The organism is Apibacter adventoris (assembly GCF_002964965.1).
In the GTDB taxonomy this organism is placed as follows: domain Bacteria; phylum Bacteroidota; class Bacteroidia; order Flavobacteriales; family Weeksellaceae; genus Apibacter; species Apibacter adventoris.
Window position 1 is genome coordinate 57,672 of the sequence record NZ_PSZN01000004.1, and the last position, 57,671, is coordinate 115,342.

51 protein-coding genes, 4 tRNA genes and 1 riboswitch (1 of these 56 only partly in view) are annotated in these 57,671 nt (G+C 29.9%); of the genes, 36 read left to right on the forward strand and 19 right to left on the reverse strand.

Going from position 1 to position 57,671, the window contains the following annotated elements; translation table 11 throughout:
* Positions 1–342 precede the first annotated feature (342 nt).
* Positions 343–801: an NAD(P)H-binding protein gene (locus tag C4S76_RS02745; RefSeq protein ID WP_105192439.1), complete on the forward strand. Its 459-nt coding sequence runs from the start codon at positions 343–345 to the stop codon at positions 799–801.
* A 189-nt stretch (positions 802–990) separates the two neighbouring features.
* Here the strand turns inward: C4S76_RS02745 and C4S76_RS02750 are convergent, their stop codons facing one another.
* Positions 991–1,770 (reverse strand): tetratricopeptide repeat protein, encoded by a 780-nt coding sequence (locus tag C4S76_RS02750; protein ID WP_105192441.1) that lies wholly within the window; start codon positions 1,768–1,770, stop codon positions 991–993.
* Between the two features lie 478 nt (positions 1,771–2,248).
* Here C4S76_RS02750 and topA point away from each other — a divergent pair, with 478 nt between their 5' ends.
* From topA to C4S76_RS02795, 9 genes are all read left to right on the forward strand, one after another.
* Positions 2,249–4,576, forward strand: a complete 2,328-nt coding sequence (topA, locus tag C4S76_RS02755) for a type I DNA topoisomerase (RefSeq protein ID WP_105192443.1) — start codon at positions 2,249–2,251, stop codon at positions 4,574–4,576.
* Entirely contained in the window at positions 4,576–5,694 is a 1,119-nt protein-coding gene (locus C4S76_RS02760; protein ID WP_146105668.1) for an arginase family protein, read from the forward strand. The genes topA and C4S76_RS02760 overlap by 1 nt, the downstream gene beginning before the upstream one ends.
* A gap of 105 nt (positions 5,695–5,799) precedes the next feature.
* A complete protein-coding gene (gene porK / locus C4S76_RS02765; RefSeq protein WP_105192618.1) occupies positions 5,800–7,230 on the forward strand; it encodes a T9SS ring complex lipoprotein PorK/GldK in 1,431 nt (476 codons plus the stop codon).
* Positions 7,231–7,276: 46 nt separating this feature from the next.
* Positions 7,277–7,960 (forward strand): type IX secretion system motor protein PorL/GldL, encoded by a 684-nt coding sequence (porL, locus tag C4S76_RS02770; RefSeq protein WP_105192446.1) that lies wholly within the window; start codon positions 7,277–7,279, stop codon positions 7,958–7,960.
* Positions 7,961–7,990: 30 nt separating this feature from the next.
* Entirely contained in the window at positions 7,991–9,514 is a 1,524-nt protein-coding gene (gene porM / locus C4S76_RS02775; protein ID WP_105192447.1) for a type IX secretion system motor protein PorM/GldM, read from the forward strand.
* 21 nt (positions 9,515–9,535) lie between these two features.
* The gene (porN, locus tag C4S76_RS02780; protein ID WP_105192448.1) at positions 9,536–10,471 is read left to right on the forward strand and encodes a type IX secretion system ring subunit PorN/GldN; all 936 of its coding nucleotides are present in this window, start codon (positions 9,536–9,538) and stop codon (positions 10,469–10,471) included.
* Positions 10,472–10,582: 111 nt separating this feature from the next.
* Positions 10,583–11,623 carry an NAD(P)/FAD-dependent oxidoreductase gene (locus C4S76_RS02785; RefSeq protein ID WP_105192449.1) on the forward strand — a complete coding sequence of 347 codons (1,041 nt, stop codon included), beginning with the start codon at positions 10,583–10,585 and terminating at the stop codon, positions 11,621–11,623.
* Positions 11,624–11,625: 2 nt separating this feature from the next.
* Positions 11,626–12,270, forward strand: a complete 645-nt coding sequence (locus C4S76_RS02790; protein WP_105192620.1) for a rhomboid family intramembrane serine protease — start codon at positions 11,626–11,628, stop codon at positions 12,268–12,270.
* A 4-nt stretch (positions 12,271–12,274) separates the two neighbouring features.
* Complete coding sequence (locus C4S76_RS02795; protein WP_105192450.1) at positions 12,275–13,216, forward strand: transglutaminase-like domain-containing protein; 942 nt, start codon at positions 12,275–12,277, stop codon at positions 13,214–13,216.
* A gap of 1 nt (position 13,217) precedes the next feature.
* On the opposite strand, the gene C4S76_RS02800 is transcribed toward C4S76_RS02795, so the two are convergent.
* From C4S76_RS02800 to C4S76_RS02815, 4 genes are all read right to left on the reverse strand, one after another.
* Complete coding sequence (locus tag C4S76_RS02800) at positions 13,218–14,489, reverse strand: DUF2851 family protein (RefSeq protein WP_105192451.1); 1,272 nt, start codon at positions 14,487–14,489, stop codon at positions 13,218–13,220.
* Positions 14,490–14,584: 95 nt separating this feature from the next.
* Positions 14,585–15,871, reverse strand: a complete 1,287-nt coding sequence (locus C4S76_RS02805) for a citrate synthase (protein ID WP_105192452.1) — start codon at positions 15,869–15,871, stop codon at positions 14,585–14,587.
* Between the two features lie 350 nt (positions 15,872–16,221).
* Positions 16,222–17,514 (reverse strand): phosphopyruvate hydratase, encoded by a 1,293-nt coding sequence (eno, locus tag C4S76_RS02810; protein ID WP_105192453.1) that lies wholly within the window; start codon positions 17,512–17,514, stop codon positions 16,222–16,224.
* A gap of 115 nt (positions 17,515–17,629) precedes the next feature.
* Positions 17,630–18,685 carry a lactonase family protein gene (locus C4S76_RS02815; protein WP_105192455.1) on the reverse strand — a complete coding sequence of 352 codons (1,056 nt, stop codon included), beginning with the start codon at positions 18,683–18,685 and terminating at the stop codon, positions 17,630–17,632.
* A gap of 169 nt (positions 18,686–18,854) precedes the next feature.
* Between C4S76_RS02815 and C4S76_RS02820 the strand changes: the two genes are divergently transcribed.
* From C4S76_RS02820 to C4S76_RS02830, 3 genes are read left to right on the forward strand one after another with little or no spacing between them, the layout of a single operon-like run.
* Positions 18,855–19,643, forward strand: a complete 789-nt coding sequence (locus C4S76_RS02820; RefSeq protein ID WP_105192457.1) for a glucose 1-dehydrogenase — start codon at positions 18,855–18,857, stop codon at positions 19,641–19,643.
* 25 nt (positions 19,644–19,668) lie between these two features.
* Positions 19,669–20,448 (forward strand): SDR family NAD(P)-dependent oxidoreductase, encoded by a 780-nt coding sequence (locus C4S76_RS02825; RefSeq protein ID WP_105192622.1) that lies wholly within the window; start codon positions 19,669–19,671, stop codon positions 20,446–20,448.
* Between the two features lie 25 nt (positions 20,449–20,473).
* On the forward strand, positions 20,474–21,358 hold the full coding sequence (locus tag C4S76_RS02830; RefSeq protein ID WP_105192459.1) for a GRP family sugar transporter: 885 nt from the start codon (positions 20,474–20,476) through the stop codon (positions 21,356–21,358).
* Between the two features lie 181 nt (positions 21,359–21,539).
* Here the strand turns inward: C4S76_RS02830 and pncB are convergent, their stop codons facing one another.
* Entirely contained in the window at positions 21,540–22,706 is a 1,167-nt protein-coding gene (gene pncB / locus C4S76_RS02835; protein WP_394335583.1) for a nicotinate phosphoribosyltransferase, read from the reverse strand.
* 288 nt (positions 22,707–22,994) lie between these two features.
* Between pncB and pncA the strand changes: the two genes are divergently transcribed.
* A complete protein-coding gene (pncA, locus tag C4S76_RS02840) occupies positions 22,995–23,591 on the forward strand; it encodes a bifunctional nicotinamidase/pyrazinamidase (protein ID WP_105192463.1) in 597 nt (198 codons plus the stop codon).
* A gap of 262 nt (positions 23,592–23,853) precedes the next feature.
* Here the strand turns inward: pncA and C4S76_RS02845 are convergent, their stop codons facing one another.
* Genes C4S76_RS02845 through C4S76_RS02860 form a run of 4 tightly spaced genes read right to left on the reverse strand, consistent with a single transcriptional unit; the run spans position 23,854 to position 27,518 of the window.
* Positions 23,854–24,882 carry a glycosyltransferase family 2 protein gene (locus tag C4S76_RS02845; RefSeq protein ID WP_105192464.1) on the reverse strand — a complete coding sequence of 343 codons (1,029 nt, stop codon included), beginning with the start codon at positions 24,880–24,882 and terminating at the stop codon, positions 23,854–23,856.
* Between the two features lie 4 nt (positions 24,883–24,886).
* Entirely contained in the window at positions 24,887–25,780 is an 894-nt protein-coding gene (locus C4S76_RS02850; protein WP_105192466.1) for a glycosyltransferase family 2 protein, read from the reverse strand.
* 3 nt (positions 25,781–25,783) lie between these two features.
* Positions 25,784–26,428, reverse strand: a complete 645-nt coding sequence (locus C4S76_RS02855) for a NeuD/PglB/VioB family sugar acetyltransferase (protein WP_105192468.1) — start codon at positions 26,426–26,428, stop codon at positions 25,784–25,786.
* Entirely contained in the window at positions 26,409–27,518 is a 1,110-nt protein-coding gene (locus tag C4S76_RS02860) for a DegT/DnrJ/EryC1/StrS family aminotransferase (RefSeq protein WP_105192470.1), read from the reverse strand. The genes C4S76_RS02855 and C4S76_RS02860 overlap by 20 nt, the downstream gene beginning before the upstream one ends.
* A gap of 144 nt (positions 27,519–27,662) precedes the next feature.
* Between C4S76_RS02860 and C4S76_RS02865 the strand changes: the two genes are divergently transcribed.
* From C4S76_RS02865 to C4S76_RS02875, 3 genes are all read left to right on the forward strand, one after another.
* The gene (locus C4S76_RS02865; protein ID WP_105192472.1) at positions 27,663–27,992 is read left to right on the forward strand and encodes a PadR family transcriptional regulator; all 330 of its coding nucleotides are present in this window, start codon (positions 27,663–27,665) and stop codon (positions 27,990–27,992) included.
* Positions 27,993–28,000: 8 nt separating this feature from the next.
* The gene (locus C4S76_RS02870) at positions 28,001–29,629 is read left to right on the forward strand and encodes a PspC domain-containing protein (protein WP_105192474.1); all 1,629 of its coding nucleotides are present in this window, start codon (positions 28,001–28,003) and stop codon (positions 29,627–29,629) included.
* Between the two features lie 186 nt (positions 29,630–29,815).
* On the forward strand, positions 29,816–30,376 hold the full coding sequence (locus C4S76_RS02875; RefSeq protein ID WP_105192476.1) for a 1-acyl-sn-glycerol-3-phosphate acyltransferase: 561 nt from the start codon (positions 29,816–29,818) through the stop codon (positions 30,374–30,376).
* A gap of 53 nt (positions 30,377–30,429) precedes the next feature.
* On the opposite strand, the gene C4S76_RS02880 is transcribed toward C4S76_RS02875, so the two are convergent.
* On the reverse strand, positions 30,430–31,014 hold the full coding sequence (locus tag C4S76_RS02880) for an outer membrane beta-barrel protein (protein WP_181044040.1): 585 nt from the start codon (positions 31,012–31,014) through the stop codon (positions 30,430–30,432).
* A gap of 188 nt (positions 31,015–31,202) precedes the next feature.
* Positions 31,203–31,898: a hypothetical protein gene (locus C4S76_RS02885; RefSeq protein WP_105192480.1), complete on the reverse strand. Its 696-nt coding sequence runs from the start codon at positions 31,896–31,898 to the stop codon at positions 31,203–31,205.
* A gap of 73 nt (positions 31,899–31,971) precedes the next feature.
* On the opposite strand from C4S76_RS02885, the gene C4S76_RS02890 reads away from it, so the two are divergent.
* On the forward strand, positions 31,972–32,361 hold the full coding sequence (locus tag C4S76_RS02890; protein ID WP_105192482.1) for an RNA-binding S4 domain-containing protein: 390 nt from the start codon (positions 31,972–31,974) through the stop codon (positions 32,359–32,361).
* 8 nt (positions 32,362–32,369) lie between these two features.
* Here the strand turns inward: C4S76_RS02890 and C4S76_RS02895 are convergent, their stop codons facing one another.
* Positions 32,370–32,885, reverse strand: coding sequence for a shikimate kinase (locus tag C4S76_RS02895; RefSeq protein ID WP_105192484.1), 516 nt, complete (start codon positions 32,883–32,885; stop codon positions 32,370–32,372).
* Positions 32,886–33,005: 120 nt separating this feature from the next.
* On the opposite strand from C4S76_RS02895, the gene C4S76_RS02900 reads away from it, so the two are divergent.
* From C4S76_RS02900 to C4S76_RS02935, 8 genes are all read left to right on the forward strand, one after another.
* A tRNA-Lys gene (locus C4S76_RS02900) sits at positions 33,006–33,078 on the forward strand.
* 44 nt (positions 33,079–33,122) lie between these two features.
* Positions 33,123–33,195 (forward strand) — tRNA-Lys (locus C4S76_RS02905).
* A 44-nt stretch (positions 33,196–33,239) separates the two neighbouring features.
* A tRNA-Lys gene (locus tag C4S76_RS02910) sits at positions 33,240–33,312 on the forward strand.
* A gap of 236 nt (positions 33,313–33,548) precedes the next feature.
* Complete coding sequence (locus C4S76_RS12175) at positions 33,549–33,674, forward strand: hypothetical protein (RefSeq protein ID WP_394335584.1); 126 nt, start codon at positions 33,549–33,551, stop codon at positions 33,672–33,674.
* 241 nt (positions 33,675–33,915) lie between these two features.
* The gene (locus tag C4S76_RS02920; protein ID WP_105192624.1) at positions 33,916–36,687 is read left to right on the forward strand and encodes a type I restriction endonuclease subunit R; all 2,772 of its coding nucleotides are present in this window, start codon (positions 33,916–33,918) and stop codon (positions 36,685–36,687) included.
* 1 nt (position 36,688) lies between these two features.
* Entirely contained in the window at positions 36,689–38,530 is a 1,842-nt protein-coding gene (locus C4S76_RS02925) for a restriction endonuclease subunit S (protein WP_105192486.1), read from the forward strand.
* A gap of 11 nt (positions 38,531–38,541) precedes the next feature.
* Positions 38,542–40,143, forward strand: coding sequence for a hypothetical protein (locus C4S76_RS02930; RefSeq protein WP_105192488.1), 1,602 nt, complete (start codon positions 38,542–38,544; stop codon positions 40,141–40,143).
* A 9-nt stretch (positions 40,144–40,152) separates the two neighbouring features.
* Complete coding sequence (locus C4S76_RS02935; protein ID WP_105192490.1) at positions 40,153–41,637, forward strand: class I SAM-dependent DNA methyltransferase; 1,485 nt, start codon at positions 40,153–40,155, stop codon at positions 41,635–41,637.
* 532 nt (positions 41,638–42,169) lie between these two features.
* Here C4S76_RS02935 and C4S76_RS02940 read toward each other — a convergent pair.
* Entirely contained in the window at positions 42,170–43,204 is a 1,035-nt protein-coding gene (locus C4S76_RS02940) for a zinc-dependent alcohol dehydrogenase family protein (protein ID WP_105192492.1), read from the reverse strand.
* 126 nt (positions 43,205–43,330) lie between these two features.
* Here C4S76_RS02940 and C4S76_RS02945 point away from each other — a divergent pair, with 126 nt between their 5' ends.
* From C4S76_RS02945 to C4S76_RS02955, 3 genes are all read left to right on the forward strand, one after another.
* Positions 43,331–43,678 carry a winged helix-turn-helix transcriptional regulator gene (locus tag C4S76_RS02945; RefSeq protein ID WP_105192494.1) on the forward strand — a complete coding sequence of 116 codons (348 nt, stop codon included), beginning with the start codon at positions 43,331–43,333 and terminating at the stop codon, positions 43,676–43,678.
* Positions 43,679–43,961: 283 nt separating this feature from the next.
* Positions 43,962–44,045, forward strand: a tRNA-Leu gene (locus C4S76_RS02950).
* Between the two features lie 317 nt (positions 44,046–44,362).
* Positions 44,363–44,707: a hypothetical protein gene (locus tag C4S76_RS02955; protein WP_105192495.1), complete on the forward strand. Its 345-nt coding sequence runs from the start codon at positions 44,363–44,365 to the stop codon at positions 44,705–44,707.
* Positions 44,708–44,757: 50 nt separating this feature from the next.
* Here C4S76_RS02955 and C4S76_RS02960 read toward each other — a convergent pair whose 3' ends face one another.
* From C4S76_RS02960 to C4S76_RS02975, 4 genes are all read right to left on the reverse strand, one after another.
* On the reverse strand, positions 44,758–45,444 hold the full coding sequence (locus C4S76_RS02960) for an OmpA family protein (RefSeq protein ID WP_105192497.1): 687 nt from the start codon (positions 45,442–45,444) through the stop codon (positions 44,758–44,760).
* A gap of 9 nt (positions 45,445–45,453) precedes the next feature.
* Positions 45,454–45,918, reverse strand: a complete 465-nt coding sequence (locus C4S76_RS02965) for a lipocalin family protein (RefSeq protein WP_105192499.1) — start codon at positions 45,916–45,918, stop codon at positions 45,454–45,456.
* 27 nt (positions 45,919–45,945) lie between these two features.
* The gene (locus C4S76_RS02970; RefSeq protein WP_146105669.1) at positions 45,946–46,419 is read right to left on the reverse strand and encodes a DUF6702 family protein; all 474 of its coding nucleotides are present in this window, start codon (positions 46,417–46,419) and stop codon (positions 45,946–45,948) included.
* A gap of 66 nt (positions 46,420–46,485) precedes the next feature.
* Positions 46,486–47,196, reverse strand: coding sequence for an LOG family protein (locus C4S76_RS02975; protein WP_105192503.1), 711 nt, complete (start codon positions 47,194–47,196; stop codon positions 46,486–46,488).
* 175 nt (positions 47,197–47,371) lie between these two features.
* Here C4S76_RS02975 and pdxS point away from each other — a divergent pair, with 175 nt between their 5' ends.
* The 3 genes from pdxS (at position 47,372) to C4S76_RS02990 (ending at position 49,923) form a co-directional block, all read left to right on the forward strand.
* Positions 47,372–48,247 (forward strand): pyridoxal 5'-phosphate synthase lyase subunit PdxS, encoded by an 876-nt coding sequence (gene pdxS, locus C4S76_RS02980; protein WP_105192505.1) that lies wholly within the window; start codon positions 47,372–47,374, stop codon positions 48,245–48,247.
* 73 nt (positions 48,248–48,320) lie between these two features.
* Positions 48,321–48,890, forward strand: a complete 570-nt coding sequence (gene pdxT / locus C4S76_RS02985; protein ID WP_105192507.1) for a pyridoxal 5'-phosphate synthase glutaminase subunit PdxT — start codon at positions 48,321–48,323, stop codon at positions 48,888–48,890.
* 10 nt (positions 48,891–48,900) lie between these two features.
* Positions 48,901–49,923: an XAC2610-related protein gene (locus tag C4S76_RS02990; RefSeq protein ID WP_105192509.1), complete on the forward strand. Its 1,023-nt coding sequence runs from the start codon at positions 48,901–48,903 to the stop codon at positions 49,921–49,923.
* An 82-nt stretch (positions 49,924–50,005) separates the two neighbouring features.
* Here the strand turns inward: C4S76_RS02990 and C4S76_RS02995 are convergent, their stop codons facing one another.
* Positions 50,006–50,437, reverse strand: coding sequence for an energy transducer TonB (locus C4S76_RS02995; RefSeq protein ID WP_105192510.1), 432 nt, complete (start codon positions 50,435–50,437; stop codon positions 50,006–50,008).
* A gap of 143 nt (positions 50,438–50,580) precedes the next feature.
* Between C4S76_RS02995 and purB the strand changes: the two genes are divergently transcribed.
* The 4 genes from purB to purF all read left to right on the forward strand — a co-directional run.
* Positions 50,581–52,008 carry an adenylosuccinate lyase gene (gene purB, locus C4S76_RS03000; RefSeq protein ID WP_105192512.1) on the forward strand — a complete coding sequence of 476 codons (1,428 nt, stop codon included), beginning with the start codon at positions 50,581–50,583 and terminating at the stop codon, positions 52,006–52,008.
* A gap of 265 nt (positions 52,009–52,273) precedes the next feature.
* Positions 52,274–52,371, forward strand: a riboswitch (purine riboswitch).
* Positions 52,372–52,422: 51 nt separating this feature from the next.
* The gene (locus C4S76_RS03005) at positions 52,423–56,103 is read left to right on the forward strand and encodes a phosphoribosylformylglycinamidine synthase (RefSeq protein WP_105192514.1); all 3,681 of its coding nucleotides are present in this window, start codon (positions 52,423–52,425) and stop codon (positions 56,101–56,103) included.
* Positions 56,104–56,166: 63 nt separating this feature from the next.
* A complete protein-coding gene (gene purC / locus C4S76_RS03010; RefSeq protein WP_105192516.1) occupies positions 56,167–56,883 on the forward strand; it encodes a phosphoribosylaminoimidazolesuccinocarboxamide synthase in 717 nt (238 codons plus the stop codon).
* A gap of 22 nt (positions 56,884–56,905) precedes the next feature.
* On the forward strand, positions 56,906–57,671 hold the 5' portion of the coding sequence (gene purF, locus C4S76_RS03015) for an amidophosphoribosyltransferase (protein ID WP_105192518.1). 686 nt of this gene lie beyond the right edge of the window; the window shows 766 of its 1,452 coding nt (coding positions 1–766); it begins with the start codon at positions 56,906–56,908; its stop codon lies beyond the right edge, outside the window.

The following is a 57,671-nucleotide window of genomic DNA, read 5'->3' on the forward strand; positions in this document are numbered from 1 at the left end:
TAGTTCTCTTTTGTAGTATACAAAAAAAATAAATGACTTATAAACAGTCATTTATCAAGGGGAGATTAAAGTAAGTCGGCTACGGATAAATAAATTAAATATTTATCAGTGGATATAGCAAACATCATGAAGATGTAAAATTTAGAAAAAGAAATAGATATTACATCCACGTCTAAAAATTTAAATAGTATCATGTCAGAATAAATTTTTATTGATGCAATAAAAAAATATAAACAAAAATTTCATATCCTAATAATTTTTCGTAATTTTCATAAAGATCAAAGAATATTTACAATTTTAAAACACACATTGTTCACCTCATAAGTAATAAATAAAATATGAATGAAAACAGCAGTAGTTTTAGGTGCTTCAGGATTAGTTGGAAGTAAATTAGTAGATGTTCTTTTAAAAAGTAAAGAATATTCTAAAGTTATAATTTTTGTAAGAAAAAAGATAGAATTAAGTAACAGTAAACTAATACAATACAGCATTGATTTTAATAGCATAGATCTTTATACTGAGTATATAAAAGGAGATGATTTTTTTTGTTGCATAGGAACTACAATAAAAAAAGCCAAAACCAGAGAAAATTTCATGAAAATTGATTACAATTACCCTGTAAAATTTGCAGAAATAGCAAAAGAGAATGGAATGAAGAACTTTTTGCTAATAACTTCAATAAAAGCAAATCCCAAATCAAGCAATTATTATCTTAAAACTAAAGGAATTTTAGAAAAAAGAATACAAGAAATGAAATTTTCAGGAACATTTATTTTTCGCCCCTCCATTTTTATTAGGTAAAAGAAAAGAAATAAGAATTGGAGAAAAAGTAGGGGGGATTATACTGTCATTTTTTTCTATATTTTTATTAGGAAGATTAAAAAAATACAAACCTATACAAGCGGCACAAGTGGCTTATGCTATGTATAAAACAGTCCAAGAAAATCTTTTAAATGTGCATATATATGAATCCGATCAAATACAGAAAATTTAATTAATGTAATCCAATACATATAAAGGGATTTTATCACTCAATCCCTTATTCATCATCATATTAACATATATATGATAATTGTAAGTAGCATTTTTCAGGGCTTTCTTTTTTCTATATACATCTCCCAAATTCAAGTAAGCAACCATTCGGTCAGGAAATTGACGTATAACATTCTTTAGTAACTCTTCAGCAGGATTAAGAATGTTCATTTGTTCTAAATAGTAACCACAGTCATTGGCGTATTGCACATTTTTTAGCGTTATTGTAGAATAATCAATATCTGATACTCTATTATAACTATATTGATAAGAGATCAAAAATATTTCACGTTCTGTTAGAATTTTTTCTAAATATTTTTCCTGATTTTTTTCCTTGATATTTTTTAGCTGCTCAAGTAATTTTTTAAAATTTCCCGGTTCAAAGCCAATAGAAATGCTTTCTGCTTTTTGATTAAATAGGGCTAAAGAATTTTCAGCATAAAAATCTTTAATTGAAATTATAGGATTTAATATTTTATAATAAGAATTTGAAACAGTGCCGGCATCATTTCCTCCTAATGAAATAGTAGAAGTTAAAAACCAGTTTTGTTTCTTTTTGTTAAAAATAAAATGAAACTCTTTAAATTGAGGAGCAATGCTTGGCCCCCAAAGAATATCGATGACAAGAGTATCTCTGTGTAGATAAAAATCCTGGATACCAGCATTATTACAGCTAAGGCAGAAAAAAGCATTTAAATTAGCAAACTTTAGATCGTAAGTATTGTTTTTTCTTTTCATAAAAAGCTAAACCTTTACTAATATAATCTTGAGAAGAATATTTATATAAAGAAAATAAAGCGTCAAAAGTAAGGGTATTAGCTTTTTCATAGGATAGGGAAAAACCATCTATTCCATTTTCTTCAAGAGTCGTAGTTTTTATTTTTTTAATTCGGATATTATCAGTGTTTATTTTGTTTGAAATAAGTTCATAAGATAAATTATCAGGGAGTTCTGTTTAGTATATGCTCTTCTTTTGTCCCCACAGAGAGCAGTATAAAAAGAATAAAAATATTATTTTTTCATAATACAAATAAAGAATTTCATTTCAAAAATAAAAAATAAAATCATATGAAGAAGAAAAGAGACAATGGACTAAATTACATTTTAATGAATATTAATAAATTATAAAGAATATAATTTTTTAGCCTAAAAATAAAAAAACAAACTAAAACTAAAAATTAATAAAAAATTTCTAATTTCGCAAAAAATTTTACACATGAATTTGGTAATTGTGGAATCGCCAGCAAAGGCAAAAACCATAAAAAAATTTCTAGGAAAGGACTTTGAAGTAGAATCAAGTTATGGACATATAACTGATTTAGCTAAAAAAGATATGGGGATTGATATGAAAAAATTAGAGCCCATTTACCAAGTTTCTTCCGATAAAAAAGAAGTAGTTAAAAAATTAAAATCATTAGCTAAAAAAGCAGAAGTTGTTTGGTTGGCTTCCGATGAAGATCGGGAAGGAGAGGCCATAGCTTGGCATTTATATAATGAATTGAAATTAAAACCTGAAAATACGAAAAGAATAGTATTTCATGAAATTACTAAAAATGCAATTCAAAAAGCAATACAGAATCCAAGGGATATTGATATTAATTTAGTTAACGCGCAACAGGCACGTAGAGTTTTAGACAGATTAGTAGGATTTGAAATGTCTCCTATTCTTTGGTCAAAAGTAAAAGCTGGTTTATCTGCAGGAAGAGTACAATCAGTAGCAGTGCGTTTAATTTGTGAAAGAGAAACTGAAATACAAAATTTCGTATCTGTTCCCAGCTACAAAATAGAAGCAAATTTTTTTAATAATACACAAAATTTACTAAAAAGTAAACTTAATACAGATTTTAGTGAATATTCTCAGGCATTAAATTTTATAAAAAAAGCTCAATCAAAAGAATTTGTTGTTTCAAATATAGAAACTAAACCTGGAAAAAGAACCCCTTCAGCACCATTTACAACTTCTACCTTACAACAAGAAGCTTCCAAATTAGGATTTTCAGTTAGTAGAACAATGATGCTTGCTCAACAGTTATATGAATCAGGACATATAACTTATATGAGAACAGACAGTGTAAATTTATCTGAGGAAGCTATTAATTTGGCTAAAAATGTAATTAAAGAACAATTTGGAGAAAAATATTTACAATCCAGACAATTTACAACAAAAAGTAAGTCAGCCCAAGAAGCTCACGAAGCTATACGACCTACAAATTTGGCTATTCAAACAGCAGGGACAGATGAAGCACAAAAAAAATTATATCATTTAATATGGCGTAGGACATTAGCCTCTCAAATGTCAGATGCCCAATTGGAAAGAACAATAATTGAAATAACTAATCCGGACTTTCAGGAAAAATTTATTGCAAAAGGAGAGGTAATTGTTTTTGATGGATTTTTAAAACTATATCATATACAATCAGAAGATGAATTTAGTAATGATGAAGAAAAGGAAGAAGGGCTTTTACCTAAAGTAGAAAAAGGAGAAGTATTGAATCTAAAAGAAATAGTAGGAACAGAAAAATTCAGTAGACCTCCTGCCAGGTATAATGAAGCATCTCTGGTAAAAAAACTCGAAGAATTAGGGATAGGAAGACCCTCTACTTATGCACCTACAATTTCTACCATTCAAAAAAGACAATATGTAGAAATTAGAGATCTGGAACCTAAAAAACGAGAAATACAAAAAATTGTTTTAAAAAACAAAATAATAAAAGAAAGTAAAGAGAAAGAAAATTATGCAGGAGATCGAAGAAAATTATTTCCTACAGATATAGGATTAGTAGTAAATGAATTTCTAATAGGAAATTTCCCCAATATATTAGATTATAATTTTACTGCAAAAGTAGAAGAAGACTTTGATAACATTGCAGAAGGAGAAGAAAATTGGAAAGAAATGCTCACAGATTTTTATAAAGATTTTCATCCACATGTAGAAGATGTAAAAAAAACTGCAGAGCGAGCTACAGGAGAAAAACTATTAGGACAGGATCCTGAAAGTGGAAAAAATGTATATGCTAGGATAGGTCGTTTTGGTCCTATGGTCCAAATAGGAGATACAGATAGTGAAGAAAAACCTAGATTTGCTGGTTTAATGCCTGGACAACAAATTAATACCATAACCCTGAAAGAAGCCCTTAAATTATTTGAATTGCCAAGGTATTTAGGAGAGTATGAAGGAAAAAAAGTGGAGGTAAATGTAGGAAGATTTGGTCCTTATGTAAAGCACGATAATAAATTTGTATCATTAAAGCCTAAAGAAGGAGATGAAATATCCACAATAACCTTAGAAAGAGCAATAGAATTAATAGAAACTAAAAGAAGTGCTGACAAAAATAAATTTATAAAATCTTTTGATCAAGAAGACCCTGTAATCGAGATACTTATGGGTAGATGGGGACCTTACATTAAAAAAGGAAAAGAAAATTACAGAATATCAAAAGAGATAGATGCTGAAAAATTGACATTAGAAGAGGTTAAAAAAATAATATCGGAAAAAGCAACAAAGCCCAAAAGTAAAACTAAGGCAAAGTCTAAAAAAAATTAGTGAAAACCTTACAAGAATATTTGCATCCTGTCGATGAATCGATGATTCATTTACATCCCAATTCCATAGGGAATAAGGTAAAACTTTATTGGAAGAATAAGTTAAAAGAAAATAGTATCGCTATAATCGGTTGTCCGGATTTAAGAGGATCTTTATGCAGTAAAGAATATTCGAACATTAGACTCATAAGAAAAGAATTATATGAATTAATTTGGAATGATTGGGATATAGATTTATATGATTTAGGAGATATTGCTCCTGGAAAAGATTGGGAAGACACTAATTTTGCATTACAACGTGTAATTGAAGTTCTTTTAAAAATGAAAGTTTTTCCTATAGTTTTAGGAGGAAGTATAAGCTTAAACTTATCCATATATAAAGCACTTTCAAAATTAGATAAACCCTTAAACTATACAGCAATAGACTCAAAAATAGAAATAAATAACTCTATAGAAGTAAATACAGATAAAAATTATTTATACCAAATGATGTTGCAAGAGCCAAGTTTACTTTTTAATTTTGCAAACATAGGGTATCAGAGTTATTTTGTTTCAAAACCTACATTAAAAATACTTAATAGTATTGATTTTGAAGGATATAGATTAGGAGATATTTCAGAGAATATAAAAAATTCTGAACCAGTATTTAGGAGTTCTGATTTTATTGCAATTAATTTAGATTCAATAGAATCAATTGATGGGAGCCTTTCTTCTGGAAGTACCCCCAATGGTTTTACAAATAGAGAAATATGTACTTTAACAAAATATGTTGGATTATCTAAACAAATAAAAATTCTAGGAATATTTAATTTTTTAGGATATTCACACAATAAAATGAATGAAAAGTTAGTTTCTCAAATGTTATGGTACTTTATAGAAGGAAAGAACCAACAACAATATTATGAAAATGAAGAATACATAAAATATATTGTATTACATGAAGATAAAGAACTAATTTTTTTGAAAGATAAATATGTTGATAAATGGTGGTTAGCAGTAAATTTCGAATATGAAAAAAAGTCAACATTCTTAGTTCCTTGTTCAGAAAAAGATTATAAAGAAGCATTAAAAGGGAATATTCCCGAAAGATATTGGAAAACGTTTAAACGATTTTTATAAAATTAAAAACTTAATAAATATTAATTTCGTTTATAACAAACAAAAATTTTTAAATGAACTAAAAAAATATTAGTTTTACATTTTTTAAGAAACATAATGTTTATAATGAGAAAAGTTATATTACTCTTATTTGCGGTAACCGCAATTACATCTTGTAAATCTTCTAAATCTAAAAAAGGAAAGGCAGGTAAGCCAGGTATACAAGGGGAGATTGTAGTGACACAAAAAGGGCAAGAATGGTCTTCTAAAAGACCTTATGGCATGGTTCCAATCCCTGGAGGAGCATTTGTTTTAGGACAATCAGACATGGATTTTACAGGAACCGATACAAAATCACCATTAACTACTGTGACTGTTTCTGCATTTTATATGGATGATACAGAAGTAACAAATGCAGAATATAGAGTATTTGTGAATTATGTTAGAGACTCTATTGTAAGGTCCACACTAGCGGAAAAAGCTGGAGGTGAAGGTGGAGGAGGAAATGGAGATGATGGAATAGAAAGATACGCTTATCTAAATAAAAAATCTGAAGAAGAACAATCAGCATATCAACAATATTTAGAAGAACATGGTGGAAGAGATGGATATGACGAAACTAAAAAATTGGACTGGTCTGTTCCAATTGAATGGTCTACTAGGAATTATCCTGATGTAGCATATGCAGAAGCAATGGAATCTCTTTATTATCCTCCTGAGGAGCGTTTCAATAACGAAAGAGTATTTGATAGTAGAAAATTAATATATAGATTTACTTGGATAGATCAGTTAGAAGCAGTCAAAAATAAAGGAAGAGGGAAAAATTTTATGAAGACAGAATCTATAGCAATTTATCCAGATACTACAGTTTGGTTGAGAGATTTTAATTATTCTTTCAATGAACCTCTTTTTGAACAATATTTTTGGCATAAAGCATATTCCAAATACCCTGTTGTAGGAGTAACTTGGGATCAGGCAAGAGCATTTTGTGCATACAGTACAAAAGCAAAAAACGATTACAATCAAAGTTTAAAAAAGAGAAAAGAAAGAATATTTCCATATAGATTACCTTCAGAAGTTGAATGGGAATATGCTGCAAGAGGTGGTTTAGAAAATGCTCCTTATCCTTGGGGAGGTCCTTACTTAATTGATGATAGAGGTTGTTATCTAGCTAATTTTAAACCTAAAAGAGGAGATTATATGGAAAGTGAAAAAGGCTTTTTATATACTGCTCCGGTGAAGTCATTTCATAAAAACGGATTTGGTTTATATGATATGGCTGGGAACGTTTCGGAGTGGACGATATCTGCGTACAACAATAGTTCGTACATAATTTCTTCTACTTTAAATCCTTATCTTGGTAATAGAATTGAAGATCCGAGAAAAGTTATAAAAGGAGGGTCTTGGAAAGATATAGGGTACATGTTAATGCTTAGCGAAAGAGACTGGGAACATAAAGATTCCGCAAGAAGTTATATAGGATTTAGAAGAGTACAGACAACACCGGAAGGAGCTAAAGTAAAATATCCTTCAATACAAAAACATCAAATAAGATAAAAATTAAATTAACAAAAAATTATAAAATAAGAAAAATTAAATTATTATGGCAGCAAAATCAAGTTCAAAAGATAAAGTATTAAATATGGTTTATTCTCTAGGTGCCGCAGTAGTTATCTTAGGGGCTCTTTTTAAAGTAAATCACTTATCTTTAGGACCAATCTCAGGTAGTTTTGTACTAGGAATTGGATTAATAGTAGAAGCTTTTATATTTGTAGTTTTTGCTTTTGATACACCAAAAGGAGAGTATGAGTGGGAAAAAGCATACCCTGAACTTTTAGACGGTAAACCAATTGAAAGAAAAGTCAAAGTACCTGAAGAAGAAAAACTTATTAAAGAAGCAGAAGTATCTTTATCGACAAAATTAGATCAAATGTTATCGCAAGCTAAATTAGATGCTAATTTATTTGACAGGTTAAGAGGAGGTATAGAAAATTTTGGTGCAGCTGTTAGCGAAATTAACAAAACAGTAGAAGCCAATTCAGCTACACAAAAATATGGAGACCAGTTAACTAAAGCTGCAACTCATATGGAATCTTTAAATGCTTTATATCAACTACAATTAGAAGAAGGTAAAAAATATACAGAAATCAATCAAAAATTTGTTGAAGATTTAGCCAAAGCAGGAGAAAATTCTGCTCAATTTCAAAAACAATTAGAAGAATTAACATCAAACCTAAACAACTTAAACAAAGTATATGGGGGTATGTTAAATGCCATGAAAGCTTAATAATTTTTTAAATTAAATTAAATAAGTAATATGGCAGCAGCAGGCACACCACGTCAAAAAATGATAAACCTAATGTATTTAGTGTTTATTGCAATGATGGCTATGAATGTTGATAGAGAAGTTTTAAGATCCTTTGAAGGGGTTAATGAATCTCTTGAACTTTCCACATCATTAACCAATTTAAATAATTCAACATTTTACGAACAAATAGAAAAAAAGAAAGAGGATGGTGATGAAGGATATGTGGGGATTTCAGAAAAAGCTAATTCATTAAGGAAACAAGCAGATGAAGCTATTAAAGAAATAGAATCTGTTAAAACAGCCCTAAAAACAGCTTCAGGTTATACAGGTTCGGAAAATGGACAAGAGACCAATTATAATTCTTTACAAAATACAGACGTTGTAAATAAAGTTTTCTTTGTTAGCGATAATGTACCTACTAAATCCGTTAAAAGTATGGTAGATAAAGTTCAGACTTTTGTAAAATTTATGCAAGAAGGCATGGATAAAAAGTCTCAAGACAGAATAAAACAATTATTTAATTTTTCTAATAAAAAAGGTAAATCATGGTTGGTTAATCAGTTTTATGAACAACCAATGATTGCAGCTTTAACCAATTTGTCAAGGTTAGAAGCTAATATTCGTACGGAAGAAGGAAATAGAGTAAGAGATTTATTAGCAAATAAGCTTCAGGACGAAATAGAATTAAAAGCTTTTGTACCTATTGTATCTTCTCCTAAATATGTAAAAACCGGAGAAAGATTTGATGTAGTTGTTGGTTTTGGAGCTTATGATAATACATTAAAAGGTTCTATTAATTTAAATGGAAGAAGTATACCATTATCTGGAGGTAAGGCTGTAATAGGTATGACAGCAACCGGTTCTGGAGTACAAAAACTTTCAGGTTCTATTTCTTATGAAACTCCAAATGGAGTTAAAACAGAGTCATTTAATGAAACCTATGAAGTAGTTTATGAAACTACAAAAGAAATGCCTACAGGAGCAAGTGTTGTTGCAGATAAGATGAATGTAGTTTATAGAGGTGTAGATAACCCGATGAGTGGCTCTGTTACAGGTGTAGATGCATCAACTATAAATATGAGTACGTCTAATGGAAGCCTTTCTAGATCTGGAGGTGGATGGATTTACCGAGCAGGAGGAGGTGCAACTACCACTTTTACAATTTCAGGAAGAACTTCTTCAGGAAAATCTGTTAGTAAAACAGTAACGTTCAGAATTAAAAATGTACCAAAAGCACAGGGAGAAATTAGAGGTAGAAATGTTTTAGCAATGCCGGCATCTTCTTTACCAAATCAGACAGTAGGTGCTTCAATTCCAGACTTTGAATTCCCTGTTTCATTTAACGTTACTGGATTTAAAGTAAAAGTTACAGGATTACCAACATCTGTAGTTTCAGGTAACTCATTAAGAGCTGCTTCAGGTGTTTTATCAAGAGCTAAGTCAGGAGATCAGGTGTTAATATTTGACATCTCTGCTACAGCTACAGGAGTAGCTCAGCAGAATATCTCTCCAATTTTAATTAATGTACAATAACATTGAAATTTTAATTTTACTATGAAATATCTAGTATTTTGTTTAACAATATTGATTAACACAGGAGTATATTCTCAAAATATTTTGAATGCGAAATCTCCTGAAGAACTAAGAAAAATGAGGGCAGAAAAGTATGATATTGTTAATAAAACAGATACTATATCCACCCAACAAACTGTTCTTCCATATGGATATATAGAAGATAAAGATATTCTTTGGTCTAAAGTTGTATGGGAGATTATAGATTTAAATGAAAAATTAAATCAACCGTATTATTATTCCTATAATGATGTTTCTGCAAATTATGTATCTCTTTATGATGCTTTATTTGAAGGAATGATGTCAGGAAAAATTAAAGAAGTTTATGATGATGATAATTTCACAGCAAGAGTAGATTCTGCCAATATAAAAAATAAAATTCAGGCAGTTAGAGAATCGGATTGGTTGCAGGAAAAAAGAGCCTCAGGAGAAACTATAACTAAACAAGATATTTTAGAAGGTACCGATCATTTTAAAACAGATACTAAAAAAGTTAAGTTAATTAAGATTAAAGGTATGTGGTATATCGATAAAAGGTTGGGACAAATGAAATATCGTTTATTAGGAATTGCTCCTATGGGGCCAGATCCTCAAACAATGGGTTTAACAGATGCAACATTGCTGGGTTATGAAGGGGGAGATGAAATGATTGATTTATTTTGGATCTATTATCCGGATGCAAGAGATGTTTTAACTAGTTACACGATATTTAATTCAAAAAATGGTTCTTCTTCAATAACTTATGATGATGTATTAAATGCTAGAAGATTTAGTTCTATCATATATAAGTATCAATCTGAGTATGGTGATGGGGAAATTGCAAATTATATTCCCAAAGATTCTAAAGCTCAGCTGGAAGAAAGTAATCGTATAAAAAATGAAATTCTACAAAAAGAAAATAATATGTGGAATTATTAAAAAAAACTTTATTTTTATAAAAAGTCCTAAATTATTATGATTTAGGACTTTTTTTTATCTTTGCTATAATATGTAATTAAATTATCAAATTTAATCCTTAAATATAAATTTATGTTAGATTATCTTATTATAGGTCAAGGATTAGCAGGTACATGTTTGTCTCATAAACTAATTAAAGAGAATAAAACCTTTAAAGTTGTTGATATAGTATCTAATTCAGCTTCATTTGTTTCTTCCGGTATGTATAATCCTGTTGTTTTAAAGAGATTTACACCTGTATGGAATGCCCAGAAGGAAATTACAAAACTAATAGATGAATTTACTCAATTGGAAAAATTATTACAAGTAAAGTTAGTTTATCAGTCTAATTTATATAGAATTTTTTCAAATGAAGATGAAGTAAAAACATGGATAAAAAAGTCTCAACGAAATGAAAATTTAATTCCTTTCTTAGATTCTAATGTATATGAAAATATAAATCCCTTTATAAAAGCTAATTTTGGATATGGTAAGGTTAAACATTGTGGTAAAATATTTGTAAGAGAATTATTAAGAGAATTTAGGAAATATTTAATTTCAAAAAATCAGTTAATAGATGATATTTTTGATTTTAATTCACTAGTAATTAAATCTAATTATATTGAATATAAAGGGCTTAAAGCAGGTAAACTAGTTTTTTGTGATGGATATGCACTTAAAGAAAATCCTTTTTTTAAACATCTGCCTATGGAAGGGTTAAAAGGAGAAACTATGGTTATACATGCTAATGGCTTAGGCTTAAAAGACATAGTTAAGTCTAAAGTTTTTATTATGCCTATGGAAAAAGATTATTACTATGTGGGAGCAACCTACTATTACAGAGAAGTAAATGATGAAATATCAGAAGAAGGAAAAATAGAATTAATAGAAAATTTAAACAAATTTTTACAAATAGATTATAAAATTATAAAACAATTTGCAGGAATAAGACCTACAGTAATAGATAGAAGACCTTTATTAGGATGTCATCCTGAAAAATCTAATGTCTATATTTTTAATGGCTTAGGAAGTCGAGGGGTTATGTTAGCTCCTACAATGGCAGAGGAAATATATGATTTTATGGAGTATTCTATAAAATTACAAAATGAAGTAGATATAAGAAGATTTGAATGAATATGAATATTATTACAATAATTATAATCGCTGTTACAGTTATTTTTAGTTTTAAAGGATTTAACGATCCTATATTTTTTGACAGATATAAGTTTAATGTTGGAGCTATTATAAAAAGTAGGCAGTGGGATAGAATGATTACTTCTGCATTTTTACATGGTGATGTAATGCACCTAATCTTTAACATGTTTACTTTCTATTTTTTCTCAAATTTAATTATACAAAATTGTGGAATTATATTTTTTTTGATCTTATATGTTGGCTCTATATTAACAGGTAATTTATTATCATTAGATAGGCATAAAAAAGAAAATTACTATAGTGCTATAGGAGCTTCCGGAGGAGTTTCCGGTATTTTATTTGCGTCTATAGCATTTTCACCAACCATAGAAATATTGATTTTTCCCATTCCTGTACCAATTCCAGGGTGGATATTTGGAATTATATATTTAGCTTATTCAGTTTATGGAATGAGGGCTCAGTTAGGTAATATTGGTCATGAAGCTCATTTAGGGGGAGCTGTTTTTGGTATAATTGTAGCTGTTTTATTTTCAATTTTATTTTCTATTCCTATACATATTAATTATTTATTAATTATGCTTATTCCGTTAGCTTTTTTAGCATATTTAGTTTATAAAGAAAAATAGAATTATGGAATCTAATGTGCATAGTCGATCAACTAATAAAAGAGAACAAAATAGTTTTCGTAACAGTTGGAAACTTATAGAAAATATTATTTTATATGCTGCAATAATTGCTATTTCTTTACCTATTTTTATAATCGTTCACAGGAATTTACCCAATTTTGACTGGATATATAATTTAGATAGAATTCTATTGTATATTTTAATTCTTATAATTCTTTTTATTATAGTTAAATTTTTAAGAAAATTATTTGTCATAATATGTTTAGGATTATTAGTTTTCCTAATTATAGAGTCTTATAGAGAGGGATATGGTTTTTCTGAATTAGCAGAAGATTATAATGCGATGATCCTTTCAATGGATGAAAGTAATAAACCCCAAAAAGTATTATTGGATAAAATATCTTTTTATTCTTCAGATGCTAAAATATTAAAGTCCATTGACTATACGAATATAATGGTCAGAAATTATGCTTTAAATGCGACTAATAAATATTTTAAAAAATCTCAGGAAGAAGTCAGGTATAGAACAATAATACAAAGTTTTGCAATTTTTAAAGAAATAAATGAAAATTGGAATTATGTCCATGATCCGATTGGACATGAATATTATGCAAAGGCAAGTGAATCTATTCTAACCCAATCTGGAGATTGTGATGACTACTCTATTTTAATGGGAGCATGTATTAAAATTATAGGAGGAACTCCACGTTTAATTTATACAACAGGACACATATATCCTGAAATATATATTGGAGATGAAAGTGATTTAGAAACCATAAACTATTTAATTAAAGGTAAACTTTTTCCTAATGAAAGTAAAGGAAAAAGATTGTTCTATCATACAGATTTGGATGGTAAAATTTGGTTAAATTTAGATTATATGGCAAAATATCCTGGTGGACCTTTTTACAAAAAAGAAGTTTTAGGTATAATTGATATAAAATAAATTATTTTAGGATCTGATGTCCTATTAAACAGGTTAAACACTGTTTATTACTACATTTATTTTTATACAAGTCTAAAAATGCTTGACTATCTAAAGCAGAAATTATAGGAAATCCCAGTTTTTTAAATTTATTGATTACAGAATTATTTTCTGCAGGTATTTTATTTGTTATATCTATAATTTCTTCTATCATAGATTTACCAATACTTAATGAATAAGTAAATTTTATAGGGATAAAAGAATTCAAAACAATTAATTCCTTTTGAGATTTCGATAGTTTTTTTATTACATTTAACTTTGACTCTTTTCCAAATACATAATGATTATTCCAATATTCAGATGCATATACTTTATCAAGTAAATTAAAATATTGATCAATGCTCTTACTTTCTACCACATGAGAAAATAGATTAGGGTATAAAGATAATAGATGAGCAAATTGAGAAAGGCGAATGGTAGGAAAATTAGAAGGTCTTAATCTAAAATATTTTAATTCTATATTTTGTTTAGTTAGTAAAAATTTTGATTTAAGATAGTTAAATTCTTCTTTTAGTAAAAGAGAATAAGAATCGTCTTTATGTTTAAAAGAATTATTAGTTAAGCCATAAAATAAAGCTTCTAATAAAATAGGCTTATAAGATAATTTTTGTATAATTTTATAATCAATTGAAAGAAATAATTGTTCAAATGCTTCGGCATTAATTTTTAATCCAAAAGAATAAGCCAAAGTAGTAGCTAAAACAGCTTCCCAATTATTATTTAGTAAATGACATAATTGTTTTATCTTTTCTAATTTTTCTTGTAATTTATTGATATATAAATGTTCAGAAATTGAAAAATTAGGAGTTAGAAGATATTTATCTATTAATTTTTCGCAAGGAATAAAATAAAATGGGTCAAAAAATAAAAAACTATGGTTTTTAATTAGCTGATCCGGAATATAAGACTGCAACTCAAGAGTTGGAATATTATTTTTAATTAAAGAGGGAATTTCTTTATCATGTATATAAACAACATGTAAAATAATATTTTTATAAGAATCATTATTTTCATGATTATGTTTTAACCAATCGGAAGATTTTGTGTGAATTTCAATGTTACCATTCCATTCAATTCCATCTATTAATATTTTAGACATCGTAAAATCCGGACCAGAATTTTTATTGAGTATTCCAGATTTAATAATTTCTATTTTTTGCCCGGAAGAAGCATGTAAATTAAATAAATTAAACTTCTTATACAGCCAAATATAATGTAAAAAATTCTCAGTCATTTTTATTAATTTATTAAAAAACAAAAAGCTTTAACTAATTAAAGTTATAGCTTTTTTTTTTAATAATATTATTTTAATTAAAAATAAGAGTTTATTTATTTTCTTTCACTAATAGATATGTAATCTCTTTTATGATTACCCACATATATTTGTCTGGGTCTATTTATAGGTTCTCCGTTAAGTCTCATTTCTTTCCATTGAGAAATCCAGCCAGGTAATCGTCCTAAAGCAAACATTACAGTAAACATTTCCGTAGGAATTCCAAGGGCACGATATATAATTCCGGAGTAAAAATCTACATTTGGATATAATTTTTTTTCAACAAAATAGGGGTCATTTAGTGCTACATTCTCAAGTTTTTTAGCAATTTCTAAAGTTTCATCATGAATACCCAATTTTTCAAAAACATTGTCGGCAACTTTTTTAATTACTTTTGCTCGAGGATCAAAATTCCTATAAATTCTATGTCCAAAGCCCATAAGTCTGAAACTATCATCTTTAGATTTAGCTTTATCTACCCATTTTTGAAGATCCCCACCATCATCTTTAATCATCTCAAGCATTTCAATCACAGCTTGATTAGCTCCACCATGTAATGGACCCCATAAAGCAGAAACACCGGCAGAAATTGAAGCAAATAAGCCTGTATGTGCAGATCCTACCATCCTAACAGTGGAAGCAGAACAATTTTGTTCATGGTCTGCATGTAAAATTAATAATTTATTAATCGCATCTACTATCACTTCATCAGTTTCAAATTTATCAGTAGGAATTTTAAACATCATTTGATAAAAATTATGAGGATAATCTAAACTATTGTCAGAATAGTTTAGGGGTAAACCTAATTTCAGTCTATAAGTCCAAGCACAAAGAACCGGAAATTTACCAAGTAATAGAGTAGATGCATTATAAAGATCAATTTCAGACTTAACATTTACAGCATGAGGATTAAAAGCTGTTAATGCACTTGTTAGTGTTGATAAAACCCCCATGGGGTGTGCTGATCGTGGAAATCCTTTAAGAATGTATTTCATTTCTTCACTAACCAGACTATTTTTTTTTATATCATTTTCAAATTTATTTAATTGCTCTTCCGTTGGTAACTCACTTTTTAACAGTAAATACATTACTTCAGTAAAAGTAGATTTTTCAGCAATTTGTTCAATGGGGTAACCTCTATAATATAATTGTCCCAAATTCCCATCCAGATAAGTAATTTTACTTTTAGTAGCCCCAGTATTTTTTAATCCGATATCTAAAGTAATTAACCCTGTTTCCTGTCTTAATTTTGATATATCTATTCCCTTATCGCCAATTGTGCTTTCAATTACAGGATATTCATATTCTTTACCCTCATATATTAGTTTTACTGTGTCTGACATACGTTATTTTTATTTTTGTGAAATATAGGAATTATAAATTATTAATAAAAAAAATAGTAAAAAAAATAATCTATTAAAATATGTCGTATAAATTATTGATATAACATAAGTTATATATTTATATTGTTGTTGAAAAAATAAAACTAAGGAATAAATAGAAATTTAACTTATTATTTTTTGTATATAAAATGTAAAATTATTCCTATTGTATATTGAAAAAACAAACTTTTTAGTGTGATTTTTATCATGTTGAATGGAGAGGAATATAAACATTAAGTGTTTAAAATACTCCTATAAAAAAAGAGAGAGTTAAAATACTCTCTCTTTTTTTATTTAAAGAAATTTTATTCTTATCTCTTAACTTTAAAAGCTTTAAATTGAGGATAAACAGCAATGTCTCCTAAACTTTCTTCAATTCTTAATAATTGATTGTATTTAGCCATACGATCTGATCTGGAAGCAGAACCTGTTTTGATTTGTCCACAATTTAATGCTACAGCTAAATCAGCAATAGTATTATCTTCAGTTTCTCCTGAACGGTGAGACATAATTGCTGTATAGCCCGCATTTTGAGCCATTTGTACAGCATCAATGGTTTCAGTTAAAGTTCCGATTTGATTTACTTTAATTAAAATAGAATTTCCAACTCCTTGGCTAATTCCATCTTCTAATCTTTTTACATTAGTTACAAATAAATCATCTCCTACTAATTGTACTCTATCTCCGATTTTATCGGTTAAATGTTTCCAACCTTTCCAGTCATTTTCATCCATTCCGTCTTCAATAGAAATGATAGGATATTTATCTGTAAGTTCTTTTAAATAATCAGCTTGTTCTTCACTAGTTCTGATTTTTCCTTTATCACCTTCAAAAATAGTATAGTTGTATTTACCATCTTTATAAAATTCAGAAGAGGCACAATCTAAAGCTAACATTACATCTTTTCCTGGAGTGTATCCAGCTTTTTTAATAGCATCTAAAACGGTATCCAAAGCATCTTCAATCCCTTTAAAATTAGGAGCGAAACCACCTTCATCACCTACAGCAGTACTTAAACCTCTGTCATGAAGCACTTTTTTTAGAGAATGAAAAATTTCAGTTCCCATTCGGATAGCTGTAGAATAACTGTCAGCCACAACTGGCATAATCATAAATTCCTGAAATGCAATGGGAGCATCTGAGTGAGCTCCGGCATTAATGATATTCATCATTGGTACAGGAAGTACTTTACCATTTACTCCTCCTACATATCTGTAAAGAGGTATACCTAGTTCTTTGGCAGCTGCTTGTGCTACTGCTAAAGAAACTCCCAAGATAGCATTAGCACCTAGTTTTCCTTTATTAGGTGTACCATCTAATTCGATCATAGCTTTATCAATTGCTGCTTGTTCAAAAACATCAACTCCCACTAGTTCAGGAGCTATAATATCGTTTACATTTTTAACAGCTTTAAGTACTCCTTTTCCTAAATATTCTTTACCGCCGTCTCTTAGTTCCACAGCTTCATATTCACCTGTAGATGCTCCTGAAGGTACAGCTGCTCTTCCCAATGTTCCATACTCAGTGATTACATCAACTTCTACAGTTGGGTTACCTCTGGAATCCAAAATTTGTCTTGCATGAATTTGTGCTATTAGACTCATAATTATATAATATTTTGTTTGTTAAAAAATCTATGCAAAATTACTCATTTATTAGTAGACAACATGTATTATTGTCTAATTTTTTAACAAATTTTACCTAATATTAATCATAATTTCATCCTGGGTAAATAAATTTTAGACATACGGGCATATCCAATAAAATATTTTGATGTGTATCTTTCAATAAACCTGTTTCCTGATTAATATGAAAAATTTGTATGGTATCACTGTCTAGATTAGCAACAAGTAAAAATTTTCCATTAGGAGAAATAATGAAATTTCGAGGGTGTATATTAGTTCTTTCGTAATCAATTCGTGTTAATTTACCATCCGATTCATTGATTTTAAAAATTGAAATACCATCTTTCTTTAAACGGTTGGAAGCATAAAGAAATTTACCATTAGGATGGATATGAATATCTGCACTTCCTTCTGCTTTATATCTATCAGACACAGTGGTTTGTATTTCTTCCAAATTGCCATTTTCATATTTAAAAACAATTATTGTTCCGGCTAATTCATTTATAAGATATGCAAATTTTTTATTAGGGTTAAATACCAGATGACGAGGTCCTGAACCTGGAGAAATTTCAAAATATGAAGGCTTACCGAAGGATAGGAAATTATTTTCATCATTGTAATTTACATTAAATTTATAAATACGATCACTTCCTAAATCTGTAGCATATAAATATTTATAATCTGGTGAGAAAACCACACAATGTAAGTGAGATTGATTTTGTCTTGTATCATGTAAACTACTACCAGAAAAAACTACCTGTTGTAAAATAGGGAGTAAGCTTCCGTCATTATTAGTTTTAAATACAGAAATACTGCCGCCTATATAATTTGCCGTAATTATATACCGATCATTTTTTCCAATATTTATGTAGCAGGGAGCAGCACCAAAGACCAGTTGTGAATTTTGTAAAGTAATTTTTCCATTTTTCTTATTAAAAGAAAATGCATTTACTGTAGAATTTGTATTATCCTCATTTTCACTTACAGAATAAATATGATCTCCATGATGATTGACTACTAAGTAAGAAGGATTATTTACTTTTACATTAGTTATAAATGAAGTATTGCCAGTTTCAGAATCAAATTTGTATACGTAAATACCATCGCTATCTCCTTGTGTATAAGTACCTACAATTAAAAATATTTCCATAAAATTGAGATTAAATATTAATTGATTAATAATATTAAAATAACTAAAATAATTTGTAATTATATAATAATATAGTGTAAAAATATGAATTTTTTTATTTTATAAAAAAAATATTATAATTTTTTATATCTTTGACGTATTAATATTGTGAAAATAAATAAGAAGGCATATGTATAAGGATTTAAAAGGAAAAGTTGTGGTTATAACAGGAGCTTCAACAGGTTTAGGGAAATCAATGGCTGAAAGATTTGGTCAAGAAAAAAGTAAAATAATTGTTAATTATTTATCAGATAAGAAAGATGCAGAAAATGTTGTGAAAGGAATAGAAAAATTAGGAGGTAAAGCGATTGCCGTACAAGGAGATGTAGGAAAAGAAAAAGATATAAAAAAACTATGTAAAGCAGCGATTGACAATTTCGGAGATTTGGATATATGGATTAATAATGCAGGACATCAAAAAAAAATACCGACACATGAAATGACCTTAGAAGAATGGAATTCTGTTATAAATACGAATTTAACTGGAGTTTTTTTAGGAGCAAGAGAGGCCATAAGATATTTCTTAAAAAAAAATAAAAAAGGAATTATTATAAATATGTCTAGTGTTCATGAAAAAATACCTAAGCCTCATTTCTCACACTATTCTGCTAGTAAAGGAGGTGTAAAGATGCTCACAGAAACATTAGCTTTAGAATATGCACAAAAAGGAATAAGGGTAAATTCTATTGCACCAGGTGCTATTTATACTCCAATTAATGCAGATTTTAAAGATCCCGATATAGTAGCGGAGGTTGAAGAAACTATTCCTTTAGGTTATGTAGGAAATCCAAAAGATATATCAAACATAGCCGTTTGGTTGTGTTCAGAACAAGCTGAATATATAACGGGGACATCCATATTTGCAGACGGAGGAATGACACTTTATTCGTCTTTTGAAATTAAAGATGAAATATTATAAAAATGTAAATAATAAAAAAAATAATATGGGAATATTAAGTAATAAAACCGCTTTAATAACCGGTTCCAGTTCAGGGATAGGTAAATCAATTGCTACTAAATTTGCGCAAGAAGGTGCTAATGTTGTTATAACCTATCATTCAGGAAAAGAAAGAGCAAAAAAAATAGAAGAAGAATTATCTAGTTTGAAAATTAAGGTTAAAGCTTATCAAGTAGATGTGTCTGATTTAGTAGGAATACAAAAATTGTTTCATTTAGTTGAAAAAGATTTTGGAGATATTGATATATTGGTAAACAATGCAGGAATTAATGGGCAGAATATTACTATAGAAGACATGAGTTTAGATACTTGGGATAAAACTATAAAAACAGATTTATATGGACCTTTTTATTGTATTAAAGAATTCTTGAATCTTAAAAAGAAAAATAATTCTTATAAAGGATCTCGTATTATTAATGTAACTTCTATTCATGAATATATATGTAAACCGGGAAATGCAGATTATAATTCAGCAAAAGCAGGGATGAGAAATTTAGCACGTACCTTAGCTATTGAATTAGCGCCTAAAGAATTGACAGTTAATAATATTGCTCCGGGGATGATTCTTACTCCTATGAATAAAAAAGTTATGGATGAGGCAGAAGATTTAAAGAAAAAAGAAAATATTATCCCAATGAAAAGAGCTGGAAGTCCGGAAGAAGTTGCTAATGTTGCTTTATTTTTAGCCTCTCAAGCAAGCTCTTATGTAACAGGTTCTACATATACTGTAGATGGGGCTTTATCAATATTAGGCCAAGATGCTTAAATTATTTTGTAAGTAATATAGGAGAATGAATTCTATAGACTTTTTGATAGCCTGTATTCCTATACTAACATGGGGGTTGGTTCCGGTTATTTCCACAATAATAGGAGGTAAAGCCGTAGAACAATCTATGGGTATTTCTTTGGGTAGCTTAGTATTTGCTTTAATTGTATTTGCTATAAAAAAACCAGAAATTAATTTTCATATTATTTGGATAGGTTTGGCTTCTGGTTTATTCTGGGCTATAGGTTCAGTTGGACAATATAAAGGATTAAAATATTTAGGAGTTTCTAAATCTATGCCCATTTCGAATGGAACGCAAATTATAGGTACCTCTATATTGGGAATTTTTTTAGGAGATTGGACTACAAAGACTTCAAAAATTTTTGGTTTTACCGCATTAGTATTAATTATTTTGGGAATATTTTTCACTTCCTATAAAGAGATTGAAGAAGGCATAGAAAAGGAGAAATTACAATGGGGTAAAGGAATTTCTTTTAATTTGCTTTCTTCATTAGGATTTACTTTTTATGTGGGTATTTTAAAATATTTTAATATTGATGGTTGGTCAAGTCTTATACCACAATCTATCGGCCAAATATTGGGAGTTATTTTTATTTCATTTTGTATTTTTAAACATAATCCGTTTAATCTTACTGTAGTAAAAAACAGTATAGTAGGAGTTGTATGGGCAATAGGAAATTTAGCTATATTAATTTCTCAAATAAAATTAGGATTATCTGTTGCATACCCTGTAGGGCAAGCTTGTATAATAGTGTCCATTATAGCCGGTGTATATATTAATAAAGAAAAGAAAACTAAAAAAGAATGGATATCGGCTATCATAGGCATGTTGATAATAGCTTTAGGATTATTCTTTATTTATTTATCTGGAGTTTACGATAAAATGTAAATAAATATATTTATCTTAATATGCATAAATTAAATTGTATAATATATTTTTAAGTTTAAGATTTAAAAATAAACTATTATAAAAAAATATATAAAAAAGCTTTTAGTTTAAACTAAAAGCTTTTTTATATATTTTTTTCTTATGATGAAAATAATGATTCCTTTTAATAGAAATTAGTAAATTATTCTAAACCTAAAGTTAACTTACAAATGTAAATTTCTTTTTCATTACCGGTATTTTTTCCCATAACATCAGATAATTTTACCGCATTTAAATATTCATCTTTAGGTTTTTCTTTAACATGAGTTAATTTTATAACCATATTTAAAGGTTTAGCACCCACATCATTAGATAAATAAGTTCCTATACCGTAAGTGTCATGTATTCTACCATTTACATATTCTTTAATTTTGCGGACTTCTTCTAAATTTAAGGAATCACTAAATACAATGGTTTTAGAAGTAGGATCTATACGGTTTTCTTTATAAAACTGAATTGTTTTGTCAATAAATTCAATATTGCTTCCACTATCACAACGTACACCATCAAATAGTTTCGCAAGTTTTAAATTAAATGATTTAAAAAAGGAATCTGTTGTATACGTATCAGTCAATGTAATACCTAAACTTCCTTGAAAAACTTCTACCCAAGCTTCTAATGATTTTATATTTGCTGCGCGATAACCAAAAAAGGCTCCATGATACATAAACCATTCATGAGGCATAGTGCCAATAGGGGTAGTGTTATGTTTCATGGCTAAATATACATTACTTGTTCCTTTGAAATGCTTTCCTGAATTTTCTTTAAGAGTTTTTACAACAGTATCCTGAACATCAAAAGAAAATCGTCTTCGTGTACCAAATTCAGAATAATCCGCTTTTATATCTTTAAAGCCTATAGCTTTTTCTTTGGCTTTAGATTCGACATCTTTAGGAACAATACCCTTCATTTTAAAATATATTTCAGATATTAAAGCCATAAGTGGTACTTCCCAAAGAACTGTTCTATACCAAAACCCTTCTACATAGAGATTTAGATCTCCACCATTTTGAGATATATGAACTTCGTCAGGATTATACCTGTATCCTTCTAGGAAATCTATAAAGTAAGGATCTAAATAATAACATTTTTTTATAATGAAATTTTTTTCCTCTTTAGTAAGTTTCAATTGAGGCATTTTTTGAATTTCTTCTTTCAGTTTTTCGGCAAAACCTTCAGGAAAATTCCCAATGTCTCTATTAATAAAATCATATCTAACATATGCCCTTGGATATAGTTTCTGTATAGCATGCATTACAGAAAATTTATAAAGGTCGTTATCGGTAAAATACTTTATAATCATATGAATTTTATGCTTAATATTGATATTAATTTATCTGAATTTAATATAGTCAAAAAATGAAAAAAAATATTTTGCAGTTTAATTTGTATATCTATTAAATAAATCATAATTTTTTTAAATAAAAAATTTATAGTATACCTTATTAAGGTATCTTTCAATACAAAAAGATTAAAATAATTTATCAAATTTACTATATATTAAATAATAATTGAAAGAATAGATGTATATTATTTGCAATTCTTATGCCTAAAATCGTTATAATTAAAAAAAGAATTATCTTTAACTAAAAAAAGAATGAAAGCATTAATTATAGTAGATGTTCAGAATGATTTTCTTCCAGGTGGAGCGCTAGCAGTTGAAAATGGAAATGAAGTATTACCGATTATTAATAAAGTTCAGGAAGAATATAGTTTAGTTGTAGCTACACAGGATTGGCATCCTGAAAATCATAAAAGTTTTGCCTCCCAACATAAAGAAAAAAAAACTTTTGATGAAATACAATTAAGAGGACAAAAACAAATTTTATGGCCCGACCATTGCATACAACAATCTTGGGGAGCAGAATTTTCAAAGGAATTAAAACAAAATCAAATTGAAGCTATATTTAGGAAAGGATTAGATCCTACAATAGATAGTTATAGTGGATTTTTTGATAATGGAAAGTTAAAATCTGTAGGATTAGGAGATTATTTAAAAGGCAGAAGTATTGATGAAGTTCATATTTGTGGTCTTGCGGCTGATTTCTGTGTGTATTATACAGCTAAAGACGCATTAGAACTAGGTTTCAGAACAAAAATTATAGAAAATGCTACTAAAGCTATAAATTCATCAAATTTCCAGAATTTGAAAAAAGAATTTGAAAATATAGGTGGGAGAATAATTCAAAAGTGAATTTATTGAATGTTTTTACATGTTGTAATTTTTAATTCACCCATATATTCAATATAATAAATTAAACTCCTAGATAGAATTATTTATATATTATGAATGATATGATTAGATAATTAATTTAAAAAAATAATTATAAAAAGCTAATAATTCATCTGTTTTAGCAAAAATAATTGAATGATTTAAAAGGATAAAGAAATTAAATTTATTTGTATGAAGATATTTTTATTGAAAACAAAATAATTAAATGGTTATTAATGATAAGCTAATCGTCAATTTTTATTCCTAAATTTCTATATTGATTTTTAAATTTCTCACTCCATTTGAGCCAATCTTTGCTTTTAGCTTTAGCATCATTTATTTTATTTAAAAAACTAATAATGTAAGAATCAGAAAAATCTTTTGGAAAATTTTCCCATATATTTAAATCGCCTTTGAACCATGCCTCATTCATAATATAATTAAAACGATTAACATCAAAAGTATCATTATATTGGTGATGTGAATTTGTCGCAGAAGATTTAAAAGTTGTTTCCATGACAGCCTGTTTCAATGTTCCGATAAAATTTTTGTTTTTTTTATTTTTTCTAAAAAAGATAGTAGCATTGAAAAGTTGTTTATGTTCATCTACTTGATCATCAATACCTTTCCATACTTCTAACCAGTATTTTTTATTCCATAGACCCATAAGAATTGAATTTAATTGCCAATATTTTTGTTTAGTGTTATTATTTACCAGACCTAATTTATAAAGAATAGAAAATAATTTAAATTGGTTATAATAATAAGCTTTAAAAATAAATCGGGGTGGGGTAAAAAGATTTTTGGGAGTACTGGAATATATTAGATCAGTAAGTGAATCGGTAACAGGATAATTTTTTGTTTTATTGCCTAACCAGCTTAAATTAAGTAAATGGATATTAAATATTTTAAGATTATTAATAATAGGATTAATTGCTAATGGTTTAAAAAACCATACATCATCTTCAGTCATTATAAAATATTCAGAGGACTTTTGTGCTTGTTCTATCCACATCTGTGTAGGAATTATAAAACCATTTATTTCACTGCCTGTAGTTATATTTAATTCTACAGATTTTACTTTTTCATTATATTGTTGAGAAGTTATAATAGTAACCTGTGGATGTTTTTGTTTAATTAGATTTAAATATTTAGAGGGGGTTCCGTCATCCAGAATTTTAATTTTTATATCACCATCAATATATTTCTCAATACTACTTACACATCTGTCTAGGTAATATGCTCTGTTAAAAGATTTTATTAAAATATCCATTTTATTATCTCTTTTTTAATAAGAATTTTATAAAAAAGAATAATTTATATCTAAAAGAAATATTTTTAAAAATTTCATCTTTTGATAATACTGAAATCATTGATTTTCCATTCTTAACACTTTTAACTAAATAAGTGTATAAATAATATTTTTGTTGTAGATATAAATTTTTAAAGATCACAGGATTATTTTTATAATAATGACTAATTACCTGTAAGGATTGAAACATTTTTTTGTCACGATTTAAATCTGCTTTAGTGCTCCAAATTCCTACTCCTTTTCTATAAACCCCCATAACTTCAGGAATACATTTGATTTTACCCTTTTCTGCATTATATAAATGTAAGGGATAGTCACCTATATAAGATTTTATAAAATAATCTGGATAAACATAAGGATTTCTAAATAAAACAGATAATGTAGGAATATAGTTATATTGAGAAAGATCCTCAATAGAGGACACATCTTTTATTTTTTTTAAAGGAGGATATATTTCATCGGTTAATATTTTATTTTCCATAACTTGTATTTGATGGAAAACAATGGAAAAATTAGGATTTTTGTCTATAAAATCTACTTGTTTTTGCAATTTTAAAGGATCAGTCCAATAATCATCTCCTTCACAAATAGCTATATATTTTCCTTGAGCTTGATTTAGAGTAAATAAGAAATTAGGGATTACTCCTAAATTTTTGGTTTGGTAAAAGTACTTTATATTAGTGTTTTTAATTAGATATTCTTTAATGATTTTATCGGTATTATCATCAGAATGATCGTTAGAAATAATAAGTTCAAAAGTGAAATTACATTTTTGCATTAATACTCCTTCTATAGCCTGGCGTATGAAATTTTCATGACCATAAGTAATCATACTTATACTTACTAACGGGTGAGGCATAAATTAAAAATTTAAAGGTTTTAAGTCTTTAATTTTTTGTGCAGGAATACCTGCTACTACACAGTTATCAGGAATATTTTTAGTAACTATCGCTCCTGCACCAACTATAACATTACCACCTATATGAACATCAGGTAAAATAATAGCACCTGCACCAATATGAGTAAAACTACTTACTTTACTTCTTCCTAATAACGTAACATTGGGTGATATTTCTACGAAATTGTCAATTTGACAATCATGAGTAATAATAGAATTGTAATATATCATGGTTCCCCATCCAATTTTTACAGAATTAGAAATAGTTACTCCGGGCAATATAATAGTACCATTATCGATAGAAACATCATAAGAGCCAATTCGGGCCTCTGTACTTATTATAGAAGTTAGATTTCCGCCTAGTTCTTTAATTTTGATAAAAACATGATTTCTTAATATGGGATTTCCAATTCCAATGGTAAAATTATTTCCATAATTTTGGAAATAATCTACAATTTGAAAAGTATTCTTTAATATGGGGTATTGATTATACAATAAGTCAGGAGATTCCTTAGTCATATCATCATAGAAGGCTATGTTGGGTATATTATTTTGAATACAAACATTTAGAACTTCTTTAGCAAAACCTTTAGCTCCTATTATAACCATCGCTTATTAAATTACATATTTTTTCAACATCTTCTAATTTCAGTTCCGGATAGATGGGTAAACAAAGAACTTTATTAGCTATTTGGTTAGCTATAGGCAAATTAGCTATAGAAGCGGAAGCTAGCCCTCTGTATGTAGGAAAACTACTTATAAGGGGATAAAAATATCTTCGACCATAAATATTATTACTTTTTAAAAATTCATATAATTCATCCCGTGTTTTTTCATACTCGTTGTTAATAAGTATAGGAAAATAAGAATATGGAACTTTAGCATTTTTAGGTTGAGGTAGTAATTCTATTCCTTTAACTTTATTAAGCAATTTTCTATATAAGCTATCAATAGATTTTCTTTTTACCCATAGTTTATCTATATGTTTTAGTAGGACTAAACCATAAGCTGCTTGAATTTCATTTAATTTTGCATTTATTCCAGGAGCCACAACGGTTGTTTCATCAGCAAAACCAAAATTTTTAAGTTTATCAATACGATCTTTTGTTTTTTTGTCATGAGAAATAATTGCTCCTCCTTCTATAGTACTATATACTTTAGTCGCATGAAAACTTAAAACAGAGAGATCTCCATAGTTTAAGATAGAATTATTATTTAATTGGGTACCAAAAGCATGAGCAGCATCATATAACACTTTCAGTCCATATGTATCAGCTATTTTTTGAATAGCATCAATATTACAAGGATTTCCATATACATGTACAGGAAGTATAGCAGTTGTTTGAGGAGTAATTGCAGCTTCTATTTTATTAGTATCAATATTTAAAAAGTCAGGTTCTATGTCTACAAAAACAGGTTTAATATTATTCCACCATAATGAGTGGGTTGTAGCAACAAAACTATATGGAGTGGTTATCACTTCTCCTGATAGTTTAAGTGCTTGTATAGCTGTAATAAGAGCTAATGTTCCATTAGAAAATAAGCTGATAAATTTAACTCCTAAATACTTACAAAGTTTTTGTTCAAGCTCCTGATGTAGAGGACCATTGTTAGTGAGCCACTGAGTTTCCCATATCCTTTCAAGATATTCATTAAATTCCTTTAGCGGAGGTAAAAAAGGTTTGGTTACTGGGATCATAAGTATATGACTTTACTATAAATATGAAAATACAAATATACTAGTTTTTTATAAGAATAAATTAAATAATAAATTAGTACTTTGTATTGCATATTACTTAATATTATTTATATATTTGCTGTACCATCTATTATATAAATTAAAATGAATACAGAAAACATTAAAGCCCAGATGCGGAAAGGTGCGCTGGAGTATTGTATTTTAAGTATTATTAGGAGAGGAGATGCTTATGTTTCCGATTTAATTGATGAGTTAAAAAAAGGTAAACTTATTGTTGTGGAAGGAACATTATATCCACTTTTAACCAGACTTAAAAATGCAGGATTTTTAACATATAGGTGGGAAGAATCTACTTCAGGTCCTCCAAGGAAATATTATGCAATTACTCCCAAGGGAGAATGGTTTTTAAAAGAATTAGCTCAAACCTGGGAAGATTTGACCCGATCTGTTAATATAATAACTAACTCCAAATAAATGAAATTATGAATAAATCAGTATCAATTAGTTTAGGGGGGCTATCTTTTTTTATAGAAGAAGATGCATTTCATAAGTTACAAAGATATTTAGAAGATGTAAAATCATCTTTAGAAACAGAGGAAGAAGATACAGAAGAAATACTCAAAGATGTAGAAGCAAGAATTGCAGAATTATTCAAAGAGTGGTTAGGTAATTACCGGCAGGTGATTGATAAAAAAGATGTAGATAAAGTAATTTCAATCATGGGAACTCCTGAACAATATAACTCAGAGTCAGAAGCAGGAGAAGATGAATTTGAATTGAAAAAAGAATCAAAAGAAAAAGATAAGTTTTATCAGCGACAGTTATATCGTGATACAGATGATAAAATAATAGCCGGAGTTTGTAGTGGATTAGCTCATTTTTTTGGTATAGAACCTATATGGTTCAGATTAGGATTGGTTTTATTAATATTGATTGCCAGTTGGTATTTTAATAGAGTAGCAAACACATTGGTTTTAATATATATTATTTTATGGATAATAATACCTAAGGCTACTACTACCTTAGAAAAATTGAAGATGAAAGGAAAGCCGGTTAATTTTGATTCTATTAAGAAATATATAGATAAAGATGAAATTTCAGAACAAACAGGAAAAATAAAGAATAATTTTTCCAAAGCAAGTAATGAAATAGGAGGTTTTTTAGAATCTATATTTAAAATATTGATTAAAATTATAGCAATATTTACAGGTATTATTTTTGAAATTATAAGCATTTCTTTTATAATTTCTTATTTTATTTGTGCCTTTTCTTTATCTCTTCCCGGAATTAATTCATCCGAATATATAAATTTGATATTCGATTCATCTTGGCAATTATATATTATGGTTTTTTTAATAGGAATAATACTATTAATACCATCTTTTATTCTTCTTTTTATAGGATTAAACATGATAACAGGAAAAAACATAATTAAATTTTCCAAGACAGCTAAAATCACGTTATTTATTATATGGATAATTTCATCAATAATAATTATTTTAATGAGTGCTAGTTTATTCCTATTTCAATTTAGAGAAACAGTAGAAAAGACTCAAAAAAATGTATTGAATAATGTTGCATCTGATACTTTAAGTATTGATATGAAAGATTATCAGGGAAAAACAAATAATACTTATATTACAGTAGGAGAAGGAATATATGGCATAAATACCGATCAAGTTAAATTTATAAATGATAGTGTTATAAAAAAAATAAATAAAACTTTAAAGATAAAGAAAAGCTCAGATTCCAACTTTTATTTGGAAGTAAAAAGTATAGCGACAGGGAATAATGAATTAAATGCTATAAAAAATATAGATGCAATACATTATAAATATCATTTAAAAAATAATAAAGAATTAATGTTAGACCCTTATTTGTCATTTCCAAAAAATATCAAATTTAGAAATCAAGATATAAAGCTAGTATTGTATGTTCCTGAAAATAAATATATAAAAATAACCTATAATGTACAAAAAGTTATATATCTCAATCCAATAAATAAAATTAATATTTATCATAATAGGGGAAAATATTCAAATAAAATTTTTAAATTTACCAATGATTCTTTAAAATGCGTAAATTGTAATGAAATAGTTAATTCCGATTAAAAAAATAATCATCATGGTACAGATTCTTTTTAAAGTAGTTCTTCTGATTATAGACTGGATTATAGGCATATTTAATTAGTAACAGTTTTAATTAAATAATTTAAAAATATATACATTTGTAAAAGGTTCATTTAAGAATAAGATTTTATTCTTAAATGAACCTTTTAATTATTAAATACAAAATTAATGAAGAAAAATTTAGGAAAATTTATGCTTTGGATTGCAGGTTGGAAACTTTTATCTAACTTTTCCATTGAAGATTTAAAAAAAAGTGTTATAATTTGTGCCCCGCATACCTCCAACTGGGATTTTTATTATTGCTTAGCTTGTTTTTGGTCTATAGGAATTCCATATAAAATTATGATTAAAGATAATTATACCAAGCCTTGGTATGGATTTATATTCAAATCTTTAGGATGTATAGGTGTAAATAGAAAACAACGCAATAATTTAGTTGAATATACTGCATCTCTTATTAAAAAATCAGATTCTATGGCTCTAATTAATACACCGGAGGGAACTCGATCTTGGGCTAAAGAATGGAAAAAAGGATTTTATTTTATTGCAAAAAGTGCAGAGGTGCCTGTAGTTTTAGCCTATGCAGACTATAAAAATAAAATAGCTGGAGTTAAGAAAATTATAAATATAGAAGGTAAGACTGTTGAAGATGTTTTTAAAGAAATAGAAGATTTCTATAAACCAGAAATGGCTAAATATCCAAAAAATTATAATCCAAAAATATATTAATAAAAAAAGAGAGTTTGTAAAAACTCTCTTTTTTATAATTTAAATTGTTAAATTTAGAAAACATATTTAACTCCTAAATTGACATCGTTTAAATTGATCCCAAAAGCAGAGTCATCATCGTGTTTAACTCCATCAGGATTATGAGTTCCATATCCAAAACGACCAATTGTAGTTTCAACAGACCAATTTGGAGTTAAGAAAACATCTAAACCAGGTCTAAAGTTTACACCCCAATCAACGAAATTAGTTTTACTTGCACCAGTTACCTTAGTATCACCAAATTTAATAGGAACGTCTAATTGTCCGAAGAAATATAATTTTTCTCCTAATCCCCAGTACTTTCTAGCCAAAGGCTGGATAATAAAAGTATTTTCCTTTACTTTAGCACTACTAGCACCTTTAGTTTGGCCATATTCATATCCTATTTGCCCCCCTACAGCTATAGTTGGAGTAATGAAATACCCGATTAAAGGGGTAACACGAAAATTGTCATTTTTAACATCTGTAGCTCCAATTTTGTCATGATCATAACCTATGGCTCCACCTAGAAACCAACGTCCATCAAATCCAGCTTTTTCCTGAGCACTTGCAAATAAGCTTCCTAAAGCTAGAGCTCCTACTAAAAATAATTTTTTCATTTTTTTAAGTTTTAAATTAAATTGGTAGCAAATATATAAAGAAATAGAAAAAATACAAAAAAAAATTAACATTTTATTAACATAAAATTATGTCAATTATTTTGTTAATAATTGAATATCAGGTAGATGTAGTGAAATCTTTATAAAATGAATAATTTATAAAGGTAAAAGTTATCTTATCTAATAATTTAGTTACAAGTTTGTTCCTCAGCACATACTTTATACAATTCAAAATTTAAAATAAAAGTAGCATTAGATAAGTTTAGATAATTGGAATTTCTTGCATACCCTAAACGAGAAGGAACAATAATAACACCTTGTAATTGATCATATACAGCATTTTTATCTTTATTTGTAGGTTTGAACTTGTTAAGACCTTTTATAAAGCTGGGTATTACATAATAATTTTCAGCTTTTACTGTATCTGTTTTAGGTTTTTTATAAAAGAAAGGATTTTCCTGAGGCATTCCGGTCAGATTTATAGTACTGGCAGCATTTGTTAAGCTAGAATACCCATTTCCTCCTTCTGTTGCAGTAAAATAAGCAAGATTATAATGAATAAGTATATTGTTTTTACCATCCGGATTTAGTCCATTTTTGACAGGTGCTTTAGGATTAATTACATACCAAAATCCCGAAGGGTCCTGAATGGCATTTTTAATTAATGCATCTTTATCATTTGAAGTTACACTTTCAGAAAATTTCACCACTTTTCCTAAATCATCAAAATAATAATTATTTAAAAAATTTTTTATAGCTAGATCATCTGCTGCATTTTGTTCATCAATAGTTAGAGATTTCACATCATTATCATCACTGCTACAAGAAATTATAAAAGTAAAAAAACTAAAAAAAGATATAAGTAAAACAAATTTTTTAATCATGTGGATAAAATGAATTAAATTAGGCGCTAATTTACAATTTAATTTAAAAATAAATTATTTAAATAGTTTATAAATGAGAATAGATAAATTTTTATGGTGTATACGCTTTTATAAAACCCGAGCCTTAGCTACGGAAGAATGTAAAAAAAATAGAATATGGATGGGAGATAATGCTTTAAAACCCTCGAAAGAAGTTAATATAGGAGAAATTTACACAATAAAAAAAAATCAGATTGAATATAAGATTGAAGTTTTACAAATCCCATCAAACCGTTTAGGGGCTAAATTAGTATCTTTATATAGAAAAGATTTAACAGATACAGAACAGATTGAAAAATTAAAAACAAGAAATCAAGAACAAAGCTATTATAGACAAAAAGGGCTAGGGCGCCCAACTAAAAAAGACAGGCGAGATCTGGAAGATTATATTTCTTTCGATTCTCCAAACAAAGAAGATGAGTAAACTTTAATTTATGAATTCTTAGTAATTGAAAGAATTTCATTACATATATCTTCTATAGATTTTTGATTGCAGTTAATTTTATATTTAGCTTTTTCATAATAAAAAGAGCGTTCATAAAGGTGCCGGGATATAAATTCTTTTATCTCTTCATTTTTCAAATGAGCAATAATAGGTCTATGGTCTTTTTCATGAATTAATCTGCTTGCTAATTCAATCGGAGACATTTTTAAATAAAAAGATAGGCTTTTATCATTAATTAAATCCATATTATTATAATAAGCGGGGGTACCTCCGCCTAAACTTAATATAAGATTCTTTTTTTCAAGAATTTTTTTTAAATATAAATTTTCTTTTTTTCTAAAATAGATTTCACCCTTTTCTGAAAAAATTTCTTTGATTGTAGTTTTTTCTTGAGAAATGATAAATTCATCAAGATCAATAGATTTACAGTTGAAATATTCAGATAATTTTTTTCCGATAGTAGATTTTCCACATCCCATATACCCTATTAAAGTAATAATCATAACATAAAATATTTATACAAATATGAGATTTTTTGTTAGAATATTTGGAGAGAAAAAAAAAGTAGTTATATTTGCACTCGCAAAAAGAAATACAATATGTATTAATTAAAATTGTTTAAAGACCTGGTAGCTCAGTTGGTAGAGCACAACACTTTTAATGTTGGGGTCCTGGGTTCGAGCCCCAGCCAGGTCACAGAATATTTAACAGGGTAAATATTAATTAGAGATTTATTAAGCGACCTGGTAGCTCAGTTGGTAGAGCACAACACTTTTAATGTTGGGGTCCTGGGTTCGAGCCCCAGCCAGGTCACTAACTATTGCTTGAGTTTTTTACTCAGGCTATTTCTTTTTTAAGGCTCCGTAGCTCAGTTGGTAGAGCAACTGACTCTTAATCAGTGGGTCAAGGGTTCGACCCCCTTCGGAGTCACTTTTTTAACAAGAAGAATTGAACAAACTCCTGAATATCAACCGATATTAGGAGTTTTTCTTTTTTGTATACCTACCGAATATTGCAGAATTAAGCAACAAAATAGTGGCGAAATAGGAGGACTTTAATTGTCCATTTTTTAGTCTACTGAATTGGATGTTTTCTCTCTGAATCACTACATTTTGCATACGCTGATTTACAACAATTAAAAGTAATTTTAAACTAAAAAAATGCATATGAAACGGAATTATTTTTCAGTACTTTTCTTTATCAAGAAAACCAAGTTGCTCAAAAACGGTGAAGCTCCCATCTGTATGCAGATTACACTCAATAGTAAACGTGCAGAAGTACAACAGCAATGAGGCTTCTTTATAAGTTGGAACAGAAAACAAATTAAGTTTGCTCATCTTTCTAAACGAATTAATGAATTGACAAAAGAAAGCAGAAAAGAAGTGGCTAAGGAAGTAATGATAAATTATGAAAAGTAATAGTAATAAATATGGAAATACGAGTAATAATAATTAATAAAAAAGACAACAAACTTTTATTGGAGAACACTAAAAATAATTTAACTTGCACATTCTAAAATATAAACGTCTTGTTATGAACCAGAATCCTGAGCAAATAGTTCGTGACAACATAGATAAGAAACTGCGAGAATGCGGTTGGATTATCCAAAGTGTGAAAGAGATAAATCTTAATGCAGGGTTGGGTGTGGCTATCAAGGAGTATCAAACGGATGTTGGACCTGCTGATTATGTCTTATTTGTCGAAGGAAAACCTTGTGGAGTAATTGAAGCTAAACGACAAGAAGAAGGACATAGGCTTCATGTGCACGAAGACCAAGCCGAAGGTTATGCAAATGCTAAGTTGAAGCACCTCAACAACAATCCACTTCCTTATGTATACTTAAGCACAGGAGATATTATCAAATTTACAAATTTTACTGACCCAAAACCATGTGGACGGGAGATATTTCATTTTCATTCACCTTCAACTCTTCAAGAATGGATAAAAAGAGGGAGTTCACTACGAACAAGACTACTTAATTTCCCTATCCTTAATATCGATGGGCTTCGTGACTGTCAAATAAATGCTATTAAAAACCTTGAGACTTCTTTTAAACAGGCTCAACCTAAAGCTCTTATTCAGATGGCCACAGGCTCTGGAAAAACCTTTACAGCCATTACATTTATCTACCGACTACTTGCATTTGCTAAAGCAAAACGTATCTTGTTTTTAGTGGATACAAAAAACCTAGGAGAACAGGCAGAGCAAGAATTCATGTCTTACATCCCTAACAACAGCAATGAGAAATTTGTTGAGCTTTATAATGTACAGAGACTTAAATCGAATTACATAGCTTCCAGTAGTCATGTTTGTATTAGCACTATACAACGTTTATATTCTATACTAAAAGGAAAAGAATTAGACGAATCAGAGGAGGAAGAGAATCCTAACGAGAAAAAGTTTCAGCCGAAGGAAGTGCCTCCTATCGAATACGAACCCAAGATACCGATTGACTATTTTGACTTCATTGTCATAGATGAGTGCCACAGAAGCATCTACAACCTTTGGAAACAAGTATTGGAATACTTTGATGCCTTTGAGATTGGTCTCACCGCAACACCCGATAAAAGAACTATCGGATATTTCAACCAAAACTTAGTTAGTGAATATTCTCACGAGATGGCTGTAGTTGACGGCGTTAATGTTGGCTACGATGTTTATATTATTGATACTAAAGTTACACAACAAGGGGCAACCTTGTGGAAAGGCGAGTATGTAGAACATCGAGAAAGACTGAGCCGAAAAAAACGTCTGGAGTTACAAGACGAAGACGAAGCTTATTCAGCAAAACAACTTGATAAGGATGTGGTCAACCCCAATCAGATACGTACTATTATACGTACATTCAGAGACCACCTATCTGTTATATTCAAAGACCGATTAGATGATGAGGGCAACTTTGAAGTGCCTAAAACACTCATATTTGCAAAGACCGACAGTCATGCAAACGATATAATCGACATAGTAAGAGAAGAATTTGCAGAAGAGAATAAATTTTGCAAAAAGATAACCTATAATAGTGATGATCCTAAAAGCACACTAGCTCAGTTCCGAAACGACTATTATCCTCGTATAGCTGTCACTGTTGATATGATTGCTACAGGAACGGACGTTAAGCCCTTGGAATGCTTGCTATTTATGCGTGATGTAAAAAGCCGAAACTACTTTGAGCAAATGAAAGGTCGAGGTACGCGTACCATTACACTGGATGATTTGAAAAAGGTTACTCCCTCAGCTAAATTTACGAAAGACCATTTTGTGATTGTCGATGCTATTGGCGTAACTCGCAGTCTTAAGACAGATAGCCGTCCGCTGGAGAAGAAACAAAGTGTACCACTCAAAGATTTGTTGCAAGCGGTAGCTGTGGGGGCAAGAGACGAAGAGTTATTTACCTCTTTGGCAAATCGCCTCATCCGTCTCGAAAAACAACTTACACCTAAAGAGAAAGAGAAGTTTGCCGAAATAGCAGATGGAAAAAACATCATAACTGTAGCCAAAGAACTGTTGAAAGCATTCGACCCCGATGTGTTGGAAGATATCCGCACCACAGTGGAAGGTATGAAACAAGGGGCTACACCTATTGAGATAGAAGCAGAGGTAAACCGACAAACAGAAAAACTCCGGAATGAAGCTGCTCGTGTTTTCACAGGAAAGCTGAATGAGTATATAGAAAACGTAAGAAAGTTTCATAGTCAACGCATCGACCAAATGAATCCCGATGAGGTAGTTACAGTGGGTTGGGCGGAAGAAAACAAAGATAAGGCAAAGGAGCTAATTGAAGATTTTAGTCAATGGATGCAAGAAAACAAAGACGAATTGTTAGCTTTGCAAATCTTTTACAACCAGCCATACCGTAGACGGGAACTTACCTATACGATGATAAAGGAAGTGTTGGAGAAGTTGCAGGCAGACAAGCCACTTCTTGCCCCCATGAATGTATGGAGGGCTTACGAAGCTTTGGAGCAATGCAATGGCTCGCCTCGAAACCAGTTGACTGCAATAGTTTCGCTTATCCGGAAAGTAGTAGGATGGGACAAAATGCTGACGACTTTTGATAAAACGATAGATAAAAACTTCCAAGACTGGGTGTTCCGAAAACAAGCAGGAGCCACCAAGTTTAACGAAGAGCAAATGCAATGGCTGCGTATGATAAAAGAACACATTACCAATAGCTTCCATATCGAGAGGGATGATTTTGATTACAACCCCTTCGATGCACTGGGAGGACTAGGCAAGATGTGGCAACTGTTTGGCGAACAAGCAGAAGAAATTATTAATGAACTAAATGAGGTGTTAGCAGCATAAAATGACTGAAAACAAAAACGATATACCAAAGCATTGGAAAGTAAAGAAGTTAGGAGAAGTCTGTACTTATACTAAAGGTAAAAAACCTTCTTTATTAAACTCTCACAAAACAAAGGATTGTTCAATTCCATATATCAATATTAAAGCTTTTGAAAAAGGTATTTATGATGAATATACAAATGGAATTAAATGTAATCTGTGTGAAGATGGGGATTTATTAATGGTTTGGGATGGAGCTAGATGTGGTTTAATAGGAAAAGCTAAAAAAGGGGCAGTAGGTTCTACCTTAATGAAGATATTACCCATAGATGAATTGGACGAAGAATATCTATATCATTTTATAGCTTCTAAGTTTCACACGATAAATACAAATCCAAAAGGTGTCGGAATTCCTCATGTTGAACCAAATTTACTTTGGAACTTTTACATTCCTATCCCTCCTCTCTCTGAACAAAAAGCCATTGTTAAAAAAATAGAAGAGCTTTTTAGTGAGTTAGACAAGGGAGTAGAAGACTTAAAGACAGTACAAAACCAGCTCAAAATATATCGTCAAAGCTTATTAAAATGGGCTTTTGAAGGCAAACTCACAAATGATAATGTAGAAGATGGTAACCTACCTAAAGGCTGGAAAAGAGTAAGTATTCAAGATATTGTGTCGAAAGAAAAGCACGCATTAAAAGCGGGTCCTTTTGGTTCATCACTTAAAAAAGAATTTTACACCAAATCTGGGTACAAAATTTATGGACAAGAACAAGTCATAGGTGGAGACCCTTTCTTTGGCGATTATTTTATATCAGAAGAGAAATTTCAAGAACTTAAATCGAATAAGGTTAAACCTAATGATATTTTAATAAGTTTAGTTGGTACAGTTGGAAAGGTTCTTATCCTTCCTAAAAACTGTAAATCTGGAATTATTAATCCTCGATTAGTAAAGATAACACTGAACAACGACATATATCTTCCCGAATTTTTTAAATATTATTTTGAAAGTCCTATTGTTAAGTCTTTCTACAGTGGAAAAGCTCAAGGTACAACAATGGATGTATTAAATTTAGGTATAATAAAAACAATTCCATTTGTTATATGCTCTATTTCAGAACAACAAAAGATAATAGAAATTTTAGAAGAAAAACTATCTGTTTTTGACCAAATGGAGCAAACGATAGTACAAAGCTTACAACAAGCCGAATCACTTCGTCAAAGTATACTGAAACAAGCATTTAAAGGCAAATTGATTACTGTACAAGAAGAAGTACCTGTTTACACACCTAAAAAGATACCGTTTTATCAAGCTCAATTATTCGCTTATATAATAGATACTTCTGCAAATAACAATATAGACCTCGGAGAGATGACCCTAGCCAAGAACTCTTACTTAATTGATAAGATATACGGTGTACGTACATACTTTGATTACGGACGAGGACATTTAGGACCCTATTCCATCGAAATGAAAAGTGTGTTGTATGGTAGCAGTCTTAAACAGTTTTTCAAAAAAGGAGAGTTTCATATCGAACTGCAAAACGCTGAAAAGTTATTCAAATATACCAATCCTTACGAATCACAGACAAGAGAAGCTATGGAAGACCTTTCAGCTATTATCTCCCAGTATGAGGGCAAGGAACGTTCTTATCAAACCGAATTGCTGGCTACAGTCTGCAAAGTGATTGAGGATATACAAACTACTGACCTAAAGGCTGTCAGAGCATCCATGAAGGAATGGGAAATCGACCTGAAGACTACTAAGCACAAGAACAAAGCTGAAAAATTTTCTGAATCAGATACAGCTTCTTGCCTCAACTTTATCATATCAAAAGGATGGGATAAAAAACTAATAAAATAAATCATACTATTATGGATACACAGCATAAAGTACCTTTCTTCAATACCGAAGATATTGCTCTTTTGCAAGAGGTTGTAGGCAAGAAATATGATAAGAATAATCCCAAACATCAAGGAAAAGGAAAGCAACTTAAAAATGGAGTTTGGAAAAAAACTTTGTATTGGTATAATCTAGTGATTAAAAGGCTAAAAGAATACGACTGTACCGAAAGGAATCCTAAACGAAGATGGCAAAACAGAGGAAACTTTATGTCATACACTTGGGCTCAGATTTTAAAAAAGGGAGATAAGGATACAGGTGTTTACTTTACGATAGGAATAGGACAAAAAGGTCTGGATTATAAACTGGATTATCAATATAAAGATAGCTCTCGTATTAAGTTAGGAGTAGAACAAAAAACTTTGTGTGAATCTCTTATAAGAAATACAAGCGACACTAGGATATTTATTTCAGCAGATAAGTTGCATGAATATACATGGGAAAGACTAGTTGATGATACTGTAGCTTTTATTATCAAGTATACTCCTTTATATGATGAAGTTATTCAAAAAGTAAGGAATCTTAATCAGAAAAGAATAGCTAGAATAGCATACAATACAGATGGTTGGGTAAAACCTTCGGGAGAATATGGGAAAAGTGAAGCTGAAAATTCTTTTGAGTCAGCAAATGGTTATGGACATGAAGAATGGTTGTTCGATTTAGACAAAATATATAATGGTTATCATTACGCATTCTTAGAACCTGTACGAAAACAGCATCAAGCATATGCGGGTAATATCTTTGATGTTGTGTTATTTACCATAAATGGCGAAACTAAACAACGTTATTATATTGGCGAGATTTTTAATGTAGAGGTAATATCCGAGGAAGAAGCCAAAGAAGTCTGTCAATATTATAAAGAGCTAGGCTGGCTTCAAGAAATGGAGCAGCAGGTCAGAGAGGTATCTAATTACAAAGCATTCTATAGATGGAAAGGTTTGGAGGTATTTAATATACGATTCAAAGTATCTGATGTGAAACTAGCTGAGTCTATAGATGTAGCAATCCCTCCCAATAATCTTATTAATAATTTGAATCGCTATTCTTTTGCTCACTACAAAGAAGAGTATGCCTTAACAGAGGATACAAAAGCAGATACATATAACTTTGATGCTGCAAAAGATAGTGAGCCTCCGACTAATGGCGAAGTCAAGAAGAGAAAGTATAAAAGACAACCCAAAACTGTCGAAATTGAAGATTTACATCAAGCTATTAGTGATAAGCTCTTAGCTAAATTGAAAAATGAGGGTAGAATTGTAAAAAGAGAAGTTGGTGCAGGTTATGGAAATAATCGAATAGATTTAGTAGAACAGGTGTCCGATGGAGATATTTTCTATGAAATAAAGACATATCCATCATTAAAAACATCTATAAGAGTGGCAATAGGGCAGCTTTTAGAATATTCTATGTGGACTAAACAAAATAAGGCAAAGGAGCTTATTGTAATCACTCAGCCAACACCCGATTTTGCGAAAGTTAAAGAATATTTTGCACATATCCGAAAAACATATAATATAGCATTGTATTATCAATCATTTGATATTGAAACAAACGAATTATCCGATAAAGTATAAAAATAAAATATGACCACAAGTTCAGTAGTAAGTAAAGTATGGAGTTTTTGTAATCCGTTAAGAGATGTAGGTGTAAGTTATGGCGACTATCTGGAGCAATTAACCTATCTGCTTTTCTTGAAGATGGCTGACGAATATAGTAAACCTCCATACAATCGTCCATTAAATATACCTAAAGAATACTCGTGGGAGAGTCTCACATCCAAAAGTGGAGCTGAACTAGAGGAACATTATTCGAACCTTTTGCGTAAACTTAGCTCTGAAAAAGGAATATTAGGGCAGATATTTACAAAGAGCCAAAATAAAATTCAAGACCCAGCCATGCTATATAAAGTCATTGATATGATTAATGGCGAGAAATGGTTGGTAATGGAGGCTGATGTCAAAGGAGATATCTACGAAGGTCTGTTAGAGAAAAATGCAGAAGACGTAAAAAGTGGAGCAGGACAATATTTTACGCCTCGCGCACTTATTCGTGCGATGGTGGAATGTGTGCAACCTCAACCCATGAAGACTATAGCCGACCCTGCTTGTGGCACAGGAGGCTTCTTTCTCGCAGCTTATGACTATATAGTAAGAGAAAACAAACTGGACAAAGAACAAAATAAGTTTCTTAAAGAGTCTACATTCTTTGGAAATGAAATTGTACCCGGTACGAGGCGATTGGCATTGATGAATCTTTTTCTACATAACATTGGTAAGCTCGATGGAGATAATTATATATCCCCCAATGATGCTTTGATTGCAGATTCTCCTGATACATACGATTATGTTCTTGCTAATCCCCCTTTCGGAAAGAAGAGCAGTCAAACTTTTACCAATGAAGAGGGAGAACAAGAGAAGGAAGACCTAACCTATAATAGAAACAAATTCTGGGCTACTACAAGCAATAAACAACTAAATTTTGTTCAACATATCCGCACCATGCTAAAAACAACAGGAAAAGCTGCTGTTGTTGTTCCAGATAATGTGTTGTTTGAAGGTGGTGCTGGAGAGATTATTCGCAAGAAGCTTTTAGAAACAACAAATTTACATACTATACTACGTTTGCCTACAGGAATATTCTATGCACATGGTGTAAAAGCAAATGTAATCTTTTTTGATAACAAAGAAGCAAGTAAAGAGCCTTGGACAAAAGAAGTTTGGATATACGATTATAGAACAAATATCCACCATACTTTAAAGAAAAATCCACTTAAATTTGAAGACCTTCTTGACTTTATTAAATGCTATAATTCGGCTAACATTAATAAAAGAAAGGAGACTTATAAAGTAGATAAAAATCCAGAAGGTAAGTGGCGTAAATATAGCTATGATGAAATTATAGCTCATGACAAGACGAGTTTAGACATTACTTGGATTAAGGACAAATCGCTTGCCGATTTAGATAATCTGCCAGATCCTGATTTTATAGCCTCCGAGATTATAGAAAATGTAGAATCAGCCTTAGAGAGTTTTAGAGAGATAATAAATTCGATAAATTGCAAAAAGTAAGCACAAATGAGAAATCTTCTTTAATAACAATATAATTTTATAGAAAATGTAAAGTAAAATTAGTTGTTGAAAAATACACTACAAATTGAGAAGAGATTATGCTGTGATGATTACAAAGAAATGAGGAGAAGGAAAAAAGTAACTTTAGAAACGAAATATTTTCGATATATTATAATTTATTAAAAGATATCAACGACAGCTCTCTGAAAATTGTCTATATTTGAATTAGTAATCATATGCGAAATGCGGCGATAAAATTACAGTGAGATAGGTGGAGTAAAATAAACCTTTCAATTTTCTTAAATAATAAATAGTTACGAAATAAGTTTGAGCCTCTCCGGGGGTCACTCCAAAATAGAAGGATTACAAATTTGTGTAATCCTTTTTTATATACTGATATTATTATTTTCAATACAGTATCATTAATGAGTAGATTTATAAGCAATATCTTATGCAAAATTAAAGTAACAGGTATTTTGAAAGGACCAGGTATCAGCTATATAGGCTTATTGCTGATGCATAATATTATTTTTTATAGTTGATGATTGATCCGAATTACAATTTTACCTAAGTTTTTAGAATAGGATGCTGTTTTAAAAGCTTCTTTTGCGTTGTTAAAATCATAAATTTGTTGTATGTAAGGTTTTATTTTTTTCTCATCAAGGAAATGAATATAATCCTTAAAAGCCTCGGTGCTGGCAGTGAGAACCCCAAAAAGGATATTATTTTTTCTCATCATCAGATAGGATTCGGTAAATGCCTCAGTTGTATCGTCCATTGCCCCGACTATAGACATTCTTCCTCCGAAATTCAGAGCCCTAATGGATGAGTTAATTGCCGCTAAGCCAACTGTATTAACTACAAGGTCGACACCCTGTGTTTTTTTATATATAGTGTCTCCCCAATGTTTATCTAAACGGTAATTGATTACATCTTTTATTCCCATCGATTTTAGTGTTTCAATTTTATTTTCTTGACTGGTTGTGCAATATACCTGCGCTCCTGCCCCTACAGCAATAGCCATGGCCATAGTAGAAACTCCACCTGTACCCAATATTAACACTTTTTCTCCTTTTTGTAATGGAAAAAGATAGGGACGATTACCTTGGATAGCCGACCAAGCAGTAGTCCCTGCACAAGGAAGGGTAGAAGCTTCTAAATAGTTTAGTGTTTTGGGCGCACTAATTATTTGATCTGATTTAACAATAAAAAATTCAGATAAGGTTCCATCTACCTCATTAGATCCCAAACCTAAATCAATGTTTGCAGTTATTTTACCATCTGTCCAGCCTCGATAACATTGGGTGACGACTTTGTCTCCAACTTTCCAATTTTTCACTCCATCGCCCAAAGCATCAATTTCTCCGGCTCCATCTGAGCATGGGATGATGTCTCGTGTTATACTCATGCCTTTTGTTCCTTTCATTACAACTATGTCGCGAAAGTTGAGTGATACAGCAAAATTTTTTATTCGTACTTCTCCTGTTTTAGGTTCAGGTATGGCTACCTCTTCTTGAATGAGGTCATCTATACTTTTTGCATTTTTTCTCAAAATCCATCTTTTCATATAGGTACATATTAAATTATATATTTGTAAAAATAATTATATTAACTATAGAAAATGTGTTACTTTCATCTGAGAAAGCACTAACCTTAAAGAAAGTAAGATGCTATAAATTTTTTTAATTTAAAAATGATGGGAAAAGAAATAAAAAGTTATGATTGCCAACATATAATGATTCCCGTAAGGGATGCTTTAGATGTATTGCAAGGTAAATGGAAAATTCCTATTATAATTTCTTTATTTTACGAAAGTAAACGTTTTAAAGAGATAATAAGGGATATACCGGGGCTAACTGATAAGAGTTTGTCGAAAGACCTTAAGGAACTTGAAAGTGATAAACTTATAGACCGTAAAGTTTTAGAGACTTTTCCACCCTCTGTAGAATATTCATTAACGGACCATGGGCATACGTTATGTAAAGTTATTAATGAACTGAAAGAGTGGGGAATATTTCATCGTAAAGAGATATTAGGGTAGTATTAGTAATTACTGTATTCTTTATTGTCCTGTTCTTTCTTTCTTTTAAATTACTTTTGTAGGAATAATGTAATGAGATATCAAATATTATAAAGTTTGCATTGATTTTAGCAATCATAAAAATATTTACCTTAAAGCTCTTTCCCTAAAAAAAGATTTTTATACCTTTGGATTGAAAATCGATTAAGTTCTTTTATAAATCAATTTCTTTTAAAGAAATATATGTTTTTAGATAATGTAATTTTGTATAAAAAGAAAAATTAATATTAGTAAAAAATAAAAAACTCACGTGGTGGAATTGGTAGACACGCCATCTTGAGGGGGTGGTGTCCGTAAGGATGTGCCGGTTCAAATCCGGTCGTGAGTACACATTTTTATATATAAAATTTTATATAAAAATTATTTCTTTTATCCATATATACATTATATTTTCACAAATTATGTAGCTTTCTTTTAATTTGAGTCGTTTTGTATTTAGTATATATAGTTAATAAATAGGAATTTTATAACACAACCGAGATTTATTTCATTATTGAGTTGAAATATTTAATAAAATATCAGTTTTTTTATAAAACCAGAATTAAAAGTTGTTATGCAGACGAGATGTAAAGCGAACAAAAAATAATTTTTTTCAATAATTTTTATTATAAATTTGAAACATATTTCAAATTAAATAATATATAAATGGATGAAACTCGCATATGGGAATTGATTGAAATATTTTTTAAAGATAAATTTACTAATGGCGAAATTCCTGATTTAAATACAATGATTTTTTTAATAGGTTTGCAAGAGTTAGGTTTTGGGTATAAGAAATATAAGAAGGATGAAAAAATGAATTTGATGCATATTGCTGTATGTCGTTTATTGGAACCTTTTGGTTATTATCGTTTTGATAAGTATGATGAAGATAATTGGCCTCATTATGAACTAATAGAAGATTTGCCCCCTCTAAAACCTAATGAACAAACATTGTTAATGAAAAAAGCTATAGTTCAATATTTTATTGATGAAAAATTATTAGAATAAAAAAAGAGGGTTTATCTACCCTCTTTTTTTATTGTTATTGAAATAAATGACTATTGTTCTCCAGATTGTTTTTTAGCTTCATCGATCATTTTCTGGTTAGCTATAATAGAAAATTCAACTCTTCTATTCAAGGCTCTTCCGGCATCTGTATTGTTATCCCCTATAGGATCAGATTTTCCAAAACCTTTAGTGGTTAAACGGGAAGAACTTATTCCGTGTGCTGTCATATAAGAAGCTACACTTTGAGCTCTTTTATCAGATAAATTTAAATTGTATTGATCTGCTCCTTTTGAATCTGTATATCCGTAAATACCAATATTAGTATCTGGATATTCTTTGAAAATATTGATAATTTTATCCAAATTTTGTTGAGCAGAAGGAGTTAAAGTTGATTTATCAAAATCAAAACGAACGGCATTTTCATTTAAAACTACTTTAATACCTTCACCTACACGTTCTACACTGGCACCGGGAATACTTTGTTGAATCTCACGAGCTTGTTTATCCATTTTATTTCCTATAAGCCCTCCTGTAGTACCTCCCACTGCAGCACCGATTAAGGCCCCTAAAGCTGCATTATTTTTATCGCCTACATTGTTTCCAATTACAGCTCCTAATACACCTCCGGCTATAGCTCCTAAACCTGCTCCTTTTTGTGTATTATTAGTATTACATGAAACTATAAATAGGCAAGCAGCTAGTAAAATAGCACATGTTTTAGTATAAATTGCTTTCATAAATTATAATTATTTTAGTTTTCCTTTAGATAATTGAGAAAAATGATAAGTAATTTTTACGCCACTTATCACTTGGTTTAAATTAAATTCCGTTTCAGAAATATTTTGCACTTGGTAAATTGTACCAGTAGTTACTTTTCTTGCTCTTTCACCTTCATTGATTAATTTTAAGCCTAACATTCCCTGAGGGTCTATATACCAAGTAAATTTTTGTGTGTAACTAGGACAATCATTTCCTCCAGGAAGAGTAAAATTACCTGTATTATTGTTAGAAACAAAATACCAGGTACTGTTTTTTAAACATTGAGCATCATATTCATCAAAAGCTTTAACTTTTACAAAATTATCAGAATAAGTAACCTTATCCAAATTCCATGTTCCGATTAATTGTCTTTGAGAAGATCTGTCTATAGTCGTTTTACAAGAATAAACTAAGAATAAACTAAGTATTCCTAAAAAAATAATCTTTTTCATATTCTGTTTTTTAATTTATAAGTTGAATTAAAAATTTATTTTCCCCGTTTCATTTCCTTTTTTACAAACCAAGGTTTTTTTTTGTCCGTTTATAATAAAATTATTGAAATTTTGCTGATCAGGAAATTTATCGATTAATAAATTATTTCTTAGAGTTATAGAAGAAATATTATCACTAACATTAGAGACTTCATAATAAATCCATATAACACTTCCGTCATGGTTTTTAGAAGAATAGGTAAAACTAACAGGTATATCGTTTACGCTAATTTTAATGTTACTTTGAATATATCTGTTTAAAGCAGTGTCAAAACCACTTTCATCAATTTTTTTACCTAAAGCTTGTTGTAAATGATCAGCATTTACTTTAGAAGAAATTCTTAAACTTTTATTTGTAGATACATATTCTACTTTAGTAATAGAAGTATAAAAATCACTTGAACAAAAAGCATAAAAAATTAAAAAAAATATAGGAAATATTAAAAATATATTTTTTTTCATTGTCATATATTATTTATTTACTAGTTCCATTTATAGAAAAGACAAATTTAATGCCAAATACATGTTTTAAAAATTTTGTTTTATACTGTATTTATCATAAAAAGATTGTATATAATCTACCACTTCATCGGAGGTATCTACTAATTTAAAAATATTAAAATCAAGATCATTTATGTAATGTTCTTCAGACATAGAACCTTTCATCCAGTCAATCAAACCTTTCCAGTAATCTTTTCCGACCAAAATTATTGGGAATTTGCCTGTTTTATGAGTTTGTATTAATGTTAAAGCTTCAAACAGTTCATCCAAAGTTCCGAATCCTCCGGGCATCACAACAAACCCTTGAGAATATTTTAAAAACATGACTTTCCTTACAAAAAAATAGTTAAATGACATACTCAGCCTTTGGTCTACAAAAGCATTGCTTCCGGTTTCAAAAGGTAGTTCTATGTTAAGACCTATAGATTTTCCTCCGGCAGATTGTGCCCCTTTGTTTCCTGCCTCCATAATTCCGGGTCCACCTCCTGTAATTATTCCGAAACCTATTTTTGTGAGCTTATAAGAAATTTCTTCCGTAATATTATAATATTTTGTATTGGGTTGAGTTCTTGCTGAACCAAAGATAGATACGCAGGGTCCTATTTTAGTCATCGTTTCAAATCCGGTAGTAAACTCAGCCATGATTTTAAATAACATCCAACTGTCTTTTGTTTTAATTTCATTCCAGTTTTTTTGTTTAAAACTATTAGTTATTATTTGTTCGTCTAAACTGTCCATTTTAAATATATATATTAATATTACAAAAATACAGCATAATTTTTTACTAGCCCTATTTATTATAGTTGTACATTTAAATTAAATAATGAAAAAAATAGAGTTAAAGGAATAATGATACGTTAAAAGATTTTTTTGTGATATTTTTGTAAAAGAAAAATAACAATATTTTGAAAAAATGGAAAATAACAGATATGAGCTGAATAAAAATTTAGCACAAATGCTAAAAGGGGGAGTAATTATGGATGTATCTACTCCCGAACAAGCAAAAATAGCAGAAGCTGCTGGTGCTGCAGCAGTAATGGCATTAGAAAGAATTCCGGCAGATATAAGAGCAGTAGGAGGGGTTTCTCGGATGAGTGATCCTAAGATGATTAAAGGTATACAAAAAGCAGTAAGTATTCCTGTGATGGCTAAAATCAGAATAGGACATTTTGTCGAAGCTCAGATTTTAGAAGCATTAGAAATTGACTATATAGATGAAAGTGAAGTTCTAACTCCTGCAGATGATAAATATCATGTAAATAAAACTAAATTTCAGGTTCCTTTTGTTTGTGGAGCTAAAAATTTAGGGGAGGCATTGAGAAGAATACAGGAAGGAGCTTCAATGATCCGTTCCAAAGGAGAGCCTGGAACAGGCGATGTGGTACAGGCTGTAAGGCATCTAAGAGCGATGAACGAAGAGATAAGAAAAATACAAGGCATGCAGGAAGATGAATTGTTTAATGAGGCAAAAGAACTGCAGGTACCTTACGATTTAGTAAAATATGTGCACGAAAATGGAAAACTGCCGGTAGTAAATTTTGCTGCAGGTGGAGTGGCAACCCCGGCAGATGCAGCTTTAATGATGCAGTTGGGAGCTGAGGGAGTATTTGTCGGTTCCGGAATTTTTAAATCGGGAGATCCTGAAAAAAGAGCTCAAGCGATAGTAAAAGCAGTTACCAATTTTAATGATCCAAAAGTTTTATTGGAAATTTCCGAAGATTTAGGAGAAGCAATGGTAGGAATAAATGAAGCTGAGATTGAATTATTAATGGCTGAGAGAGGAAAATAAAAATATAAATAAAAATAATTTTAAGGTCATTTTGAAATTTTTTTCAAAATGACCTTTTAAATAAGAAATAAATATGAGAATAGGCGTTTTGGCTTTACAGGGAGCTTTTATTGAGCATAGAAAAATATTGGAGGAGATAGGAATAAAAACATTTGAAATCCGTCAGAAAAAAGACTTATTAAAAAATATGGATGGTATTATTTTACCTGGAGGAGAAAGTACTACTATAGGCAAGTTATTGAGAGATTTAGATATGTTTGAAGATTTAAGATATAAAATTATAGAAGGACTTCCTGCTTTTGGAACTTGTGCAGGATTAATTTTACTTGCTAAAAATGTAGAGAAAGGTCAATCTCATTTGGGAATAATGGATATTACAGCTAAAAGGAATGCTTATGGCAGGCAGTTGGGGAGTTTTTTTACAGAAGCAGAGTTTAAGGGGATAGGTAAAATACCGATGACTTTTATCCGCGCACCTTATATAACCGAAGTAGAGAAAGAAGTAGAAATTTTATCAGAGGTTGAAGGACATATAGTGGCAGCAAAAGAAAAAAATATATTAGTAACCTCATTTCATCCCGAGCTCACTCAATCCAATTCAGTACATAAGTATTTTATAGAAAGCTTTATAAACAAAAAATAATAAAAAAGCTATGATAAAAAGAATTTATAGTTGGCTGTTTTTTATCTTTTTTACTTTAGGGTATTCTCAACAGGTTTTTGAAGTTCAGAACTTTTCAGAAAAATATTATGCCAAAGTTTCTGTTCAGGATTCTTCTGAGGTGTTTACTCCTGGAATAATTACTGTATACAACAAAAAAACAGGAAAAGAATTAGTTAAAGTAGAATCCGAAGAATTAGCTCCCAATTTTACAACAGAAGGGAATATTAAAGCAAATATATTACAATTACCTTATGGAGAACAAAGTCTTTTGATTTATGATGATTTCAACTTTGACGGTATTTCCGATCTGGCTTTGCAGGATGGGCAAAATAGTTGTTATCACGGACCATCATATCAGATTTATCTGGGAACAAAAAATGGATTTATACACAATAAAAAATTTACAAGGCTGGCACAAGAATATTGTGGAATGTTTTCTTATAACAAGGAAGAAAAAAAGATTTATACAATGACTAAGAGCGGCTGTTGCTGGCATCAGTTTTCGGAATTTGTTATAGAAAATAATCTACCCGTAGCTGTGAAAATTGTTGAAGAAGATGCTTTTAAAATCCCCTTTTATACCAGTACCATTAAAGAGAGGAAAAATGGAAAAATGCTCGAGTCATCAGAAACAGTTATGGATAAAAAAGATGAAAGCATTATGAGCTTTTTATCTTTTACCATAAACAAAAACAATAAACAATTGATTCTGTTCAATATAAACAATCGTACGCTAAATTATGCTATTTTAAAAGAAAATGATGTAGTAGAATTTTCATATCCGATAGAAACCATATATCAAAATCCGGATTTTATTTATAGTGCATCTGAAAATGTTGTAAGTTTTAAAAATAAAGATGCCGAATACCAGATTTATGATAAGGATAAAGAGATAGGAATTATGATTAATATAGACGGGAAAACTTATAACTGGAAAGGTAATAAAGCTACCCAACAAGGGAGTTTAAAGAAATTATTGGAAATAAATTTAGATAATGTTGTTATAAAATAATTTTGTACTATACAAAATGTACTTTTATAAGTACAAATATTTTATATTAATTTAAATTTTTTCAGCTTACAGGCTAAGATCCTCATGGTATTCTAAAAAAAACAGGAAATCTATATACAGACCTTAAAGGCATTCCGTTTACTTGGGCGGCTTTCCATTTTCCGAAAGTAAGTTTTATTACTCTTATAGCCTCTTCGCCACAACCATCACCAATATCATCTATTATTGTAGGATTAGAAATAGTTCCGTCTTTTTCCACCACAAATTTAATTAAAAAGAGGCCTTCAGTTCCTTTATTAATTGCGGTTTCAGGGTATTTTATGTATTTTGCAAAAAAATTTTTTAAAGCCGCTATTCCTTCAAAATATTGAGCTTCCACTTCTGTATTTCCATCAAAAATAGTATTTTCATTTATAACATTTGGAGCTGCGGGTAGCGCTAGAAGAGTATCTTTTTCCTGACAAAATAAAGGAATTGATACAAAGGATAAGAACAATATAAATAACTTTTTCATTAAGATAAATTAGATTAATAATCCATTTACTAAATAAATGTTAACTATAAAAATACTAAATTTTAATAAAATAAGTACAATTTATATCTTAATTTTAATCCTTATTTTTGAGGTAAATTTTTAGAACTAAACAATAAACTATAATGAATAAATATCAGAATCCGTTAGAAAGCCGCTATTGTAGTGATGAGATGTTATATAATTTTTCACCGGAAAAAAAATTTACAACCTGGAGAAAATTATGGGTAGCTCTGGCAGAAATAGAAAAAGAATTGGGGCTGGATATATCAGAAGAACAAATAAATGAGCTGAAAGAAAATGTGGAAAATATTGATTTTGATAAAGCGGCAAAATATGAAAAAAAATTTCGTCATGACGTTATGGCACATGTACATGCCTATGGAGATGTAGCTCCTGCCGCACGTCCGATTATACACTTGGGGGCTACCTCTGCCTTTGTGGGAGATAATACAGACCTTATACAAATTCGTGACGGATTTGAGTTAATAAAGAAAAAATTAGTAAATGTAATTAACGGCTTGCATAATTTTGCTTTACGATACAAAGAACTCCCTACCTTAGGATTTACCCATTACCAACCGGCACAATTAACCACTGTAGGTAAAAGAGCCACCTTATGGCTTCAGTCTGTTTTATTAGATTTAGAGGAATTAGAATTTCGCATAGATACGTTACGGTTCCGTGGAGTAAAAGGAACTACCGGCACAGCTGCCAGCTTCAAGGAATTATTTAATGGAGATTTTTCCAAAGTAAAGGAACTGGATAGAAAACTTTCAGAAAAATTTGGATTTACTCATGTTTTTAAAGTAAGCGGACAAACCTACGATCGTAAAGTAGATGCTCAGGCATTGGAGTTGCTCTCCAATATAGCCCAGTCAGCACATAAATTTACTAACGACTTGCGTTTATTACAAAACCTTAAAGAGATAGAAGAACCATTTGAAAAGAGTCAGATTGGGTCCAGTGCCATGGCATACAAGCGAAACCCGATGCGTTCCGAAAGAATATCTTCTCTCGCTAAATTTGTTATATCCTTAGCATCTTCTCCCGCCATGGTAGCTTCTACTCAATGGTTTGAAAGAACGTTAGATGATTCTGCAAACAAAAGATTAAGTGTCCCTCAGGCATTTTTAGCTGTAGATGCCATTTTAATTATATGGAATAACATTTTGGATGGAATTGTTGTTTATCCAAAAATGATAGAGAAACATATCAACGAGGAACTTCCGTTTATGGCTACAGAATATATTATTATGGAAGGAGTAAAAAATGGAGGAGACCGCCAGGAGTTGCATGAGATTATACGTATTCATTCTATGGAAGCAGCTAAGCAGGTGAAAATCGAAGGGAAATCCAATGATCTGATAGAAAGGATTATTGCAGATGAAAAAGTACATATAGATAAAGAAAAATTGTTACAACTATTGAATCCAATCAATTTTATTGGATTTGCTCCCGAACAAACAGAAGAGTTTTTAGATCAGGAAGTTAATCCTATTTTGAAGAAATATAAGGATATGATTGGAATTAATACAAACTTGAAAGTGTAAAAACAGGATTAGGAAATTACTCATTTCCCTCTCTTGTTTTTTCTGTATTTTTATAGTGATGTATAGGCAACATATAATGATATTGGAAGTTACTTAGAAGAGACAATCTTTTTATAAATCAAGGAAGTAGTTTATAATATTTTTATTTTAAATTAACTGCATATGAAAAATTAGAGAGGGAATAATCAAAGGAAATAGGTTAATAATATCTTTAAAATAAAAATAAGATGTAAAAAATTATAACGTATATTTGTACGTAACAAATATTATAAATTTAAAAAGCATTTGTATATGTTTGCAATATGGGCAAACGTTTCTACGACAAACCGTAAATTTGTCTCTATAAATGTTAATTAGCATTCTTTTGTTAATTTTTAATTATAGAGACTAAAAGGGGAAAAGTCAAATTAAAATATGGACAAAAGAATTTTTATAGAAAAAAGAGATAATTTTGATTGGGAAAGTCAGAACCTATTTAGTGAACTTAAGCTAATATATCCTCTAATTACTTCTTTAAAAGTATATCTCATTTACGATTTATTTACAATTTCTGAACAAGACTTTCAAAAATCTTTATTTAATGTTTTTGTAGATAAAGTTACAGATATTTTACATATAAATAATCCGGCAAAAAATACACACTTTGCAGTAGAATATCTTCCGGGACAATACGATCAACGGGCTGACTCTGCACAGCAATTGATAGCCGTTTTAACCGGTAATACAAGTTGTGTAGTAAGAACAGCAAAATTATACGATATTCAAGGGATAGAAGATATATCTTCTATAAAAAAATATCTTATCAATTCTGTAGACAGTAAAGAAAAAGACCTGAATATTTTAATAAATACCAAATCGGAAAAACCAATATCGATAAAAAAATATGAAGGCTTTATGAATTTTAATGATTCCCAACTCACAGAATTTTATAAACAGCAAGGCTTAGCCTTCGATTTAGACGATCTTAAGTTTATTCAGAAGCATTTTAGTCAAATACAGAGAGATCCTACAGAAACTGAATTAAAAGTTTTAGATACATATTGGAGTGATCATTGTCGTCATACTACTTTTATGACCGAATTGACGGATATACGATTTGAGGGAAATTTTAAAGAGACCTTAGAAAAAATATTTTCACAGTATCTTAAATTACGTAAAGAACTAAATAGGGAACATAAACCTATTAATCTGATGGATTTAGCCACGATAGTTGGGAAATATTTTCGTCAAACGGGAAAATTAAAAGATTTAATAGTTTCTGATGAAATTAATGCTTGCACTATTGAAGTAAATGTAGATGTCAACGGAAAAGAAGAACCTTGGTATCTTTTGTTTAAAAATGAAACGCATAATCATCCTACAGAAATTGAACCCTTTGGTGGAGCTTCTACTTGTATAGGAGGAGCCATAAGAGATCCGTTAAGTGGGAGGGCTTTTGTATATCAGGCTATGCGAGTTACAGGGGCAGGAAATCCTTTGGAATCATTTGACAAAACCCTTCCAAATAAGCTTCCTCAAAGGAAAATCGTCCAAAAAGCAGCAGATGGATTTTCTTCTTATGGTAATCAGATAGGATTAGCAACTACCCATATTTCCGAGATATATGATGAAGATTACAAAGCAAAGCGAATGGAAGTAGGAATGGTTGTAGGAGCTGTGCCCCAAGATTGGGTACGTAGGGAAAAACCGATAGAAGGAGATAAAGTCATAGTTTTAGGAGGTAAAACCGGCCGAGATGGAATAGGTGGAGCTACCGGATCTTCTAAGGTACATGATGAAAAATCCATTCATACTATGAGTGCAGAAGTTCAGAAGGGAGATGCTGTACAAGAAAGAAAAATTCAACGTTTTTTCAGAAATAAGAAAGTTATTCAATTAATAAAAAAATGTAATGATTTCGGAGCTGGAGGAGTTTCCGTAGCTATAGGAGAATTGGCAGAAGGTTTAGAAATTAATTTAGATGTACTTCCTACAAAATATGAGGGATTAAACGGGACAGAACTGGCAATTTCAGAATCTCAAGAAAGAATGGCTGTGGTTGTGGATCCTAAAGACGTTAACACATTTATAGAGCTGGCTGAAAAAGAAAATATTTTAGCTGTAGAAGTAGCTAAAGTTACATCAGACAAAACTTTGAAAATGTATTGGAAAGGTAATAAAATAGTAGATCTATCTCGAGATTTTTTAGACACTCATGGCTCAGCTAAAACTCAAGAAGCACATGTAAAGATAAAAAATCAACTTTTTCAAAATAAGAAAATACTCCTTACTCAAGATTATTTAAAAAAAGAATTATCCTCACTAGAACATTGTTCTCAAAAAGGATTAATTGAGAAATTTGATAATTCTGTAGGAAGATCAACAGTTTTAATGCCGTTGGGAGGAAAAAATCAATTAACTCCGGCCGAAGGCAGTGTTCAAACTCTTCCTATACAGAAAGGAAAAACAAATACGGTTTCTTTAGCCACTTGGGGATTTTCTCCGCAAATAGCTAAAAATAGTCCTTTACATGGCGGAGCTTATGCCGTAGTAGAGTCAGTAGCAAAGGTGGTTGCTTTAGGAGGTGACTATAAAAAGATACGATTTAGTTTTCAGGAATATTTTGAAAGACTAGGTACGGATCCTGAAAAATGGGGAAAACCTTTATCTGCACTTTTAGGGGCAATACAAGCACAGTTAGCTTTTGAGTGTGCAGCTATTGGAGGTAAAGATAGTATGTCAGGAACTTTCAAAGAATTAAATGTTCCGCCTACACTAATTTCTTTCGCTTGTGCTATTGGAGATAAGAACCATATTATATCTCCGGAACTGAAAGAAAAAAATAATCGAATTTATCTATTTAAGCATCTTCCATTAGAAGATGAAATGCCGAATTATACTCAGCTGAAAAAAATTTATTCTTGGATACATGAACAAATTTTACATAAAAAAATTGTTTCTGTAAAAACCATTAAAAATTCACATCCCGCAGTAGAATTAGCCAAAATGTCTATTGGAAATGATTTAGGGGTCGAGGTAGATATTGAAAATGAAATATATACTATTGGATCATTGTTGTTTGAGAGTACCGAAAAATTGATATACCCAGAAATCTATGAAATAGGAAAAGTAATTCATGAACCTATATTAAAAATTAATTCTCAAAATTTTATATTAGACGAACTTAAAAATTCTTTTAAAGATACTTTAGAACCAATTTTTGCCACGGAAATTCCGATAATAAAACAAATACAGAAATATAACATTCCAAAAAAAGAACCTAAAAATAACCCTTTTATTAAAAAAAATATAGAAAAACCTAAAGTCGTAATTCCTGTTTTTCCGGGAACTAACTGCGAATATGAAAGTATAAAGGCGTTTGAAGAAGAAGGCGCAGGGGTAACATCAGTACTTATCAACAATCTAAACTTAACTAAACTAAACAATTCTATTCAAGTTTTTGAAAAGGAATTGCAAAACACTCAGATTTTGATGTTACCCGGCGGTTTTTCGGCAGGAGATGAACCCGATGGATCAGCAAAATTTATGGTTTCTATATTAAAAAATGAAAAAATTAAAACGCAAGTTCATGATTTATTACAAAGAGGAGGACTAATTTTAGGAATTTGTAACGGTTTTCAAGCTCTGGTTAAATCCGGGTTATTACCTTATGGAAAAATACAAGATTCAGAAATCTATTTTCCAACTCTTACCCATAATAAAATAGGAAGACACGTTTCTCAAATGGTTACAGTTAAAGTAGTTTCAGATAGGAGCCCCTGGTTAAAAGGAATGAAAGATGCAACCTATACCATTCCGGTTTCTCATGGAGAAGGATGTTTCTATGCAGATGAAAAAAATATAAAAGAACTTATAAAATACGATCAGATAGCTACTCAATATGTAGATTTTCAAGGAAATCCATCGATAAATATGCCGCATAATCCTAATGGATCTGTTTATGCTATAGAAGGATTGGTGAGCAAATGTGGACAGATATATGGACGAATGGGACATCCTGAAAGATTTGAAGACGGATTAATGATCAATATACCCGGTACAAGGTATCACAACATATTTAAAAAAGCAGTAGATTATTTTAAACAAAGTATATAATCTTAATTCCAAAAGTGTTGATGAAAACCAGATTGTACAAAAAAATATTTAAAAAAACAAACCATGGAAAAAAATGAATTTCTATACGAAGGCAAAGCCAAACAAGTTTACACTACAGATGAAGTAGATAAAGTAATTGTTCATTATAAGGACGATGCAACTGCTTTTAATGCTCAGAAAAAAGGAACAATTGCGGATAAAGGAATTATGAACAATGAAATTTCTACTTATATTTTTAAATATTTGGAAAAAAATGGAGTTTTTACACACTTTATTAAGAAATTAGATGAAAGAGACCAATTGGTACAAAAAGTATCTATAATTCCCTTAGAGGTAATTGTAAGAAATTATATTGCCGGAAGTATGGCTCAACGTTTAGGTATAGAAGAAGGAACCAAATCTCCGGTAACCATCATAGAAATTTGTTATAAAAAAGATGAATTAGGAGACCCGCTTATAAATAATGATCATGCAGTAGCACTTGGAGTGACTACTTATGAAGAATTAGATAAAATTTTTAAAATTACAAGAAAAATTAATGATCTTTTAAAAGAAATATTCCTTAAAATGGATATTATTTTAGTAGATTTTAAAATAGAATTTGGGAAAAATTCTAAAGGAGAAATTTTATTAGCAGATGAAATAAGTCCGGATACATGCCGATTATGGGATAAAAATACATTGGAAAAATTGGATAAAGATAGATTTAGAAGAGATTTAGGTGACGTAGAAAATGCATACCATGAAATACTAAATAGAATTAAAAAAATTATTTCTTAAATATGCACCTTAATTATTACTAATGCATAGGGATTATTATAAAAGAAACAAATACAGAGCTGCAGAGAATCTTCTCTATGATTCTCCGGAAGAAGAGTGTGGAGTATTTGGAGTATATTCTACTCAAAAGATAGATACATTTTCATTAGTACAGTTTGGACTTTTTGCCTTGCAACACAGAGGGCAAGAAGCATGTGGATTTTCCGTGTTAAAAGATGGATTCATACATACAGTAAAACAAGAAGGATTGGTACTTGATGCTTTTAAATCAGTAGAAAGCGCAGAAGATTTCCAGGGAAATGCAGCGATCGGACATACACGTTATACAACAGCAGGAGATAAAAAAAGATATAATTATCAGCCTTTATTTGCTAAAAATCAATATGATAAAACAATATTGTCTATAGCACATAACGGTAATTTGGTTTGTATCGAGCCTATTAGAAAGAAATTAGAACAAGAAGGAATAAACTTTTTAGCTACTTCAGATACAGAAGTAATGTTACGACTTATTCAAAAATATCTTGATAAAGGTATAGAAAATGCAATAAAACAAACAGTTACCAATATAGAAGGAGCTTACTCTGTTTTAGCACTTACAGAAAATAAATTAGTAGCTTTTAGAGATCCTAATGGTATACGTCCCTTATGCATAGGAATTATGGATGAAAATACTTATGTGTTAGCTTCCGAATCTTGTGCTTTAGATGGAGTAGGAGCACAGTTTTTTAGAGATGTGCTTCCGGGAGAAATGATAATAATAGATGAAGAAGGATTAAGATCCGAAA

Coding starts and splice junctions, on each gene's coding strand:
- C4S76_RS02745 (WP_105192439.1), top strand. CDS start 343: ATGAAAACAGCAGTAGTTTTAGGTGCTTCAGGATTAGTTGGAAGTAAA.
- C4S76_RS02750 (WP_105192441.1), bottom strand. CDS start 1,770: ATGAAAAGAAAAAACAATACTTACGATCTAAAGTTTGCTAATTTAAAT.
- topA (WP_105192443.1), top strand. CDS start 2,249: ATGAATTTGGTAATTGTGGAATCGCCAGCAAAGGCAAAAACCATAAAA.
- porK (WP_105192618.1), top strand. CDS start 5,800: ATGAGAAAAGTTATATTACTCTTATTTGCGGTAACCGCAATTACATCT.
- porL (WP_105192446.1), top strand. CDS start 7,277: ATGGCAGCAAAATCAAGTTCAAAAGATAAAGTATTAAATATGGTTTAT.
- porM (WP_105192447.1), top strand. CDS start 7,991: ATGGCAGCAGCAGGCACACCACGTCAAAAAATGATAAACCTAATGTAT.
- porN (WP_105192448.1), top strand. CDS start 9,536: ATGAAATATCTAGTATTTTGTTTAACAATATTGATTAACACAGGAGTA.
- C4S76_RS02785 (WP_105192449.1), top strand. CDS start 10,583: ATGTTAGATTATCTTATTATAGGTCAAGGATTAGCAGGTACATGTTTG.
- C4S76_RS02790 (WP_105192620.1), top strand. CDS start 11,626: ATGAATATTATTACAATAATTATAATCGCTGTTACAGTTATTTTTAGT.
- C4S76_RS02795 (WP_105192450.1), top strand. CDS start 12,275: ATGGAATCTAATGTGCATAGTCGATCAACTAATAAAAGAGAACAAAAT.
- C4S76_RS02800 (WP_105192451.1), bottom strand. CDS start 14,489: ATGACTGAGAATTTTTTACATTATATTTGGCTGTATAAGAAGTTTAAT.
- C4S76_RS02805 (WP_105192452.1), bottom strand. CDS start 15,871: ATGTCAGACACAGTAAAACTAATATATGAGGGTAAAGAATATGAATAT.
- eno (WP_105192453.1), bottom strand. CDS start 17,514: ATGAGTCTAATAGCACAAATTCATGCAAGACAAATTTTGGATTCCAGA.
- C4S76_RS02815 (WP_105192455.1), bottom strand. CDS start 18,685: ATGGAAATATTTTTAATTGTAGGTACTTATACACAAGGAGATAGCGAT.
- C4S76_RS02820 (WP_105192457.1), top strand. CDS start 18,855: ATGTATAAGGATTTAAAAGGAAAAGTTGTGGTTATAACAGGAGCTTCA.
- C4S76_RS02825 (WP_105192622.1), top strand. CDS start 19,669: ATGGGAATATTAAGTAATAAAACCGCTTTAATAACCGGTTCCAGTTCA.
- C4S76_RS02830 (WP_105192459.1), top strand. CDS start 20,474: ATGAATTCTATAGACTTTTTGATAGCCTGTATTCCTATACTAACATGG.
- pncA (WP_105192463.1), top strand. CDS start 22,995: ATGAAAGCATTAATTATAGTAGATGTTCAGAATGATTTTCTTCCAGGT.
- C4S76_RS02845 (WP_105192464.1), bottom strand. CDS start 24,882: ATGGATATTTTAATAAAATCTTTTAACAGAGCATATTACCTAGACAGA.
- C4S76_RS02850 (WP_105192466.1), bottom strand. CDS start 25,780: ATGCCTCACCCGTTAGTAAGTATAAGTATGATTACTTATGGTCATGAA.
- C4S76_RS02855 (WP_105192468.1), bottom strand. CDS start 26,428: ATGGTTATAATAGGAGCTAAAGGTTTTGCTAAAGAAGTTCTAAATGTT.
- C4S76_RS02860 (WP_105192470.1), bottom strand. CDS start 27,518: ATGATCCCAGTAACCAAACCTTTTTTACCTCCGCTAAAGGAATTTAAT.
- C4S76_RS02865 (WP_105192472.1), top strand. CDS start 27,663: ATGAATACAGAAAACATTAAAGCCCAGATGCGGAAAGGTGCGCTGGAG.
- C4S76_RS02870 (WP_105192474.1), top strand. CDS start 28,001: ATGAATAAATCAGTATCAATTAGTTTAGGGGGGCTATCTTTTTTTATA.
- C4S76_RS02875 (WP_105192476.1), top strand. CDS start 29,816: ATGAAGAAAAATTTAGGAAAATTTATGCTTTGGATTGCAGGTTGGAAA.
- C4S76_RS02880 (WP_181044040.1), bottom strand. CDS start 31,014: ATGAAAAAATTATTTTTAGTAGGAGCTCTAGCTTTAGGAAGCTTATTT.
- C4S76_RS02885 (WP_105192480.1), bottom strand. CDS start 31,898: ATGATTAAAAAATTTGTTTTACTTATATCTTTTTTTAGTTTTTTTACT.
- C4S76_RS02890 (WP_105192482.1), top strand. CDS start 31,972: ATGAGAATAGATAAATTTTTATGGTGTATACGCTTTTATAAAACCCGA.
- C4S76_RS02895 (WP_105192484.1), bottom strand. CDS start 32,885: ATGATTATTACTTTAATAGGGTATATGGGATGTGGAAAATCTACTATC.
- C4S76_RS12175 (WP_394335584.1), top strand. CDS start 33,549: ATGAAACGGAATTATTTTTCAGTACTTTTCTTTATCAAGAAAACCAAG.
- C4S76_RS02920 (WP_105192624.1), top strand. CDS start 33,916: ATGAACCAGAATCCTGAGCAAATAGTTCGTGACAACATAGATAAGAAA.
- C4S76_RS02925 (WP_105192486.1), top strand. CDS start 36,689: ATGACTGAAAACAAAAACGATATACCAAAGCATTGGAAAGTAAAGAAG.
- C4S76_RS02930 (WP_105192488.1), top strand. CDS start 38,542: ATGGATACACAGCATAAAGTACCTTTCTTCAATACCGAAGATATTGCT.
- C4S76_RS02935 (WP_105192490.1), top strand. CDS start 40,153: ATGACCACAAGTTCAGTAGTAAGTAAAGTATGGAGTTTTTGTAATCCG.
- C4S76_RS02940 (WP_105192492.1), bottom strand. CDS start 43,204: ATGAAAAGATGGATTTTGAGAAAAAATGCAAAAAGTATAGATGACCTC.
- C4S76_RS02945 (WP_105192494.1), top strand. CDS start 43,331: ATGATGGGAAAAGAAATAAAAAGTTATGATTGCCAACATATAATGATT.
- C4S76_RS02955 (WP_105192495.1), top strand. CDS start 44,363: ATGGATGAAACTCGCATATGGGAATTGATTGAAATATTTTTTAAAGAT.
- C4S76_RS02960 (WP_105192497.1), bottom strand. CDS start 45,444: ATGAAAGCAATTTATACTAAAACATGTGCTATTTTACTAGCTGCTTGC.
- C4S76_RS02965 (WP_105192499.1), bottom strand. CDS start 45,918: ATGAAAAAGATTATTTTTTTAGGAATACTTAGTTTATTCTTAGTTTAT.
- C4S76_RS02970 (WP_146105669.1), bottom strand. CDS start 46,419: ATGAAAAAAAATATATTTTTAATATTTCCTATATTTTTTTTAATTTTT.
- C4S76_RS02975 (WP_105192503.1), bottom strand. CDS start 47,196: ATGGACAGTTTAGACGAACAAATAATAACTAATAGTTTTAAACAAAAA.
- pdxS (WP_105192505.1), top strand. CDS start 47,372: ATGGAAAATAACAGATATGAGCTGAATAAAAATTTAGCACAAATGCTA.
- pdxT (WP_105192507.1), top strand. CDS start 48,321: ATGAGAATAGGCGTTTTGGCTTTACAGGGAGCTTTTATTGAGCATAGA.
- C4S76_RS02990 (WP_105192509.1), top strand. CDS start 48,901: ATGATAAAAAGAATTTATAGTTGGCTGTTTTTTATCTTTTTTACTTTA.
- C4S76_RS02995 (WP_105192510.1), bottom strand. CDS start 50,437: ATGAAAAAGTTATTTATATTGTTCTTATCCTTTGTATCAATTCCTTTA.
- purB (WP_105192512.1), top strand. CDS start 50,581: ATGAATAAATATCAGAATCCGTTAGAAAGCCGCTATTGTAGTGATGAG.
- C4S76_RS03005 (WP_105192514.1), top strand. CDS start 52,423: ATGGACAAAAGAATTTTTATAGAAAAAAGAGATAATTTTGATTGGGAA.
- purC (WP_105192516.1), top strand. CDS start 56,167: ATGGAAAAAAATGAATTTCTATACGAAGGCAAAGCCAAACAAGTTTAC.